The organism is Nonomuraea sp. NPDC049504 (assembly GCF_040676845.1).
GTDB classification, from domain to species: Bacteria; Actinomycetota; Actinomycetes; order Streptosporangiales; family Streptosporangiaceae; genus Nonomuraea; species Nonomuraea salmonea.
This window is the reverse complement of sequence record NZ_JBFAPT010000019.1, coordinates 1-57232: the sequence shown is the minus strand read 5'-3', so window position 1 is coordinate 57232 and position 57232 is coordinate 1. Positions and strand designations below refer to the sequence as shown.

General features: G+C 71.3%; 46 protein-coding genes (1 of these 46 cut by a window edge). 22 read left to right on the top strand and 24 right to left on the bottom strand.

Annotation, left to right across the window (positions count from 1 at the left end):
* The 4 genes from AB0K28_RS31675 to AB0K28_RS31660 all read right to left on the bottom strand — a co-directional run.
* Nucleotides 1–866, bottom strand: the 5' portion of a protein-coding gene (locus tag AB0K28_RS31675; RefSeq protein ID WP_364377277.1) for an FxsB family cyclophane-forming radical SAM/SPASM peptide maturase. The gene continues 373 nt to the left of window position 1, outside the view; the window shows 866 of its 1239 coding nt (coding positions 1–866); it begins with the start codon at nt 864–866; its stop codon lies off the left edge, out of view.
* Nucleotides 867–872: 6 nt separating this feature from the next.
* Nucleotides 873–2504 carry a tetratricopeptide repeat protein gene (locus AB0K28_RS31670; RefSeq protein WP_364377275.1) on the bottom strand — a complete coding sequence of 544 codons (1632 nt, stop codon included), beginning with the start codon at nt 2502–2504 and terminating at the stop codon, nt 873–875.
* Nucleotides 2505–2514: 10 nt separating this feature from the next.
* The gene (locus AB0K28_RS31665) at nt 2515–3405 is read right to left on the bottom strand and encodes an SIR2 family protein (RefSeq protein WP_364377273.1); all 891 of its coding nucleotides are present in this window, start codon (nt 3403–3405) and stop codon (nt 2515–2517) included.
* 65 nt (nt 3406–3470) lie between these two features.
* Nucleotides 3471–3632 carry a hypothetical protein gene (locus AB0K28_RS31660; RefSeq protein WP_345390832.1) on the bottom strand — a complete coding sequence of 54 codons (162 nt, stop codon included), beginning with the start codon at nt 3630–3632 and terminating at the stop codon, nt 3471–3473.
* 102 nt (nt 3633–3734) lie between these two features.
* On the opposite strand from AB0K28_RS31660, the gene fxsT reads away from it, so the two are divergent.
* Together fxsT and AB0K28_RS31650 are read left to right on the top strand one after the other, a co-directional pair.
* On the top strand, nt 3735–6311 hold the full coding sequence (fxsT, locus tag AB0K28_RS31655) for an FxSxx-COOH system tetratricopeptide repeat protein (RefSeq protein WP_364377270.1): 2577 nt from the start codon (nt 3735–3737) through the stop codon (nt 6309–6311).
* 69 nt (nt 6312–6380) lie between these two features.
* Nucleotides 6381–7274 (top strand): LysR family transcriptional regulator, encoded by an 894-nt coding sequence (locus tag AB0K28_RS31650; RefSeq protein ID WP_345390823.1) that lies wholly within the window; start codon nt 6381–6383, stop codon nt 7272–7274.
* A gap of 6 nt (nt 7275–7280) precedes the next feature.
* Here AB0K28_RS31650 and AB0K28_RS31645 read toward each other — a convergent pair whose 3' ends face one another.
* A complete protein-coding gene (locus AB0K28_RS31645) occupies nt 7281–8012 on the bottom strand; it encodes an SDR family oxidoreductase (RefSeq protein WP_364377268.1) in 732 nt (243 codons plus the stop codon).
* Between the two features lie 15 nt (nt 8013–8027).
* Nucleotides 8028–8795 carry an oxidoreductase gene (locus AB0K28_RS31640; protein ID WP_364377266.1) on the bottom strand — a complete coding sequence of 256 codons (768 nt, stop codon included), beginning with the start codon at nt 8793–8795 and terminating at the stop codon, nt 8028–8030.
* A 189-nt stretch (nt 8796–8984) separates the two neighbouring features.
* Here AB0K28_RS31640 and AB0K28_RS31635 point away from each other — a divergent pair, with 189 nt between their 5' ends.
* Together AB0K28_RS31635 and AB0K28_RS31630 are read left to right on the top strand one after the other, a co-directional pair.
* On the top strand, nt 8985–11327 hold the full coding sequence (locus AB0K28_RS31635) for a S1 family peptidase (RefSeq protein ID WP_364377264.1): 2343 nt from the start codon (nt 8985–8987) through the stop codon (nt 11325–11327).
* An 82-nt stretch (nt 11328–11409) separates the two neighbouring features.
* Nucleotides 11410–15486, top strand: coding sequence for a hypothetical protein (locus AB0K28_RS31630; protein ID WP_364377262.1), 4077 nt, complete (start codon nt 11410–11412; stop codon nt 15484–15486).
* 78 nt (nt 15487–15564) lie between these two features.
* On the opposite strand, the gene AB0K28_RS31625 is transcribed toward AB0K28_RS31630, so the two are convergent.
* Nucleotides 15565–16251 (bottom strand): hypothetical protein, encoded by a 687-nt coding sequence (locus AB0K28_RS31625; protein WP_364377260.1) that lies wholly within the window; start codon nt 16249–16251, stop codon nt 15565–15567.
* Nucleotides 16252–16550: 299 nt separating this feature from the next.
* On the opposite strand from AB0K28_RS31625, the gene AB0K28_RS31620 reads away from it, so the two are divergent.
* Entirely contained in the window at nt 16551–16757 is a 207-nt protein-coding gene (locus tag AB0K28_RS31620; protein ID WP_364377258.1) for a hypothetical protein, read from the top strand.
* Nucleotides 16758–16925: 168 nt separating this feature from the next.
* Here the strand turns inward: AB0K28_RS31620 and AB0K28_RS31615 are convergent, their stop codons facing one another.
* Nucleotides 16926–17726: a helix-turn-helix transcriptional regulator gene (locus AB0K28_RS31615; protein ID WP_364377256.1), complete on the bottom strand. Its 801-nt coding sequence runs from the start codon at nt 17724–17726 to the stop codon at nt 16926–16928.
* Nucleotides 17727–18130: 404 nt separating this feature from the next.
* On the opposite strand from AB0K28_RS31615, the gene AB0K28_RS31610 reads away from it, so the two are divergent.
* On the top strand, nt 18131–18574 hold the full coding sequence (locus AB0K28_RS31610; protein ID WP_364377254.1) for a hypothetical protein: 444 nt from the start codon (nt 18131–18133) through the stop codon (nt 18572–18574).
* Between the two features lie 145 nt (nt 18575–18719).
* Nucleotides 18720–19100 (top strand): hypothetical protein, encoded by a 381-nt coding sequence (locus AB0K28_RS31605; RefSeq protein WP_345390790.1) that lies wholly within the window; start codon nt 18720–18722, stop codon nt 19098–19100.
* On the opposite strand, the gene AB0K28_RS31600 is transcribed toward AB0K28_RS31605, so the two are convergent.
* Nucleotides 19094–19489, bottom strand: coding sequence for a MerR family transcriptional regulator (locus AB0K28_RS31600; protein ID WP_345390787.1), 396 nt, complete (start codon nt 19487–19489; stop codon nt 19094–19096). The genes AB0K28_RS31605 and AB0K28_RS31600 overlap by 7 nt on opposite strands.
* 48 nt (nt 19490–19537) lie before the next feature.
* Between AB0K28_RS31600 and AB0K28_RS31595 the strand changes: the two genes are divergently transcribed.
* The 5 genes from AB0K28_RS31595 to AB0K28_RS31575 all read left to right on the top strand — a co-directional run bounded on the left by AB0K28_RS31595 (nt 19538) and on the right by AB0K28_RS31575 (nt 25139).
* Nucleotides 19538–20587 (top strand): aldo/keto reductase, encoded by a 1050-nt coding sequence (locus tag AB0K28_RS31595; RefSeq protein WP_364377251.1) that lies wholly within the window; start codon nt 19538–19540, stop codon nt 20585–20587.
* Nucleotides 20588–20679: 92 nt separating this feature from the next.
* Nucleotides 20680–21804, top strand: a complete 1125-nt coding sequence (locus tag AB0K28_RS31590; protein ID WP_364377249.1) for an ATP-binding protein — start codon at nt 20680–20682, stop codon at nt 21802–21804.
* Nucleotides 21794–22897, top strand: coding sequence for a hypothetical protein (locus AB0K28_RS31585; RefSeq protein ID WP_364377247.1), 1104 nt, complete (start codon nt 21794–21796; stop codon nt 22895–22897). The genes AB0K28_RS31590 and AB0K28_RS31585 overlap by 11 nt, the downstream gene beginning before the upstream one ends.
* On the top strand, nt 22876–23547 hold the full coding sequence (locus AB0K28_RS31580) for a response regulator transcription factor (protein WP_364377245.1): 672 nt from the start codon (nt 22876–22878) through the stop codon (nt 23545–23547). Before AB0K28_RS31585 ends, AB0K28_RS31580 begins: the two co-directional genes overlap by 22 nt.
* Nucleotides 23548–23711: 164 nt before the next feature.
* Nucleotides 23712–25139 carry a BTAD domain-containing putative transcriptional regulator gene (locus AB0K28_RS31575; protein WP_364377243.1) on the top strand — a complete coding sequence of 476 codons (1428 nt, stop codon included), beginning with the start codon at nt 23712–23714 and terminating at the stop codon, nt 25137–25139.
* A gap of 73 nt (nt 25140–25212) precedes the next feature.
* Here the strand turns inward: AB0K28_RS31575 and AB0K28_RS31570 are convergent, their stop codons facing one another.
* Nucleotides 25213–27744: an FG-GAP-like repeat-containing protein gene (locus tag AB0K28_RS31570; protein WP_364377241.1), complete on the bottom strand. Its 2532-nt coding sequence runs from the start codon at nt 27742–27744 to the stop codon at nt 25213–25215.
* Between the two features lie 202 nt (nt 27745–27946).
* Between AB0K28_RS31570 and AB0K28_RS31565 the strand changes: the two genes are divergently transcribed.
* Nucleotides 27947–31891 carry an ALF repeat-containing protein gene (locus tag AB0K28_RS31565; RefSeq protein WP_364377239.1) on the top strand — a complete coding sequence of 1315 codons (3945 nt, stop codon included), beginning with the start codon at nt 27947–27949 and terminating at the stop codon, nt 31889–31891.
* A gap of 78 nt (nt 31892–31969) precedes the next feature.
* Here AB0K28_RS31565 and AB0K28_RS31560 read toward each other — a convergent pair whose 3' ends face one another.
* Complete coding sequence (locus tag AB0K28_RS31560; protein ID WP_364377237.1) at nt 31970–32851, bottom strand: LuxR C-terminal-related transcriptional regulator; 882 nt, start codon at nt 32849–32851, stop codon at nt 31970–31972.
* Nucleotides 32852–33009: 158 nt separating this feature from the next.
* Between AB0K28_RS31560 and AB0K28_RS31555 the strand changes: the two genes are divergently transcribed.
* Genes AB0K28_RS31555 through AB0K28_RS31540 form a run of 4 tightly spaced genes read left to right on the top strand, consistent with a single transcriptional unit; the run spans nt 33010 to nt 36121 of the window.
* A complete protein-coding gene (locus AB0K28_RS31555; protein WP_345390760.1) occupies nt 33010–33150 on the top strand; it encodes a hypothetical protein in 141 nt (46 codons plus the stop codon).
* An 18-nt stretch (nt 33151–33168) separates the two neighbouring features.
* Nucleotides 33169–33714, top strand: coding sequence for a MauE/DoxX family redox-associated membrane protein (locus tag AB0K28_RS31550; RefSeq protein ID WP_364377235.1), 546 nt, complete (start codon nt 33169–33171; stop codon nt 33712–33714).
* Between the two features lie 25 nt (nt 33715–33739).
* The gene (locus AB0K28_RS31545; RefSeq protein ID WP_364377233.1) at nt 33740–34243 is read left to right on the top strand and encodes a hypothetical protein; all 504 of its coding nucleotides are present in this window, start codon (nt 33740–33742) and stop codon (nt 34241–34243) included.
* Nucleotides 34244–34249: 6 nt separating this feature from the next.
* Nucleotides 34250–36121: an ABC transporter ATP-binding protein gene (locus AB0K28_RS31540; RefSeq protein WP_364377231.1), complete on the top strand. Its 1872-nt coding sequence runs from the start codon at nt 34250–34252 to the stop codon at nt 36119–36121.
* Here the strand turns inward: AB0K28_RS31540 and AB0K28_RS31535 are convergent.
* On the bottom strand, nt 36013–36495 hold the full coding sequence (locus AB0K28_RS31535) for a S26 family signal peptidase (RefSeq protein WP_364377229.1): 483 nt from the start codon (nt 36493–36495) through the stop codon (nt 36013–36015). The genes AB0K28_RS31540 and AB0K28_RS31535 overlap by 109 nt on opposite strands.
* Nucleotides 36496–36504: 9 nt before the next feature.
* On the bottom strand, nt 36505–37374 hold the full coding sequence (locus AB0K28_RS31530) for a DUF4132 domain-containing protein (protein ID WP_364377227.1): 870 nt from the start codon (nt 37372–37374) through the stop codon (nt 36505–36507).
* A gap of 671 nt (nt 37375–38045) precedes the next feature.
* Between AB0K28_RS31530 and AB0K28_RS31525 the strand changes: the two genes are divergently transcribed.
* Nucleotides 38046–40103, top strand: a complete 2058-nt coding sequence (locus AB0K28_RS31525) for a DUF6571 family protein (RefSeq protein WP_364377225.1) — start codon at nt 38046–38048, stop codon at nt 40101–40103.
* On the opposite strand, the gene AB0K28_RS31520 is transcribed toward AB0K28_RS31525, so the two are convergent.
* Nucleotides 40066–40521 (bottom strand): hypothetical protein, encoded by a 456-nt coding sequence (locus tag AB0K28_RS31520; protein WP_364377223.1) that lies wholly within the window; start codon nt 40519–40521, stop codon nt 40066–40068. The two genes, AB0K28_RS31525 and AB0K28_RS31520, sit on opposite strands and share 38 nt — an antisense overlap.
* Before the next feature lie 95 nt (nt 40522–40616).
* On the opposite strand from AB0K28_RS31520, the gene AB0K28_RS31515 reads away from it, so the two are divergent.
* The gene (locus tag AB0K28_RS31515; RefSeq protein ID WP_345390730.1) at nt 40617–40895 is read left to right on the top strand and encodes a hypothetical protein; all 279 of its coding nucleotides are present in this window, start codon (nt 40617–40619) and stop codon (nt 40893–40895) included.
* A 19-nt stretch (nt 40896–40914) separates the two neighbouring features.
* Here the strand turns inward: AB0K28_RS31515 and AB0K28_RS31510 are convergent, their stop codons facing one another.
* The 3 genes from AB0K28_RS31510 to AB0K28_RS31500 all read right to left on the bottom strand — a co-directional run bounded on the left by AB0K28_RS31510 (nt 40915) and on the right by AB0K28_RS31500 (nt 43261).
* A complete protein-coding gene (locus AB0K28_RS31510) occupies nt 40915–41853 on the bottom strand; it encodes a fructosamine kinase family protein (RefSeq protein ID WP_364377220.1) in 939 nt (312 codons plus the stop codon).
* 101 nt (nt 41854–41954) lie between these two features.
* A complete protein-coding gene (locus AB0K28_RS31505; protein ID WP_364377218.1) occupies nt 41955–42476 on the bottom strand; it encodes an NUDIX domain-containing protein in 522 nt (173 codons plus the stop codon).
* 35 nt (nt 42477–42511) lie between these two features.
* Nucleotides 42512–43261: an SDR family oxidoreductase gene (locus AB0K28_RS31500; RefSeq protein WP_364377216.1), complete on the bottom strand. Its 750-nt coding sequence runs from the start codon at nt 43259–43261 to the stop codon at nt 42512–42514.
* A gap of 132 nt (nt 43262–43393) precedes the next feature.
* Between AB0K28_RS31500 and AB0K28_RS31495 the strand changes: the two genes are divergently transcribed.
* Nucleotides 43394–43861 carry an Rrf2 family transcriptional regulator gene (locus tag AB0K28_RS31495; protein WP_345390718.1) on the top strand — a complete coding sequence of 156 codons (468 nt, stop codon included), beginning with the start codon at nt 43394–43396 and terminating at the stop codon, nt 43859–43861.
* Here AB0K28_RS31495 and AB0K28_RS31490 read toward each other — a convergent pair.
* The 5 genes from AB0K28_RS31490 to AB0K28_RS31470 are packed head-to-tail and all read right to left on the bottom strand — an operon-like array spanning nt 43801 to nt 53506.
* Nucleotides 43801–45705, bottom strand: a complete 1905-nt coding sequence (locus AB0K28_RS31490) for an SWIM zinc finger family protein (RefSeq protein WP_364377214.1) — start codon at nt 45703–45705, stop codon at nt 43801–43803. The two genes, AB0K28_RS31495 and AB0K28_RS31490, sit on opposite strands and share 61 nt — an antisense overlap.
* Complete coding sequence (locus tag AB0K28_RS31485; protein ID WP_364377212.1) at nt 45702–46811, bottom strand: VWA domain-containing protein; 1110 nt, start codon at nt 46809–46811, stop codon at nt 45702–45704. Before AB0K28_RS31485 ends, AB0K28_RS31490 begins: the two co-directional genes overlap by 4 nt.
* Nucleotides 46808–49003 carry a DUF5682 family protein gene (locus AB0K28_RS31480; protein WP_364377210.1) on the bottom strand — a complete coding sequence of 732 codons (2196 nt, stop codon included), beginning with the start codon at nt 49001–49003 and terminating at the stop codon, nt 46808–46810. Before AB0K28_RS31480 ends, AB0K28_RS31485 begins: the two co-directional genes overlap by 4 nt.
* 4 nt (nt 49004–49007) lie before the next feature.
* On the bottom strand, nt 49008–50078 hold the full coding sequence (locus AB0K28_RS31475; RefSeq protein WP_364377208.1) for an AAA family ATPase: 1071 nt from the start codon (nt 50076–50078) through the stop codon (nt 49008–49010).
* Entirely contained in the window at nt 50075–53506 is a 3432-nt protein-coding gene (locus AB0K28_RS31470; RefSeq protein WP_364377206.1) for a DUF4132 domain-containing protein, read from the bottom strand. The genes AB0K28_RS31475 and AB0K28_RS31470 overlap by 4 nt, the downstream gene beginning before the upstream one ends.
* A 213-nt stretch (nt 53507–53719) precedes the next feature.
* Between AB0K28_RS31470 and AB0K28_RS31465 the strand changes: the two genes are divergently transcribed.
* Nucleotides 53720–54277, top strand: coding sequence for a hypothetical protein (locus AB0K28_RS31465; protein ID WP_364377204.1), 558 nt, complete (start codon nt 53720–53722; stop codon nt 54275–54277).
* On the opposite strand, the gene AB0K28_RS31460 is transcribed toward AB0K28_RS31465, so the two are convergent.
* Nucleotides 54270–55250 carry a GlxA family transcriptional regulator gene (locus AB0K28_RS31460; protein WP_364377202.1) on the bottom strand — a complete coding sequence of 327 codons (981 nt, stop codon included), beginning with the start codon at nt 55248–55250 and terminating at the stop codon, nt 54270–54272. The genes AB0K28_RS31465 and AB0K28_RS31460 overlap by 8 nt on opposite strands.
* A gap of 212 nt (nt 55251–55462) precedes the next feature.
* Between AB0K28_RS31460 and AB0K28_RS31455 the strand changes: the two genes are divergently transcribed.
* Nucleotides 55463–56554, top strand: coding sequence for a hypothetical protein (locus AB0K28_RS31455; protein ID WP_364377200.1), 1092 nt, complete (start codon nt 55463–55465; stop codon nt 56552–56554).
* 152 nt (nt 56555–56706) lie between these two features.
* Here AB0K28_RS31455 and AB0K28_RS31450 read toward each other — a convergent pair.
* On the bottom strand, nt 56707–57232 hold a 526-nt coding region (locus AB0K28_RS31450), incomplete at its 5' end, for a substrate-binding domain-containing protein (RefSeq protein WP_364377198.1).

Sequence of the window (57232 nt, the reverse complement as noted above, 5' to 3'; positions counted from 1 at the left end):
TCACTGACCGAGCTGCCACCGATGAGGAGGTAGATGATTTCGTCGAACAAACGCACCCTGGCTGGTTGAGCCGGCGCGGAATACCACTGATCGAAGATCGCGATCAGCCAGTCGGCGTAGGGCGTGGCGGGGTCGCCGCCGTCGAGCCCGGGAGGGGGGTCTGACCAGGTGCCGTGCGGAAGCAGCAGGTCGACGGCCGGGGGGCCGAACGCCAGCAGCGCCTGGTACGTCTCTAGGGGGTCGTTGCGCAGGTCGATCGTGCAGAGCAGGCCGCGGAACAGGTGCTGGAACGGCGGCTCGGCGAGCAGTCGCAGGCCGGCCGCGACCTTGTGGTGGCTGCCGCGGCCGTCGGCGGTGCGGCGGTTGCGGTCGTGGTCCTGCTCGCTGCCGTCGAGGCTGACCCCGACCCCGACCTGGTGCCGCTCGAAGAGCTCCAGGTACGTCCGGTCCAGCCGGGTGCCGTTGGTCTGCACGGTGAAGCGGACGTCGGCGCCGGCCGCGCCGCGTACCGTGTCGACCAGCTTGTCGATCTCCTCAGGACGCACGAGCAGGGGCTCGCCGCCGTGCAGGATCACCTCGACCGACGGGAGATCATGAGCGCGTACGTGCTCGGCGATGCGCGCCGCCACCGCGTCGACCACGTCGGGGGCCATGCGCATCGGCCGTGACCGCCAGCTCTGGTCGGCCATCTCGTACATGTAGCAATAGCTGCAGGCGAGATCACATCTGCTGTGAATCTTCAGGATGAATTGCCTGAACGGGGTCGGCTGCCACCCCTTTTCCGCCAGCGCAGCCAGGTCGAGTGTCAGCGGCCATTCGGGCAATGTCTGCCAGCCCGCGGAATGTGCGTCATGGCCGTTGAGCATAATGAATCAGTCCGGTTCGTGAAGCGTTATCCACGCTTGCTGGGCAAGATCTGACGGAAGGCCGTTGATGATCGTTTCGGCGGCCTTGGGCGTGCTCGACCGCTGGAGCGCCTTGGCCAGCGCGATCTGGACGGACGCGTCGTTGGGCGCGTAGTCCAGCGCGGTCTTGATGCGCTGGATGGCCTGGACCGGGTCGTTCTGGCCGAGCCAGAGCAGCCCTTCCTTGGTCAGCGCGCGGGCCACGCCGTCGAACCGCTGATACTCCAAGAAGATGCCGGCCGCCTCCACGCAGTACCGCCTGGCGCTGCCGAGGTCGCCGCGGGCATGCGCCACCGAGGCGAAGACCTCCGCCGCCTCCGCGCGTACCCACGCCTCGTCCACGTCGGCGGCGCGCTCGGCCAGGTCGGCGAGGTGGTGGGCGTGGTCCCAGTCGCGTTCCTCCACCGCCTGACGGGCCTCCTTCAGGTAAGACTCCGGCGCCTCGTACCTGGTGACGGGGGCGATGAGCCGGTCGTGGGTCAGCTCGTACCAGCGGATGCCGAGCCGTTGCTCGGCGCGGAGGAGGTGATGGTCCTCAAGGGCGCGCGGTATCGCGTTCGGCATGCCCTCGGTCTCGATGAGTCCCTCGTAGACGGCGTTCCTGGTGCCGTGCTCGGTGATGAACGTCTTGCGCATCCACAGGCGCAGCTTGCTCGCCGGCAGGCCGTGCTCGGCGGCCACCTCGGCCATGGTGCGCCGGTAGAAGGCCGACAGGAACTCCTCCACCTGGGCGTACAGGAGGGCGTGCTCCTCCGTGATCTCGACGACCTCCGGCGGCAGCGACTCCCACAGGGCGGAGCACACCACCTGGAGCTGGATGGGCTCCACCGTGTCGACCTTGATGGTGGTCGTCTCACCGGCCTCGTTCTCGAAGTGCACTTCACGCAGGTCGTCGATGAGCAGCTCGGCGGCCTCCGGCGTCATCGTCCTGCCGGTCTGCGGCAGCGGCCCGTGCACGACCTGCAGGGCCTGCTCGGGGCTGAGCGCCTCGAGGTGGAAGCGGCTGCGCGAGCCCTGCCCGATGCGGCGCTCGTGCGGCAGGACGAGGAAGAGATACTCCTCGCGCAGCGCCAGCAGGACGTGCAGGCCGGGGTGCTTCTTGACGGCTTCCGCCAGCTGGTCGAGGAAGACCCTGCGCTCCTTCTCCAGGATCGGCGAGCCGTGGAAGATCTCCTCCGCCTGGTCGATGGCGGCGAGGATCGGTACGGGGTCACCGTAGCGGTCCATCTGCTCGGGCCGATCGTCCAGGAACTCCGCGATCGTCAGGTCCCCGAGGTCCTGGCGGTCCGTCCAGCACGACAGCAGGGCGCGGACGTACGGGTTCCCGCCCCGGGTCGCGGGCTTGCTCATCCGGGGGGCGATGCGCGCCACAGGCAGGACGTCGGCAGGTTCGGAATCCAGCAGCGGCAGCACCCCGGCGTGCAACAGGGACGTCTTCCCCACGCCCGAGGCGCCGTAGAGCACGGTGAGGCCGGCGGCCTGCCAGAGCGTCGCCACCTCCTGCGCCTCCCGGCCGCGGCCGTGGAACAGCGCGCTCTCGTCACGCCGATAGGGACGTAGCCCGACGTACGGTTGCACCTGCGGGTCCGTCACTGGCATGCCACCGTCCTCACATCCTGCTCCGCAGTTCTTCGAAGAACTCCTCGGTACTGCCGATGTAAATCGTGATGTTCCAGCCATCGAGATATCGCTGGAGATATTCCCGCGCCCGGGCGGCGGCATCCGCGACGGAGGTGTTCAGATCCGGCATGAGTTGTACGCTGACGTGCCGCCGCCGCATGTTCTGCGGCATCGTCTTGAGCAGCCCGTAGAACAGCACCCGGAAATTCCAGTCGCGCAGGCTGTAGCCGACGAAGAGCAGCGGGCTGACGGTCATGGTGTGCAGCACCGTGCTGGGCAGCGGCGAACCGGCGGACGCGTTCACCTCCACGAGGTTCCCCAGGTAGGTGAGGTAGTCGTCCTCGGTGAGGACGAGTGACCGGGGATCGTTCCAGCGGCCGTGCAGGTGGTAGATCAGCGGCTCTGCCTCGGTCGGCTGCTCGATGTACGGCTTCTCCACCCCGACGTCCCACCACGAGCAGACCTGGCTGACCGGCTTCTTGCGTCCCCCGGTCTCCTGGTGCAGGGCGCGCAGCATGAAGTCGTCGTAGTTGGTGGTGAGAAAAGTCTTGATGGGGAATTTCGCCAGCACCGCATGGGGGTCGGTGTCGCAGACGTCGTCGGCCGGCGTGTACTGCTGGAGATAGGTGCAGACCTCGTGCTTCAGCTCCACCGTGTCGCCACTCATGCATGCCGCGTATTGCATGACCCGGGCCAGGTCATGCGAGTCGGCGAACGGATATTGGTAGTGCTCGGCGAAATATTGGGCGAGCTGGCCACCGGTTGGTAATCGTCCGAAACTCGCCCCGGCGCCGAGCAGCGGTGTGCAGTCTCCCCGGCTCAGTTGCTTGATCAGCCGATCCCAGTCCGGCTCCCTCAACACACCCGCCCCGACCGTCACCTCGTCTGCCCAAGTCTTCCGTCACATAATTGTTTTGGTTCAGGCTAGAACGTGTCCAGTAAAAGTCAAAGAGCTGATTGAAAACCTGCCACGGGGCCTGAGCCGGCTTCGTCCAGCCGCCGCAGGGCGTATGCCAAGGGGCCGGGAGGCAGGCTGTCAAGGTCGGTCAAGCTCCAGGTGCTCACGTCGATGAGGCCACCGCCGTATTCTGCTTCACTGCTGGTCATGGGCTTTCCTCGGTCCATGAGTCGTGCTAGGTCGGCCTCATCCTCCCACGGCTGTGCGGACGTGGCGAGAGCGGCCCGCCCATGGGGTTCACCGAGGTCGGTGTGACGTCTAAGCTTCATTCAAAGGCCCGGTCTAGCGGAGGCGGTACTGTGTCGGTTTCGCACCATTCGCCGGATTCTGCGCGCGTGCCTGCCATCTGGGGACGAGTTCCTCAGCGCAACAACAACTTCACCGGCCGCGCCCAATTGTTGCGAAATCTGCACGAAAGCTTGATGTCCAACGTCGCCGCCGTCGTCCCGCATGCCCTCCATGGGCTGGGCGGTGTCGGAAAGACGGTTTTGGCCATCGAATACGCCTATCGCTATCGCAGCGAATACGACCTTGTCTGGTATATCCCCGCTGATCAGCCGATGTTGGTGAAGTCGTCGCTGGCGGGGCTCGCGCGCGAGCTGCGGCTGCCGATCAGCGCCTCGGCGAAGGTCGAGGAGGCCGCGGAGGCGGCGCTCGACGCGTTGCGGCGCGGCGATCCGTACGAGAAGTGGTTGCTGATCTTCGACAACGCCGACGAGGTCGAGGAGATCAACACGATCGCGCCCCGAGGGCCCGGTCACGTGCTGATCACCTCGCGCAACCACAGTTGGCAGGGCGTGGTGCCCACGGTGCCCGTCAACGTCTTCCCGCGTGAGGAGAGCGTCGAGTTCCTCGTCAAGCGGGTCGGCCAGGGCATCACGGAGGCCGAGGCGAATCAGCTGGCCGAGGCGCTGGGAGACCTGCCGCTCGCTCTGGAGCAGGCGGGCGCCCTGCAGGTGGAGACCGGCATCTCCGTCGAGGAATATCTGCGGCTGCTGGACGAGGAGACGACCCGGCTGCTCGGCACCAACAAGCCGACCGACTATCCGCTGTCGATGTCGGCGGCCTGGACGCTGTCGGTGCAGCAGCTCACCGCACGCATGCCGAAGGCGGTCGAAGTGCTCCGGTGCTGCGCGTTCCTGGGGCCCGAGCCGATTCCACGCGACCTCTTCCAGCGGCTGCCCGCCGACTACGCCGAGGGCTCGAAGCTGGCTGAGATCCTCGCCGACCCCATCCTGACCAGCCGCGTCATCCGCGAGCTGGGCCGCTACGCGCTCGTCAAGATCGACTCGGGCAACCGCACGATCCAGGTGCACCGGCTGATCCAGGCGCTGCTGCGTGACGACCTCCCCAAGACAGAGCACGCCGCCATGCGGGGTGAGGCGCACCTCCTCCTGGCCGCCGCGGTGGCGTCGTTCGAACCGGACGACAACGCGGCGTGGCCTCGCTACGCCGCCCTGCTCGGACACGTCTCACCGGCCGGCGTCCATCACTCCAGCGATGCGCGGACCCGGCGGTTCGCGCTCAGCATCGTCCGCTATCTCTACTCCTCCGGCGACTTCAAGTCGGCGCAGACGCTGGTCGAGCTGTTCATCGCGCAATGGCAGGCCGACAGCGGCCCCGACGACTACAGCGTCCTGGCCGCCCAACGCCACCAGGCGATCATCATCAGAGAGCTGGGGGACATCGCGGGGTCGTTCGAGCTCAACCAGCAACTGATGAACCGCATGCGCGACGTGCTCGGCGAAGATCACGAAGAGACGCTGCTGCTGCGGAACAGCCATGGCGCCGACCTGCGGTTCCGTGGTGACTTCGAGCCGGCGCTGCAACACGACCTCGACTCGTTGGGCCGCCACGAGACCGTCTTCGGGCCTGAGCACCGGCGCACGTTGCGGGCGATGAACAACCTCGCGCTCGACTACCTGCTGCTCGGCGAGTACGACAAGGCCAGCGAGCTGCAGACCACGACCTTCGAGCGGCAGCGCGCGAGCGCGGGCGTCAGCAGCCTGAACGTCCTGTCGTCCTGGAACGGCCTGGCCCGCATCACTCGCTTGCAGGGCCAATATCGTGAGGCCTGCGACCTCGGCGAGGACGCGTACGAGTTCGGCGTCGAGCAACTCGGCCCCGAGCACCCGTGGACCCTCCGCGTCGCCAAAGACCTGTCCATCGCCAAGCGGCGTGACGGCAAGGTCGAGGAGTCGCTGGATCTCGCCCGCCGCACCTTCGACACGCAGGTGCGCAACACCGGCATGGACCACCCCGACGCCCTGGCCGCCGGCCTCTGCCTGGCCAACGCGCAACGGGCCTTCGGCGAGGTCGCTGAGGCGCTGGAGCTGCTGGAGGACCTGACGCCGCGCTTCAAGAAGATGTACGGCGACGACCACCCGTTCAAGTACGGCTGCGACACCAACCTCGCGCTGCTGCTGCGGATCAACGGGCGCACGGAAGAAGCGGTCGACCTCGATCGGGCGGCCCGCGAGGGCCTCGACAGGAGGCTGGCGCGCGATCACCACTTCACCCTCACGTGCGCGATCAATCTCGCCAGTGATCTCGCCGCGATGAACGAACACGAGCAGGCCATCCGGCTGGGCGAGAGCACGCTCGGCAAGCTGCGCGCCCGGTTCGGTATGGACCACCCGCTCACCTTGGCTGGGGCGGCGAACCTGGTCGTCGATCTCCTGCAGCTCGGCGCGCAGCAGGAGGCGGACGAGCTCAAGACCGACACCCTGCAGCGCTACAGGCGGGTCCTCGGGCGTGGCCACCCCGATGTGATCGTGGCGGAGCAGAACAAGCGGCTCGACTTCGACTTCGACCCGCCCGTGCTCTAACCGGACTAAAGGCGCCGGCCCCCGCGTTGTACCCACCGCTTACATGATTACGGGCGGTGGGAGGGGATCATGAGTCTGCGCCAGTACGAGTACGCCCTGGCCGTCGCGGAAGAGGGGTCGGTGACGGCGGCGGCCGAGGTGTTGCGGGTTGCGCAGCCGTCCGTCTCCCAGCAGATCCGCACCCTCGAACGCGAGCTCGGCGTCGCCCTCTTCACCCGCATGCCGACCGGCCTGGTGCCCACCGTGGCGGGGCGGGCGTTCCTGCGGGAGGCGCAGGTGGCGGTGACCGCGGCGCGGCGGGCGCGGGCGATGGCGAGGGCCGGGGCGGACGAGCAGCTGGCCGGTGAGTTGCTGGTCGCGGCGCAGATGGGGCTCGGCGCGCGGCAGTTGCCGAGCGCGCTGGCCGAGCTGCGCCGCCGCTTCCCCCTCCTGGAGGTCACCGTCTTCGAGGAGCCGAACCCGGCCGAGCTCGAACGGCTCGGCCGCCGCGGCGTGCTCGACCTCGTGCTGGTGGCCTCGACGTGCGACGAGGGCGGCGCCGACGCCTACCACCTCGGCGACGAGGAGTTCGTGGTGGTGCTGGGCGCCGGGCACCGCCTGCTCGCCGCGGACCGGGTCGAGCTGCGCGAGCTGGAGGGGGAGCCGTGGATCCGGTTCGACCGGGAGAGCGCGCTCGACGCCGTGCTGCGCGACGTGCTGCGGGACAACAAGATGGCGCCTTCCACGGTCGCGCGTGTCACGCAGACGGCGACGGCCGTGCGCTGGGCCGCCCACGGGCTGGGCGTGACGCTCGTTCCGGCCTCCGCCGTTCCGCACGGGTATGAGCAGCTCGCGCGGCCGGTGTCACCGGTCGTGTCGCAGCCGGTCATCGCCGGGCTCAGGATCGGCGCGGGCCCGGCGGAGACGGCCCTGCTGGAGCTGCTGCAGCAGGAGAGCTGGTCGCGTACGAGCGCTCTGGTTTAGGAGGGGCTAGAAGACGGCGCCGCCCAGGTCCACGAAGAACGTGGTGCCGTTGACGAAGCCGGCACGCGGTGAGGCGAGGAAGTAGATGGCCTCGGCCAGCTCCTCCGGCCTGGCCGTCCGGGGGATGCCGAGGCCGCGGGCCACCGGCTCGTTGCCCTCCTCCCCGTACGCGGCCACCACCCCTTCGGTACGAACGGGACCGGGCGAGACGGCGTTGACCCGGACGCCTCCGTCCCCGAACTCCTTGGCCCACGTTCTGGTCAGCCCCTCCAGCGCCGCCTTGGACGCGCCGTAGACCGACGCGCCCGCGTACCCCCGGTGCGCCGCGAGCGTGCTGACGTTGACGATGCTGCCCCCGCCTTTGGCGAGCATGTGCGGCACGAGCGCGGCGACCAGGAAGAAGGGGCCGCGCACGTTCGTGGCGAAGATCTCCTCGTACCCCTCCAGGGTCTGGTCGAGGGTGGCGGCGGTGGGGAAGATGCCGGCGTTGTTGACGAGGATGTCCACCGGCCCGCTCTGCCTGGCCAGCTCGGCGACCGAGCCCAGGTCCGCCATGTCGGCCTGGACGTAGCGGACGCTGCCGTCCTCCTGCGCCGCGCGTTGGGCGTCCTTGCCGCGCCGGCCGTCGCGGCCGCTGATGACGACCTCGGCGCCCTCACGGGCCAGCCGCCGGGCGGTGGCGAGGCCGATGCCTGACGTGCCGCCGGTGACGAGCGCGATTTTGCCCTGCAATTCCATGTCGTTGACTACCTCTCAGCCCATCGGGAATTCGCCGCCGTCGACGATGAGATTGCGGCCGATCAAATAGCCCGCCCGCTCGGAAATGAGGAACAGCACCGCGTTCGCGATGTCGTCGGGCAGGCCGTCACGCCCCACCGGCGTGGCGGCGTGGGCGGTGTCGTTCTGGGCCGGGGCTCCGGCCATGCGCGCGGCCACCTCCGCCCACTGCGCCCGGGTCTGCTCGCCGCCGGGCGTGGCGACCCGGCCGGGCGAGACGGTGTTGACCCTGATGCCGTGCGGGGCCAGCTCCAGCGCCAGCCCCCTGCTGTAGGTCTCCAGCGCCGCCTTGGCCGCCGCGTAGTGCAGGAACGACGGCGCCTCCGGGGCGAGGGTGGCGGCCGACGAGACGTGCACGATCGCGCCCCAGCGCCGCTCGCGCATGCCGGGCACGAGCAGCGCGTCCAGCCGTACGGAGGCCAGGTAGTTCAGGTCGAGCGCGTCCTGCCACACTTCGTCGGGGATGTCGGCGCTCCCCTCGTACGGCTGCGCCCCGCCCGCGTTGTGCACCACGATGTCCACGCCGCCCAGCACGTCACGCGCGGCGGCCGCGATGCTCTCGGCCCCTGCCCTGGTCCGCACGTCGGCCTGGACGAAACCGGCCCCCTCGGGCGCCGCGCTCGCCGCGGACCGCGCGGTGGTGAGCACCTGGGCGCCGGCGTCCAGGAGCTGCCGTACGACGGCCGCCCCGATCCCGCGCGTTCCCCCGGTCACCACGGCCCGCTTTCCCGCAAGTTCCATCATGTCGTCCTTTCCGTATCAACCGAATGAACGCTACGTCCGGAAAAGAACGAGAAGCAAAGAGGAAATGTCGTTGGCCCCTATAGACGGTCCCTATAGACGGTTCCTATAGCGCGTAGGGGCAGCGAAATGTCCGGTCGATGGCCGGTCAGTGCCCTGGTTCGGCCGGAGGGCGACTTCCAGAATCGTGGCGTGAACCTCCAGCGATTAATCCGGTTATTACCCATCACAGCCCTCGCGCTCGCACTCTGCGCCGTCGCGACGCCGGCCCACGGGGTGCGGGGCGGCGGACAGCCCTCCGACGGCGCGTGGGGCTTCGTCGCGAAGGTCGAGGTCGGCGAGCTGCACTCCTGCAGCGGCGCCCTGATCAGCCCGCACTGGGTGCTCACCGCGGCCACGTGCTTCACGCCCGAGGGCGGGTCCGTCAGGACCGGCGCGCCGCCCCTGCCGACGACGGTGACGCTCGGCGGCACGGGCCGCACCGGCACGGGCGCGCGGGTGCTGCCCGCGACCTGGGTCCATCCCCATGACGGCCTCGACCTCGTGCTGGTCAGGCTGGCGTTGCGGGTGGTCGACGTGCCGCCCGTCGCGATCGGCTCCGCCCCCGTCGCGGGGGACGTGCTGCAGCTCGCGGGCTACGGGCGGACCGCGGGAGAGTGGGCGCCCGACCGGCTGCACACCGCGCCCGTCGCGATCGGAGCCGTGGGGGCGGAGTCGTTCGGCTGGAGCGGGGCGAACGGCGCCGACGTGAGCGCCTGCCAGGGCGACGCGGGCGCGCCGATGATCGGGACGGGCGGGAGCGGCCCTGAGCTCGTCGGTCTCGCCATCGGCGCCGGGCAGGGCGGCTGCCTGGGCGCGGCCGCCGACGGGGGACGCGGCGGGGAGGCGCAGCGGACGGACGGCCTGGCGAACTGGGTGCGGACGACCGCGCGGGAGCCCACCGAGACGATGCGGGCGTTGGAGCACGGGTCGGAGGGGTTCGCCGGCTACGACTTCAATGACGCCAGGGACCAGGCGGTGGCCTTCGACTACGACCACTCGGGCAAGCAGGACCACCTGCTGTTCTACCGGCCGGGCGGGGAGCTGGCCAGGATCGTCAAGCGGGGCGCGGAGGGCGCCTGGGCGCCGGTCTTCACCTCCACGACGGGCATCGGCGGCTACGACCTGAAGAACGCGGCCGACCGGATCGTCCCCTTCGACTACGAGGGAACGGGCAAGCTGGACCATCTCGTGGTGTACCGGCCGGGCGTCGGCACGATCCACATACTCAAGCACGGCAGCGGCACCACGTTCACGCCGGTCTTCACCTCGACCCACGACGGCATCGGCGGGTTCACCCTGAAGGACGCCCGCGACCAGGTGGTGGCCTTCGACTACGAGGGGACGGGCAAGCAGGACCACCTGCTGCTGTACCGGCCGGGGGCGCAGCTGGTCACGATCGTCAAGCGGGGCGCGGGCGGTGCTTTCACGCCGGTCTTCACCTCCACCACGGGGATCGGCGGCTACGACCTGAGGGACGACCGCGACCGGATCATCGCCTTCGACTACGACCATTCGGGCAAGCTCGACCACCTCGTGCTCCATCGCCCGGGTGTGGAGATCGCGTGGATCCTGGAGCGCGGCTCGGGGGCCTCGTTCAGGGCGGTGTTCCACAGCTCGACCGGCATCGGCGGCTACGACCTGAAGAGCTCGGCCGACCGGATCATCGCCTACGACTACGACGGCTCGGGCAAGCTGGACCACCTGCTGCTCTACCGCCCGGGCTCGCGTACGGCCTGGATCCTCGCGCATGAAGCGGGCAGCTCGTTCAGAGCCGTCTTCCACAGCTCGGCGGGCATCGGCGGGTACGCGCTGGAGAGCCCCGCGGACCGGATCATCGCCTTGGACGGCCTCGGCTGGGGCACGCAGAACCAGCTCTTCCTCTACCGGCCGGCCAGCAGGATCGCCTGGATCGTCAGCCGCAGCAACGGCTACCTGATACCGCGCAACATCGTCGCGTACCCCGTGCACCGGCCCGACTCCATCCTGGAGCGTTTCGCCTACCCGGCGACCTTCCGCCACGACTACGGCGGCACGTCCGGCCAGACCGACTGGGGCACGGGCGCGGCAGAGGCGAAGAACTTCGAGCTGCTGTCCGGCAACGGCGGGATCATCTGGGTCTCGTGCAGCACGCCGTCGGAGGACGGGGTCGGCACGCTCAAGGTCTTCCCGGGCCTGATCAACGGCGAGGGCCAGGTCGGCGAGCCGTATCTCGGCGTGACGGCGGTGTGCTTCAAGATCCTGTCGCCGGGCGGGTACGTGAAGCTGCGCATCCCGAACGTCCAGGAGGTCCAGGGCGACAGCCGCGCACCAGGAGCCGGCCACGACGTGGACGCGACCGTACGGCACCTGGCGACCGGCACGGAGCGCACCAAGCGCGTCGAGGCGGACGAGAGCGAGCAGTTCGGGCGTACGGACCCCCTCTGCGACGAGAGTCACCCCGACTTCCCGGACAACTGCCGCGAGACCCTCCTCGAACTGCGGGTCGTTCGCTGAGCACCCGGCCGGCCGGCCGGAACGGAGCACCCGGCCGGCCGGACCAGGGTGTCCGGCCGGCCCTCTTTTCAAGGAGACGGCGATGAATGCGTTATGTAGCAGATTCTTAGGACGGACAGCCCTGGTCACCGGCCTGGTGCTCACGTCGGTCGCCCCGATCGGGCAGGCCCGCGCCGCATCGGCTGACCCGCCGCAGGAGTCGGTCTGCGAGCGGCAGGTGGTGCTGGAAGCCTGGGTGACGGGCGGGCTGAACGTCCGCCCGAAGGCGGAGCAGGCGCTGCTCGGCGACAGGGCGGCCGTCTGCGCCTTCCTCGCCGAGCTGCCCAGGCTCGCCGCCTTCGACGATCGCGAGCAGGTCGGCCGCGTCAAGGCGCTCGGCGGTCCCGAGGTGGCCGCCGCCGCCAACGCCGCCCTGCGCTCTGAGCAGCCGGGCGCGGTGGCGGCGTTCCTCGACGGCGGATGGGAGCTGGCCCGCGAGATCGACCTGCGGGCCAGCGTGAACAAGATGAAGGCGGTGGGCGGTCCCGAGGTCAAGGCCGCCGCGAACGCGGTGCTGCGCAACGGCTCGCGCGGCGCGATGGGGGAGTTCATCGAGACGGGGTGGCGGCTGCCGTACCGGATCGACCTGCGGGCCGTCGTCAACCGCGCCATGGCCGAGGGCGGCCCGGAGGTGCAGGCGGCGGTGAACAGGGCGCTGCAGGACGGCAGCCTGGAGATGCAGGAACGGTTCGTCCAGATCGACTGGGGCGTGGCCCAGGCCAGGGACGACGAGAACCAGACGCTGAACGACCTGCGCACCAGCGCCACGGAGGCGACCAGGCGGGCCGCGTTCGAGGCGGTCTCCGCGGTGGCGCAGGCCGAGCGCGCCAAGGCCGAGGCCGCGGCCGCCAAGGCCGAGGCGGAGGAGGCCGAGCGGCTCGCCTCGCTGGCCGGACAGGAGTCGGCGGAGGCGAGGAAGCAGGCGCGGCGGGCGGCCGACGCCGCCGATCGTGCCGCCGCGGCCTCGCGCGTCGCCGTCCAGGCCGCGCGGTCGGCGGCGGAAGCGGCCCGCATGGCGGCCGGTGCGGCGGGACGCGCGGCGACCGCGGCGGCGCGGGCGCACACCAAGTCCGACGAGGCGTGGGCGGCCGCCGCCAGGGCGGAGCTGGACGCGGAGGCCGCGGCCGACGCGGAGGCGTACAACCGGGCGATGCAGCAGGTCGGCCCGGCGCTCACGGCCTGGATGTCGCCCATCGACCAGATCATCGACGTCACCCGGCAGGCGCACGCCGCGGTCGCCGCCGCGAACTCGGCGCGGGCCAACACCGAGGCGGCCGGCCGCGCGGCCGAGGCGGCCGCCCAGCACGCGGGGGTGTCCAGCGCCGAAGCGAAGGCCGCGCTCGCGGCGGCGTCCCGGGCCAGGGCCGACGCGGAACGGGCGAAGGCCGCCACCGCCGAGACCGTACGCCACGCGAACGTCGCCCAGGACGCGGCCGGCAAGGCACGCGACGCGGCGACCCGCGCGGTGTCGTACGCGGAGCAGTCGGCGCGCGCGGCCGCGAGCGCGGCGAGCCACGCGGGCTCCGCCGTCAACGCCGCCGAGCTGGCGACCGAGCACGCGAACAACGCCTTCAAGGCGGCCGAGGACGCGCTGGACGCCGCCGAGACGGCCCAGGACGTCTACAAGGCGGCGCGCGAGGCGGACGAGGAACGCATCAGGAGCGAGTACGAGCTGGAGCTGTCCTTCGCCCGGCACGTCACCGAGCAGGCGGCCAAGGCCAGGCTGCAGGACGCCCGCGGCTTCGACGTACCGATGAAGCGCTATCACACGCCGGAGATCGACGCGCTGATCGCGGAAGCCACAGCGGAGGGCGCCTCGGAGGGCGCCGGCCTCGCGGTGGCGGCCGGCAAGGCGCGGCAGGTGGCCCGCTATTTCGCGACGGTGCCGGGCTCGTGGACCAGCTCCGCCGCCATGGCCGCGCTCGGTGAGGACGACGACGCCCGCGTCGTCGAGTTCGTCAGGAGCGGGCTCGCCGCCGCCGAGGAGCAGGACGACCGTACGACGCTGACCGGGCTCTCGGTCACGCGCAGCCCCGCCATGAGGGCCGCCGCCGAGCGGGCACTCGCCGGCGGGTGGCGTGACGTCGTCGCGTTCCTGGAGGACCCGGACTATCCCGAGCGCGACGCCGAGGACCGGGTGCGGGTCGGCCGGATCCGCGGGGAAGCCGTCGAGGCCGGCGACACGGACACCGCGGAGGCGGCGAACACCGCCCTGCGCTCCGAGGACCCGGATGCGCTGCGCACGTTCCTCGACGTGACGTACAACACCGCGCACGCGATCGACGTCCGCGCCAAGGTCGCCGCCATCGCGGGCGACGACACCAACGGCACCGAGGTGCGCAACGGCGCCAGGGTGGCGCTGGCCGGCACGACCGCGATGCAGGTCGAGTTCCTGGAGGTGGAGCGGCACCGCGCGGCGCAGCGCGACCACGCGACCGCGACCCACAACTTCGTGGCCACCTCCCTGATGATCGAGACCTCGAAGATCGCGGAGCAGGCGGTCGACTTCGCGCGCACCGCGCAGGCCGCCGCCGCGCAGGCGCGCGGGGCGGCGGAAGAGGCCATCGGCTACTCGACCGCCGCGACCCAGGCGGCCGGCCGGGCACGCGAACACGCGACCAACGCCGTGGCCGCCGCGCAGGACGCCGCCCGGTCGGCGGAACGCGCCGCGCAGGCCGTCCGCACCGCCGCCGCCGCGACCAAGCAGGCGCAGGAGTCGGCCGGGCGGGCCTCGCTCTCCGCCCGCTGGGCGCGCGCCTCGGCCGCCTCGGCGGCGCAGGACGCGGCCAGGGCGTTCGCCGCGTACGACACCGCGTACGACGCGCAGATCCGGGCGGGCAACAGCGCCTCGGAGGCGGCCCGCATCGCCGCCGAGGTGTTCGAGCACTACCGGGACGAGGCCAAGGAGAAGCTCGACACGATCAAGGCCGAGTGGTACGGGCACTGCAAGTGGGGGCCGGAGAACGGCCTGCCCACGTACAACGACTGCAACCAGTACGTGGAGGACCTGCTCGACGACCCCAAGGGCCCGCTCAACGACCCGGCCGGCTACGCCGGTGAGCGCGCCGACGCCTGCAGGAAGCAGTTCGTCGGCAAGGCGCTCGACGCGTGCCTGTCGGTCGTCATGAGCCCGCTGTTCTCGTGGGCGAAGCGCGGGATCTCCGACCGGGAGAGCGAGACCCACCGGCTCGCCGAGGAGTACATGGGCCTGACCGCGCTGGACCTGCTCAACGCCATGTCCCAGTGGAGCATCGTGGGCAAGTGCAAGAAGGCGCCCCAGAGCAGCCTCGGCGGCGCGACCAAGAAGTTCAGGGACTGCATCGCCGGAGTCATGGACCTGACCGAGGACCCCAACTGGAACGAGTACTCGAGCCAGTGGAAGGGGACCTTCGTCGAGTCGATGGTCGACCCGGACCTGCGCTTCGCCGAGTACAACTCGATCCTGGGCACCATGTACCTGCAGGAGAACATCCTCGACCGCGCGGTCATCTCGGCGATCTACGAGACCGACCTCGCGATGTCGCTGCTGCGCATCCTGCCCGTCGGGTGCGTCAGGGACGGCGGTGACTGCCCGTACGCGGAGACCGCCGAGCAGCTCAAGGACGTGAGCCGGACGATCAAGCAGCTCAACAACCAGGGCTACATCGTCGACTCGTCGGGACGCGTGCTCGACGCGAACGGCCTGCCGATCGCGACCCTGCCCCCGGCCGACGACCTCGGCGCGTGGGCGAACTACACCGTCGAGAGCGGGCTCCACGACGACCTGCGAGCCCTGGAACAGCGGCTCGACCTGCTGTACCGGCGGGAGTTCGGCGTCCCAGTCCCGCCGCCCGCCCTGCATCTGGAGACGCGGCTCGCGTACCGGGTCGCCACCAAGGAGGTGGCGCTGCAGGACAACACGCTGCGGCTGGTGATGAACAACCCCGGCGGGGTGTGCGACGCGGTCCCGATCGAGGGCGCGGGACCGGACGCGCGGCGGCAGGAGGTGGCCGGCTGCATCCAGGCCGTCAAACTGCTGCTCCCGGCGGGCACCACCATGGTCATCTATTACCCGAACCCGGACAGCCCATCAGAACTCCTGGAGGTCACTGTCCACGGCACCGGTCGCTGGCTGGATTGACCCGTGCCGGGGCCCTGCCACGGGCGCTGCTCATGGCCGCTGCTGACGGCCCCGCCGGCTCATTGCCCGGCGGGGCCGTCAGCCCGGTGACGGCGCCTCATCCGCGTCCGCGCCCGGCGGCTCGGTGACCCGGCTGCGGGTTTCCGCCTGAGGCCGGTCCGAGACGTAGGGACGGACCCGCGACTTGGCGAAGCTGCTGCTCTCGAAGTCGTGATGCCCGGGCCGCAGCGTCTGTGCCTTCGCAAGGCCGAACGTCGTGGCGGCCACGGTTCCGGCCGTCGCCCTGAGGGACGCCTCCTTCGCCTCCCGCAGCTGCGACTCGCACGTGTCCCGCAACCCGCGGAACTCCTCCCGCAGCTCCTGCGCCTCCTTCTCCGCGCACTCCAACCGGCTCCGCAGGCTCTCCACCTCGGCCCGCAGGCACGTCGTCTCGGCGTCCTGGTCACCCCGCCTGGCCGTCTCCAGGCGCTTGACGAGATCGCGCCAGGCGGCCCACTGCTCACGCGGCACGTCCAGCGCATAAAGAATGCCGATGAGATGACAGGTCTTGGGCTTTCGCTTTTCCTTGAACAACCTCTGCAGCGTGGACGTGCTGACGACGCTGGCCGCAGAAAGCTCCTTGTCCCGGTTTCCGCGGACCATATTCTCATGCAAGTTGCGCAGACTCTGCCGGGTTTTTGTCGCCCGTATCGCACTCAGCAGGGCATAGGCCTCCGCCCAGGTCTTGATGGCGCTTAAGTCGTCGCTCGCTTCATTTTCGCACATAGCACGAGCACTACTCCTTCCCTCGTAGTGCGGCATGGGACGGCCATGCGGATGGCGGGCCTCGATCGTAGCGACCGGCAACCGGCGGACGAGCCTCCGCGACCCTGGGCCCAGCGTCTCATTTAGTCTCAGATTGACTCCCGACCTTACGATACTTCGTCCCGAAGCGTCCCCACGGAGGTTCGCCCCAATCCACGAGCACCCAAATCGGCGAGGGCTTGACTTGATGCGTCCCATCCGCACCCGAAGCCTGGCGCCCCACCCGCGGCTGCGTTTCACTGAGGGCTCGTCAAACCCCTATGAGAAAGGCGAGCATCGCCATGCGTGGAAATTTCCGCAGAACCTTGGCCGTGCTTCTCCTGGTCGCCGGAGCTGCGCTGATCGCTCTTGCTGTCATCGACCCCACTTTGGTCATTGTCGCGGGCGCCCTCGCCGCCGTGATCGCCGCCATAGTCGCCACATATCGAGCCTTCAGCGAAGGAGACGAGAACAACGTGAAACGATAGGTCAGCATCAGGGAAGGTCGTATCTCCTCCTGATGGAGGCTTCTTCTTCCGAGATTTCGGGAGGAGTGCGGCCGCGGCCGACCACCTGCCGCTCATCATGATCGCTCGCCCGGAGGCCCGGGCCCGGCCGGCAGGGTGAGTTGAGCGTCGAACTGCCGGGCGGGGCTGTCAGGCGGTTTCGCGGGGGTTGTAGAGCATGATCCAGTGGTCGCTTTCCGGATCGTGCAGTAGCTCGATGTCGAAGTCGAGCCAGCCCCTGGTCGGGTGGTGTACGCGTTTCGCGGCTGAGCGGAGGGCGCCCACTTCGCCGCGGGCCCAGGCGGTGCGGAAGGTGGTGCTGGTGGTCCACAGCTCGGTGAACAGGGACTGGAGGTAGTCGTCGGCCGGGTAGCGGCCCAGTGCCGAGCGGAGCTCGGCCGTGGCCACTCGGGTGAGGTGTTCGGTGCCCGCGTCGCCGAGCACCTCGCACAGCGCGGTGGTGGCGGTGAAGCACTGGTGGACGATATTGCGGGCGTAGCGGCCGCCGGCCGGCAACGGGCCGAAGAGGGCCGCGGCGGCGGCGTTGCGGGCCAGCAGGTCGAGGCGCCCGTCGTGGACGGTGATCGGCAGGGTGTCGTCGAGGCGGCGGAGCAGCCGCTGGAGTCCTGGGCGGATCTCGGTGTCGGGGGTGTGCGTCTCGGGCGGGGGTTCGCCGGCCAGCCGGTACAAATGGTCTCGTTCGGCGGCGGACAGTGCGAAGACGCGCGCCAGTGCCGCCAGGATCTCGCGGGAGGGGCGCGGTGCCCGGCCCTGTTCGAGGCGGGTGTAGTAGTCGACGGAGATGCCGGCGAGCTCGGAGAGCTCCTGGCGCCGTAGCCCCGGGACCCTCCGGTGGGAGGTCCGCCCGATGCCGGGCCGGTCCGGGGGCGTCATCGCGGCGCGCCGGCCGCGCAGGAACTCCCCGAAGTCCGCCCGGTCGTTTTTCGGCATCTGTCCATTGTGTCCGGCCGGGGGCCCGGGTGGGTGGCTCTGCCGGTACCAGGCACGACGCGGTCTTCCTCGTACGCCCCGCGTCCCGCCACAGTCGGTCGCAGACCACGGGCGCCGGCAGGCCCGCGCCCCCATACCGAGCGTCGAGGCAGCGGCCGCGCGGGTGGAGGGCCTCCTCGACGCGGGAGAGCTGCCCCCGCTGCACGGCGTCGTCTGCAACGCCGGAGTGCACCTCTCCAACGCCCTCACGACGAGCGCCGACGGCTACGAGCTGACCTTCGCGGTCAACGTCATCGCCACCCACGCTGCTCAGACGGCTGCACGCGCACCTCAGGAAGCCGGCCCGCATCGTCGTCACGGTCAGCGACGCCCACTTCGGCGACCTGCGCCACACGGGCGGCACGATGCCGGCGCCGCACTGGGCGGGCCCCGAGATCGTCTCCAGGCCCGGCGCCTTCGACCGTCCCGCCCGCATCAGGGCGGGCCGCCGCGCGTACACCACCAGCAAGCTCGGCGGCATCCACCTGGTGCACGAGTGGGCCCGCAGGCTGCCCGACGGCATCGACATCGTCTCCTACAACCCGAGCCTGGTGTCGGGCACCGGCCTCGCCAGGGACGCCGGACGCACCCTTCAGCTCGTCATGACGTGGATCGTCCCGTTGCTCCTGGTCACCCCGCTCGTCGACACTCCGCGAGCCGCGGGCGGCAGGCTCGCGGACGTCGTGCTCGGCCGCACCCACGCCCCCACCGGCTCCTACGTCCACCGCGACAGGGTCGCGCGGTCGTCCGCCGAGTCCTACGACGCCGCGCGCGAGGAGGAGTTGTGGGACTGGCTGGAGCAGGTGTGACGGGCCGCCGCGAGGGATCTGTGGGGGTCGGGGATCCATGTGGCGCCGATCACGTTCGTTGTGTGCATTCGTCCACAGTTGATCTGCGTGGGTCTCCGTAATGTCCCTGTCAACGGATCACACCGACGACGGGGAGGAACCCGACATGCGTAAGACTCTGGCGATCGCTGCTCTTGCCGGTTCGATGGCTGTCACCGGTCTGGCGATGACGGCGCCGGCTCAGGCTTCGACGGGGACGTCCTGGGGGAAGGTGTTCTCCAGCGACCACAAGGCGTACACGTTCGGTAAGACGTGGCAGTCGGGTGGCAAGGTGTTCACGAAGTGGTACGGGGTGGACAAGCGGGGCGGGAAGAAGGGCTGGGTCTGGTTCGAGGTGTACCAGAACGGTCACTGGACGAAGTTCAACAAGGCGTGGGACGGCAAGGTCGTGGGCACGTGGAGCGGGCACGGGATCAAGAAGGTCTACACGTTCACCTGCTGGGCCGGGAAGTTCGACAACTGCGGCAAGAAGTACCGCATCTACTGAACGCACTCCACGACGTCGTCCCGCAGCCCGAGGCGGCTCTCGTACACGCCGACCTTGTGAGTGATCAGCTCGAGGCACTCGTCCAGCTCGTGCATCCGCGCGAGCACCCGTTCCCGATGCCGGCGGAGCACCTCCAGCCGCTCCGCCTCGTTGCCCTGGCCCGCCCTGACCAGCTCGGTGTAGCGCCGGATGTCGGTCAGGGGCATGCCGGAGGCCCGCAGCCGGATGCAGACGCCCAGCCAGTCGACGTCGTCCTCGCTGTAGACGCGGTGCCCGGCGCTGCCCCGGCGTACCGGCTGGGCCAGCAGTCCCTCGCGCTCGTAGAAGCGCAACGTGTGAGTGCTGAGACCGGTGCGCTCGGCGACCTGGCCGATGCTCAGACCTGACATCCCGTCAGTTTGACTTAGAGTCGGCTCTAAGATCTACGGTCGCGAAGTATGAGATATCGCATTCTCGGCGGCACCGGCATGGAGGTCAGTGCCTACTGCCTCGGCACGATGATGTTCGGCGCGGCCGGCAACCCCGACCACGACGACAGCATCCGCATCATCCACAAAGCGCTCGACCACGGCATCAACTTCGTCGACACCGCCGACATGTACTCGGCGGGCGAGTCCGAGGAGATCGTGGGCAAGGCGCTGCGCGGCCGGCGGGACGACGTGGTGCTGGCGACGAAGGTGCACTTCCCGATGGGGGAGGGGCCCAACAGGGGCGGCAACTCGCGGCGGTGGATCGTCCGCGAGGTGGAGGCGAGCCTGCGGCGGCTCGGCACGGACTGGATCGACCTGTACCAGATCCACCGTCCCGACCACAGGACGGACATCGAGGAGACCCTGGGCGCGCTGACCGACCTCGTACGCCAGGGCAAGATCCGCGCCTTCGGCAGTTCGGCCTTCCCCGCGCACGAGACGGTCGAGGCGTACCACGTGGCGAGGCAGCGCGGGCTGTACCGGTTCCGCACCGAGCAGCCGCCGTACAACATCCTGGCCCGCGGCATCGAGGGGGACGTGCTGCCGACGGCGCAGCGGCTCGGCATGGGCGTGCTCACCTACAGCCCGCTGGGCTGGGGTTTCCTGACCGGCCGCTACCGCAAGGGGCAGGAGATCGACCTGTCGCGGGGCCGCGCCGCGCGGGCGCCGCAGCGGTTCGACCCGTCCATCCCGGTCAACGCGGCCAAGCTGGAGGTCGTCGAAGAGCTGGTGAAGCTGGCGGACGAGCTCGGCCGCACGCTGCCCGAGCTGGCGATCGCCTTCGCCGCCGCGCACCCGGCGGTCACCTCGGTCATCCTCGGGCCGCGCACGATGGAGCAGCTGGAGGGCCTGCTGAAGGGCGCCTCGCTGGTGCTCGACGACGCCGTGCTCGACCGGATCGACGAGCTGGTGCCGCCCGGCACGAACGTCTACCACCCGGTCGGCCTTTGGAGCCCCGCCCCGCTGACCGACGCCGCCCTGCGCCGCCGCCCGGTCGGGGACCGCGCGGCCGGCTGATCTCCTTCGGGATCGCCGCTTGACGCCTGCGGTGGCCAGGTTGGTGGTTAGGCTTTCGTCCGTACCGGATCGGCGGGAGCGAGGTGGCACGCGTGACGCAGGCGGCGGCGTTGCTGCGTCGCTTCGGGCGCCGGTACGCGGCCGTCGTCCGGCTGGCCACGGCGGCGCCGATCTGCGCGATCGCGCTGTTCCGCGCCGCGCCGGAGAACCTGCCCGCCACCGTCGCCGTGGTCGCCGTCGCGGCGGTGTGGACCTGCGCGTACGCCGGATGGCTCACCTGGGGCAGGGGCGAGGCGCTCGTGGCGCTCGACGTCGCCGTCCTGCTGGGCCTGTCGGCGTCGGTCTGGTGGACGGACGCGATCGCGGACACCAACACCGGGTGGCTGCGGCTGCTGGTGCTGTTCATGTGCGTCACCTGCCAGTGGCACACGACGGCGCCGGTGGGCGTCGCCGCGGCCCTGCTGACGTCGGGCGGGCTGGTGGCCGCCGTCGCCGTCACCGGCGCCGCGGACGGCGACCTGATCATGGGCCTGCTGTGGACGCCGGCCGCCGCCGCGCTCTCCCGCCTGGCCTGGACCTTGGTACGCCGCTCCGCCCGCCGCGCCGACCTCGCCGTGGCCGAGGCGGCACGGGTACGCGGCGCGTCGCTGGTGGCCGCGGCCGTCCGCGCCGAGGAGCGCGAGTTCGCCGCCTCCCTGCACGACACGGCGGCGACGACCCTGCTGATGGTCGGCGTCGGCCAGGTACGCTCCGACGCCCCCTGGCTGCCCGCCCAGGCCCGCAGGGACCTGGAAAGGCTCAGAAGCTCCCACGGCGAAGGCGCGGCCGCCTCGCGCGCCGACCTCGTGACGATGCTCCGCGCCGGCCTCGACGCCGTGCCCCTGACCGTGGAGTTCGACGGGCCAGGCGAGCTGCCGCTGCCGTACGAGGCCGCGCGCGCCCTCGCCGACGCGGCGGGGGAGGCGCTCACCAACGTCCGCCGGCACGCGGGCGTCACCCGGGCCACGATCCGGCTCACCGGCGACGCCCGCGAGCTGCGTCTCGACATCGCCGACCAGGGGGCGGGCTTCGATCCGGACGCGCTCCCGGCCACCAGGTACGGCCTGCGCGAGTCCGTACGCGGCCGGCTGGCCCGCATCGGCGGCACGGCCACGATCACCTCGGCGCCCGGCGAAGGCACCCTGGTACGTCTGGAGTGGCGCTCCGATGATGGCTGACCTGATCGAGGGCGCGTTACGCCACGGCCTGCGCGTCGCGACGCTGCTCGCCGCCTCGGCGATCGTCCTGGGTCTCGGCCTGTCCAACCTGCTGCGCGACCTCGACCGCCACGAGTACGCGCTGGCCCAGTTCGGCGCCATGGCGGCGCTCGCGGTCGTGCTGGCCGGCGAAGTGGCCCTGTTCCTGCGCGGGCGCTCGTGGGACCGGCTCAGGGCGCCCGCCATCGCCGTTGTCATGGGCGCGACGATCCTGTCGTACGCGACCATGCCGCACCGGGCCAACCTGTCCTCGGTCGACTGGGTGTTCGGCGCCGCGAACTGGGTGGGCGTGGTCGTCCTGCTCGACCGGCCGCTGCGGTCCTGCCTGGCGTTCCTGCTGGCCCACGAGGCGACCGCGCTGCTCAACCTGCTGCTGTTCGGCGTGCCGACGCAGGCGGCGCTGGCCAGGTTCGCCACCGGGTCGGTGAGCGTGGTGGGGTTCCCGCTGTGCCTCGCGGTGATGGCGGCGATCGTCCGGCGGCTCGGCCAGGTCGCGGCGGACGCGCACGCGGAGGCCGAACGGGTCCGCGTCGCCGAGGAGGCCACCGCGCAGGCGCACCGGCTCAGGCTGGCCCGCTACGACGAACTGTCGGCGAGCACGGTGCCGCTGCTCGAAGGGCTGGCCGGCGGCTCGCTCGACCCCGGGGACCCCGGCGTGCGGAGGCGCTGCGCGATCGAGGCGGCCCGCATGCGCCGGCTGTTCGCCGAGGCCGACTCCGTCGCCGACCCCCTCTGGCACGAGCTGCGGCACTGCGCCGACGTGGCGGACCGCAAGGGGGTCGCGGTCGAGCTGGACGCGCGGGGCTCGTGGCCGGTTCCGCCCGTGGCCGTACGCCGCGACCTCACCGAGGCCGTCCTGACCGTCCTCGCCACGGCCTCGTCGCGGGCCCGGGTCACCGTGGTCGGCGGCGACGACCAGGTGTCGGTCAGCGTCGTCGCCGACGGTGACGAGGTGGCCGCGCCGCGGCCCGCGTCGGACGGCGTCCTCGTCGAAGCCCTGCGGCACGGTGACCTGATCTGGATGGAGGCCACATGGCAGCTGACGACCGCGTGATCACCGCCGTCATCGTGGACGACCACGCGGCCATCGCCGTGGGGGTCGGCGTCTGGTGCGCCGCCGCCGTGCCGCCGATCCGGCTCATCGACGCGGGCGACCGGCTCGCCGACGTCTGGACGGGGCCGGGCGCCGACGCCGACGTCGTGATCTTCGATCTGGAGCTGGTGCCCGGCATGCCCGACTTCGGGGAGCTGCGCCGGCTGGTGGACAGCGGCCGGCGGGTGGTCGTGTACTCCCAGCACATCGAGGACAGCATCGCCATCAAGTGCGTCGATCTGGGCGCGCTGGCGTACCTGACCAAGCGGGAGGGGCCCGAGCACCTGGTGCCGGCCATCCAGGCCGCCGCGCGCGGCGAGGCGTACACGACGCCGTCGCTGTCCGGGGCGTTCATCGCCGACACCTCCGCCGAGCGGCCGCGGCTGTCGCAGCGGGAGGCGGAGGTGCTGCGGGCGTGGTTCGTCTCCTCCTCGAAGGAGCTGGTCGCGGCCAAGCTCAACATCGGCGTCAAGACCGTCGACACCTACATCACGCGGGTCCGCGTCAAGTACGCGAGCGTGGGGCGCGCCGCCCGTACCAAGAGTGACCTGGTCAGCCGGGCGCTCGACGACGGGCTCATCACGCTCGCCGAGCTGAACGACAAGGTGTAGGGCGTTCGCCGGACAGTACCCCGCCCGACACGTCCCTAAGGTGGTGGCCGTGCGGGTCGCCGCCGCATGGGGGAGCGGCGGTCCGGACCTGTGGAGTCATGCGCGCGCTTCCCCCTGGCACACAGAGATCCACACCTTCCCTCCAGTATGAACAGGGGGCTCTGATGGGGCTGGAGATCAACGTTCTGGGGCCGTGGGAGGTCCTGGCCGACGGCGAGCCCGCCGTACTGACCGGAAAGCGGCGGGTCGCCGTGCTGACGCAACTGGCGCTGAACGCCGGGCATACCGTTTCGGCCGAGCGTCTGCGGGGGCAGATCTGGGGCGACAGCGCGGCGACGACGGCCGGCAAGCAACTGCACATCGTGGTGTCCAAGCTGCGGGAGGCGCTGCTGCCCGAGGTCATCGTGACCGTGCCCGGCGGCTACCGGCTCGACCTGCCGCGCGAGTCCGTCGACGTCCACCGCTTCACACAGCTGACCCGCCAGGCGCGCGCCGCCCACCGGCGCGGCGACCTCGCCGCCGCCGACCGGCTCTACCACCAGGCGCTGGGCCTGTGGCGGGGCGACGCGCTGGTCGGCATGACCGACGCCTGGGCGCAGGCCGAGTCCGCCCGCCTGGAGACGGAGCATCTGGCCGCAGTGGAGGAGCACGTCGACGTACGGCTGGCGGCGGGGCAGCACCACGAGGTCGTGTCCGCGCTCACCGCCCACGTCGAGGCCCATCCGCTGCGCGAACGGCCGCGCGCCCAGCTCATGCTGGCGCTGTACCGCGCCTCGCGGACGTCCGAGGCGCTGGAGGTCTACCGGGAGACCCGCCGGGCGCTGGCCGACGAGCTCGGCATCGAACCGGGTCCCGCGCTGCGCCGCCTGCACCAGGCCGTACTCCACCGGGACCCGGCGCTGGACCTGCCACGCCGGCGAGTGCCGCCGGCCGGACCCGCCGGACCAGCCGTACCCCGGCCGGCGGCCGGGGCGCCCGGGCACTCGTCCGGCCGCGTGGTTCCCGCCGAGCTGCCCCCGGATGTCCGCACCTTCATCGGGCGCACCGCCGAGGCCGCCTGCCTGCGCGACACCCTCACCTTCGCCCAGCCGGGGCTGCCCGCCGTCGCGGCGGTGCACGGGCCGCGCGGCGTGGGCAAGTCCACCCTGGCGATCCACGTGGCGCACGCGGTGGCCGACCTGTTCACGGACGGCGTCATCTACGTCGACCTCCGCGCCACCACCCGGTCGGTGGGGCCGTACGAGGTCCTGTGCCGGTTGCTGCGCTCGCTCGGGCTGGACGGCGCAGCCGTGCCGCCGGCGCTGGAGGAGGCCGCGGCCCGCTACCGCTCGCTGACCTCGGCGCGCAACCTGCTGGTCGTCCTCGACAACGCGCTCGACGCCGACCAGGTACGGCCGCTCATCCCCGCGGGCACACGCTGCGCGGTGATCGTCACCAGCCGCCGGATGCCGGCCACCCTGGACAGCGCGAGCCACCTGCGGCTGACCGCCCTCGACACGGGCACCCGCGAGCCGGCCAGGGACACCGGCTGGTGCGTGGTGAAGCGCCTGGCCTGCCGCCACGCGGACATCCTGACACCTCAGCGGGTGTGACCGGGCCGGCTGGTCCGGCGAGAGCAGTGAAGGAGGCGGCCCGCCGTGCGCGGGCCGCCTCCTCCGTACGAGGTCAGCCGATGGCCGTGATCCGCCAGTTGACGCCGATCTGGTAGCGGGCGCCGAAGCGGCCGTCGTCCCTGCCGGGATAGACCCACAGCGTGCCCTTGCCGTCGACGGCGACCAGGTCGGTCCTGCCGTCACCGCTCAGGTCCATGGCCACGGGCTTGTAGCTGCTCCACCCGGTGCCGGACTGGCTGCGGGCGGCGAGGGTGACGCCGTTCGCGCTGGTGTTGGCGTAGAACCAGAGCTCGCCCTTGCCGTCGATGGCCATGACGTCGGCGCGGCCGTCCCCGGTGAAGTCGGCGGGGAAGAGGCGGTGGGCGGACCAGCCGCTGTTGCCGATCTGGGTCTTGCCGCCGCCGTTCGGGTAGTAGTACAGCTTGCCGTCCGACTTCTTGATGCCGAACAGGTCGGCGTGCGGGGAGTCGTCGGCGTTGCCCGCGCCGTGCGTGTAGCCGCCCCAGCCGGTGCCGATCAGCTTGCGGCGGGCGGAGGACAGCTTCCCGCCCTCATTGGGGTACAACCACATCTCGCCGTCCGCGTCGATCATGGCGACGTCGGCCAGGCCGTCGGCCTCCCAGTCGGTGACGATCCACCTCAGGGAGCCCCATCCGGTGCCGATCTTCACCCGGTCGGCGCCGCTGACGGTGTTCATCCCCGAACCGCCCCAGTTCGGATACATCCACAGGTCACCGTTGCCGTCGGTGATGATGACGTCGTTGCGGCCGTCCCCGTCGAAGTCGTGGGTGTTGCGCTCGGGGGTGAGCGCGGGCCTGTTCCACGCCTTGAGCGTGGACAGCACGCCGTCGAAGTGGCCGCCGAGGCTCGTGGCGCCGGTCTTGTGCGCGCCCGCGCGCAGCGCGCCGGTCGCCTCCCACTTCGCGGTGTGGCGCATGCCGGCCACGTTCCTGCCGTCCACCCAGAGGACCATGACGCCGGTGGCGGCCTGGTACGTCACGGTGGCCTGCGACCAGGCGCCCGCGGGGGCGCTGCCGGTGGGCGCGCTGACGGTGTCCCAGACGGGGCTCGCCACGTCGGACCTGCTCATGGCGAAGTGCCAGGCGTCGTTCTCCACCCAGAGCTTGAAGCCGGCGGTCCTGGTGCCGTCCTGGGAGAGGACGGTGCCGCCGGTGCCGGGCTTGGCGCGGGCGCTGATGCTGAAGTCGGCGTCCGTGGCGACTGCGGGGCCGGCGGCGGCGAGGGTCGCGGCGCCGTTCAGCCGCACGGCCGGGCTGTAGGTGTCGCCGGTCGTCCAGGTCGCGCCGGCGGTGGCGGTCAGCGGGCGGCCGGTCCCGGTGAAGGCGCTGTCGGCGACCGTGCCCACAGGGGAGCCTGAAGCGGCGGCCGGGGGCGGGTCGGCCAGGGACCAGGTGTGGTCCGCGTCCCCGGTGACGGCGGTGCCCCAGGTCCCGAGGTCGTCGGTACGCGCGGCGGTGAGCGCGCTGCCGTTCCCCTCCGTATCGGGGCAGCCGGCCTGGCCCGCCTGGCTGAGCACGGCGACGAGCCCGCCGTCGTGCAGCACGGGCGCGCCGGCCATGCCGCCGCACACCAGCGGTCCCGACGCGGCGCTCAGGGTCGTCGCGGTCGCCTCGGTGAACGTGACAGGAACGCTGTGCTGCCGGTCGGTGGTCCAGTCCCCGTCCGTCGCGGTACGGCCGTGGCCGACGGCGGTCAGCTCGGCGCCGGTGGGCGCGGCGGTGGGCGCGGTGCTGGCCGGCGGGATCACGGTGACCCCGTTGATCGGGGCGGCCAGCCGGGCGAGCACCACGTCGCGGCCGGGCCTCGGGCTCAGCCAGTCGACCTCGGCGGCGTCCCTGCCGGGCAGCGTGACGTGGGTCGTCGCGGCCGGCGGGCTCTCGGTGAGCTGAGGGTCGTTCGGATCGGCGGCGAAGCAGCTCGCGGCGCTGATCACCCAGCGCGGCGCGACCAGCGTCGCGGTGCACTCGCGGCCCTGCGTGGAGAGCCTGCCGATCGCCGCCTGCTCGCCGGTGACGGGCGCGGGCGCGGTTCCGGTCCTGAGCTGCAGCAGCATGGTCGGCGACGCCTCCGGGTCGGCGCCCAGGCCCACCTGCGTGCTGCCGTGGGGGTCCACGTCGATGGTGAGCTGCTCGCCCTCGTCGCTGCGCAGCTTCGCGGTCACCTCGTGGCCGGTGCCCTCGCGCTGGCCGTCGCCGCGGATCTCGTACACGCCGGGGACTTCGAGGTTCAGTACGCCGGTCGGCCCGGTGACGCGGAAGCACACCCGGCCGATGCCGTCGGAGCCGATGGCCTCGTCCGTCGTCCAGATTTTCAGCAGGCCGATGTCGCCCTCTGGCGGCGTGGCGCAGTCGGCCAGCACGATGTGGCCGTCGCCGGAGATGAGCCGGACGTTCTGCGCCTCCAGGATCTCGGCCGCACCCGGATAGGGGTGGACGTCGCCGCCGACCAGCGACGGCGGCGAGATCGCGGACGCGCCGGCCGGAGCAGGGCCGGCGACGACGGATAAGGACGCGGTCATCGCCGCGACGACGCCCAGCGTCGCCCAGCGCGATGGAGCACTCATGATCACACCTCCGGTGGCTGCGGGCACGAAAAGGGAGGCTAGAGACGCCCGGTATGTCGGCGGTATATCCCGCAATATCGGGTCTTGTCCGGTCTTCCGGCACCGTGTGACACTCCGCAAGCTGATCGTTCTTCAGCGCTTCCCCTGTGTGCGAATCCTCGACTGGCGACGGAGGCTGAGTGTGCGTACCTGGAGACCGACGATGAGGGGACGGGCGCGCTTAGGGCCGGCCCGCCGGCGAGCGGCGATCGCGACCGTCGCCGCCCTGACCCTGCTGACCACCCTGCTGCGGGTGCCGCCGGCGCACGCCGACCAGCAGGCGGAGCCCGACCGTTCGCACGTGGTGCTCGCCTGGCAGGAGGGCGGCCCGCAGGTCCGATCAGCGGCTGAGGCGGCGCTGCTCGGCCCGGACGAGCAGGTCAGCGCGTTCCTCACCGAAGGATGGGAGGAGGCCAGGCGCCAGGACGAGCGCGACAGCCTCACCAACGTCATCGCGAACGGCGGCCCGTCCCTGCGCGCCAAGGCCCAGGCCGCCCTGGACGCCGACGCGGCGGGCGACCGGGACGCGATCAGCACGTTCCTGACGAGCGGCTGGCAGGCGCCGGCGGACATCGACCTGCGGGTGTCGGTCAACCAGCTGATGAGCGAGGGCGGCGAGCAGCTCAAGCAGGCCGCGCAGGACGCCCTGGACTCGGGGGACAGCGAGAGGCTCGAGAAGTTCCTGGAGTCGGGCTGGCGCACGCAGTGGAACACCGACCAGCGGCTGCGCGTCAACCAGGCCATCAAAACCGGCGGCGAGAACGTCCAGGCCGAGGGCCAGAAGGCGCTGGACGCGGGGACCCCGGAGGCGCTGGAGGCGTTCTTCGCCTACGGCTGGGCGGTGGCGTCGGCGCGCGACGACGAGACCGCGACGCTGGAGGAGCTGCTCCAGCAGACGGAGGCGGCCGGCGTGGTGGCCGAGCAGGAGACTGTCAGCGCCACCGCCGAGGCCGCCCGCGCCGAGGACGCCGCGCAAGCGGCCCGCCGGTCGGCGGCGGAGGCCGCGGCGGCCACCAAGGCCGCGCGCGAGAACGCCACAGAGGCGAAGAGGCAGGCCAAGCGGGCCGCGGTCGCGGCCGAGAAGGCGGCGGACGCGGCACGCGTGGCCGTGCAGTCCGCGGCGGCGGCCAACCGGGCGGCCCGTGCCGCCGCCACCGCCGCGGCACGGGCCGCGCAGATGGCGTCGAAGGCGAACCAGAGGGCCTCAGAGGCGTACCGGGCGGCGGCCTCGGCCTCCGTGGACGCCGACAAGGCGGACACCGCACGGCAGGCGGCGGGCGCGGCCATGCGGATCGCCCAGGAGACGGAAGAGGCCGCACTCAAGGTGACCGCGGCGGCCAAGGCACTGGAACAGGGCAAGAACGCCATCAAGTCCGCCAGGAACGCGGCCGAGCACGCCGTGCAGGCGGCCGTGGCCAACGACGAGGCAGTCAGGTGGGCCCAGGCCGCGGGGGCCGAGGCCGGGGAGGCGGTCGCCGCCGCGGCGCGGGCGCGGGCCAACGCGGAACGGGCCGTCAGGGCGGCGCGGGCGGCCGAGAACCATCTCCAGACGGCGCTCGACGCGGCGTACAAGGCACGCGACGCCGCCCAGCGGGCGGCGGCCAACGCCAACGCCGCGGCCGTCGCGGCGCTCGACGCCGCCAAGCACGCCGGCGACGCGGCGAAGGCGGCCGAACGCGCCACCGCGCACGCCAACGCCGCCATCGACGCCGCGCACGAGGCGCTGGAGACCGCGACGCAGGCGAACGCCGTGTACGAGGCGGCGCGCGTCGCCGACGCCGAGCGCCTGGCGGTCGCCAAGGAGGAGGGCCTGGAGAACGCCAGGGTCGCCAACGTCACCTACGAAAAGCATCAGCGGCTCGCCGACTGGGACGCCGACCAGGCCGCCAAACGGGACGAGGAGACCGACCGGCTCATCGCCGTGGCGAAGAACCCGGCCACCGAACGAGCCGAGGCGGTCGCGGCGGCCCGCAAGGCCGCGCTCAACCTGGCGAGCGGCCAGGGCGCCTGGACCAGGGAGTCGGCGCTGGCGGCGCTGGGCAGCCCCGACGACCTCGTGCTGGAGTTCGTCCGTACCGACCTGGCCGAGGCCGTGGCCCAGGACAACCGGCTCGCGGTGATGAGCCTGTCGATCTCCGAGGACGACGACCTCGCCGCGGCGGCCAAGACCGCGCTGGACGGCGACGACACGGCGGTCGCGACCTTCCTGCGCACGCAGAACTACCCCGGCCGCTACAGCGCGGACCGGCTGAAGGTCAACCAGATCCTGTCCGCCGCCCAGGAGGCCGGCGACGTCGTGCTGGCGGAGCGGGCGCAGCAGGCCTTGGACGCCGAGACGCCGCAGGCGCTGCGGGACTTCCTGGAGACCGGCCGGTACACCGCCGAGGCCATCGGCAACCGGGTGCGCGTCAACCAGATCCTGGCCGACGAGGACAGCGGCCCTGAGCTGAAGGCCGCCGCCCAGGTCGCTCTGGAGGGGCCCGCGCCCGGCCTGCGGATGTTCCTCGACACCGGCCGGTACACCGCGGCCGAGCGGGACTACGAGAGCGCGACCCACCTCGCCGTGGTGGCCGGGCTGCTCAAGAAGATCCACGAGGGCGCGGAGACCGCCCTGCAGCACGCGTACGAGGCGCAGCGCGTGGCGGCCGAGGCCCGTGAGGACGCCGGGCAGGCCGCGTCGTACGCCCAGCAGGCCCTCGACTCGGCCAAGCGGGCCTCCCAGTACGCCCAGCAGGCCGCGAGCCACGCCCAGCAGGCCGCCACCTCGGCCCAGAAGGCGTCACAGTCGGTCAGGACCGCCCGCGAAGCGGCGACCAGGGCCAACACCTCGGCCCGCAGTGCCGTCCGGTCCGCCACCTGGGCGATCACCTCGCAGCAGAAGGCCATCCAGGCCGCCAACCGGGCCGGCAACGCGGCCAGGACGGCGCACAAGGAGGCGCTGCGAGCCGGTTCCAACGCCAAGGCCGCCCTCGCAGCGGCCGCGGCGGCCTCCGACGCGGTGCGCGAGGCCGCCATCGTCCAGGCTTACATCTGCGCCGACACGTACAACACCACGCCGTTCGAGGACCTGGAGAAGCTCTACGGCCAGGAGGGCCAGTACGTGCAGAACTGCGCGGACAACTACCTGGGCTCCTCCGAGGACCTGGCCGTCCGGGCGTACATCAACTCCGCCTTCTGCGACATCTACGACAAGGACGGCCAGGACTACCAGAACTGCATCAATTCCGTCCTGGATCCCGGGTTCCAGGTGACGCAGAGCCTCAACGTCACCTTGCGGGCGATCCAGTACGGCAACGCGCTGATGCTCGCCGCCGGCATGCCCGCCCTCATCGGCTGCGCCGTCACCTTGGTCTGCGGCACGGTGATGACGATCGGCGAGGTCGGCCTGGAGATCTACCGCCTCGTCATGGGCGACCAGTCGCTGGGCAAGACGCTGCTCAACATCGGCACGATCGCCCTCACCGAGCTGGCCTTCTACGGCGTCGGCAAGCTGATCAGCGGCGGCCTCCGCGCCATCAAGAACGCCGGCAAGGCGGCTCTCGGGAGATCGACGGCGTTGTCCGAGGTCCGCATCGGCTTGATCAGGAACCGCCACCAGCTGGTGCTCGCCGAAGTGCAGGCCATGCTCAGGGGCGACTACAGCACCGGCAAGAACACCGCCTTCTTCTGGTCCGGCCGTACGGAGACGGGACCCGAGCAGTACCGCAACGCCGGCCCAGAAGAGGCCGCGGGCATCGCGAGGGAGGAGGGCGGCACCACGCTCGAGATGCTCATGGACGGCCGCGGGATCCCGCAGGCGAACGCGAAGAATCCGGAGTGGGACCCCGCCGAGATGCCGTGGGACAAGATCAAGGAGGAGGTGGACCAGGCGTGGGACCGCATCTCCCTGCTCTACGCCCGCAACGCCTCCGGCGAGGTGAAGGTGGTCCTCGGTCAGAGCCTTCGTGAGGACGCCGTCTGGTTGCGCCAGGAGTGCGGTGCACTCCTTGCCAACCCCCACGTCACCAAGATCACCGCGATCGACCTGGTCACCAAGGTGACTAGAGAGATCACCAAGAAGTCCGAGTGCGTCCCGATCACCACCTCGTCGGTGTCCCTGGCCGCCTGACAGGGGCGTCTGGCACGGGGGCCTGGCAGGGGCCGCGTGGCCGTCGCACGACCGGCCACGCGGCCCCCGTTGAGGTGGTCAGATCCAGCCTTGCTGCTTGGCGAGGAGGGCGCCCTGAAAGCGGTTCGCGGCGCCCAGGCGTTCCAACAACGCGGCCACGTGCCGCCGGTACGTCCGCAGGCTCACCCCCATCTCCCTGGCCGCCACCTCGTCCTTGCGGGTGCTGGCCAGCAGGTACAGCACGCGTCGTTCCCGGGGGGTGAGCCCGGGGGCGGGGCAGGGTTCGAGGTCCTGGGCGTGCGACCAGACGCGTTCGAACAGGTCCGCCATCGCCGCCACCACCCCCGCCTGCGAGATGAGCAAGGCGCTGTCGCCGCCGGGCTCGCTGGGGACGAAGACCACCGCGCGATCGACGATCACCAGCTGCTGACCGTCGTCGTCCACGAGCCGGTGGTGGTCGCCCGAGCGGTGCAGGGCGCGGCAGTGATCGAGGAACGCCTGGTCCAGCACGCTCTTCCTGGAGACGATCGTGCGGCGGCGGGTGGTCTCGCCGGGCCCGGGCAGGTCGACGGACCGGTGCATGGCCAGCACCTCCTGGGCGTCGAGCGCCAGGGAGCGGATGCGTTCGGCGACCCGGTCGGCGCCGTCGATCTGCTCGATCGTCACCGTACGGCCCCGCCCGCGCTGCCGCGCGCTCAGCAGGTGCACCGCCTCCCACGCCGCCGAGATGCGCCGCTGCTGCGCGTGCGTCTCCAGGAGCCGGCGCCGGATCAGCCGGCTGACGCCGATCTCCGGCTCGACGGCGACGGGGTGGCCGGCCGCGTCGAAGCGTACGAGGCCGAGCGCCGCGAGCCGCTGCAGCGCGGCGGGCACGCCGTCCGATGTCGTCTCGTGGCCGCTCAGGAGGTCCCGGTACACGCATTCCTCGAAGTCGGTCAGTCCGAGACTGCTGAGGCTCATGTGGCTCCCGATGGACGAGTGACAACAAGCTGCCGGGCACGGCAGGTTGCTGTCGGCCCTGACCGCTTCTGTCAGTTGATCATCCGTGGTTATTGTCCAGGTGTCGGCGCTGATCACCCAAATCGCGTACGTCGGCGCGCACATCAAGGAGGACCCCTGTGTTCCGTGCACTCAACGAGCTGAGCGACCGCCTGCTCAGCAGGTTCCTGCCCACCACCACCGCCGAGGCCGAGCCCTGCTGGTGGACCGACACCGGCATGCGCTGCTGCATCTACGCCGGCAAGACCTACTGCCGCTAGTAAGACCGGATCGGCAGCATGGAGTACGTCGCGCTGGCCGCCCGCTGCACGCTGGGGATCGTCTTCCTGGTGGCGGTGGCGGGAAAGGTGCGCGGGCGTGCGGCCTTCGAGGCGTTCCGGCGGTCGGTGCCGGCGCTCGTCCCGCTGCCGCGGGGCCGGGTGCCGGCCGCCCTGCCCGCCGCCCTGCCCGCCGCCCTGCCTGCCACGGTGGTGGCCCTCGAAGCCGCGACGGTGCTGCTGCTGACCACGGAGTTCACGGCGCCGGCCGGGCTGGCCCTGGCCGGCGCCGTGCTCCTGGCCTTCTCCCTCGGGATCCGGCACGCGCTCCGCGCGGGCTCCCGGGCGTCCTGCAACTGCTTCGGCGCCTCGTCGGCGCCGCTGGGCCGCAGGCACCTCGTACGCAACCTCGCCCTGATCGCCGTGGCCTGCACCGGCCTCGCGACCTCGTACGCCGGCCCGCAGCCGCAGCTCGCGGGAGCCGTGCTGGCGATCGCCGCCGGCGGCCTGATCGCGCTGTTCGCCGTCTTCACCGACGACCTCGCCGACCTGTTCACGGCGAAATGACGCTCCTCACCGCAAAGGGTCGCCGATGTCCTTCCTCGTGGCCGCCGTCGTCTTCGTCGGCGTGCTGAGCGCCGTCAACCTGTTCCTGCTCCTGGCCGTGATCCGCCGCCTGCGCGCGCACGCGAACGTCCTGAAGCACGTCACCGCGCCACCCGCCTTCACCCCGCCGGGCACCAGGCTGGCGGGCTTCACCGCGCCCGTCACGTTCACATCGGCGGCGACCGTCGTCGGCATGTTCTCCACCGACTGCTCCGCCTGCGACGAACACCTGCCCGTGTTCGCCGAACGGGTCCGCCACCTGGGCCGCGACCGCGTCGTGGCGCTGGTCGTGGGCGGCGGCCCGAAGGAACAGACCTTCACGGCCGCACTCGAGGACCTGGCGATGGTGGTGACCGAGGAGCGCGACGGGTCCCTGTACACCGCGTTCGGCCGCCCCCCGTTCCCCGGCTTCTACCTCGTGGACGCCGAGGGCACCGTGACGGCCTCCGCGCACTCCACGGACGAACTCCCCATCCCCGCGACCGCCTGACCCCGCATGCTGAACCGCATCCGCGTCGCCGCCGCCCTCGCCTGGGCCGCCCACCCGGCGGCCGCCGCGGGCGCGGCCGTGCTCGGCGTGCTCACCGGCGTGGCCCCGGTCGCGACCGCCTGGCTGACCAAGCTGGTCCTCGACGGGCTGGTCAGGGGCGACGGGTTCGCCGCGCTGGCCCCGACGGCCGCCGGGCTCGCCGTCGCCGGGCTGGCCCTCATCGTGCTGCCGCACCTGGCCGACTACGTCAAGGCGCAGCTGCGCAGGTCGCTGCGGGTGCTCATCTACGACCGGCTGTTCCGCGCGGTCAACCGCCATCCTGGGCTGAGCCGCTTCGAGACCCCGGCCTTCCACGACACGCTCAGGCTGGCGTACGACGCGAGCCACAACGCCCCCGACCGCCTGGTCATCGGCGCGCTGGCGATCGGCCAGGCGATCATCACGCTCGCCGGCTTCGCCGCCAGCCTGGCGGCCGTCAACCCGCTCATGATCGCGGTCATCGTGGTCGCCGCGCTGCCCTCGGCCCGCATCGAGCTCATGCTGAGCCGCAGGCGCGCCGAGGTCATGTACGACATCACGCCCGCCATGCGGCGCCAGGTCTTCTTCGGCGACCTGCTCACCCGGCCCGAGGCGGCCAAGGAGGTGCGGCTGTTCGGGCTGGGCGACTACCTGCGTACCAGGATGCTCGACGAGGTGCGCGGCATCAACCGGGCCGAACGCGACGTCGACCGCCGCGCCCTGCGCAGCCAGGGCGCGATGGCGCTGCTGGGCAGCGTCGTGGCGGCCGGCGGCCTGCTCTGGGCGATCATCAGCGCCGCCTCCGGGAGCATCAGCGTGGGCGACGTGACGGTCTTCGTCGCGGCGGTCGCGGGCGTCCAGGCGGCGCTGACCGCGATCGTCAGCCATTGGGCGGACGTGCACAACGCGCTGCTGATGTTCGGCCACTACACGGACGTGGTCGCGGCCGAGCCCGACCTGCCGGTGCCGCGCGAGCCCGCCGCGCTGCCCGCGCTGCGCCAGGGCATCGAGCTGCGCGACGTGTGGTTCCGCTACAGCGACGAGCACCCCTGGATCCTGCGCGGCGTCGATCTGTTCATCCCCTCGGGCCGGACGGTCGCCCTCGTCGGGGTGAACGGCGCGGGCAAGAGCACGCTGGTCAAGCTGTTGTGCCGGATGTACGACCCGACCAAGGGCCGCATCACCTGGGACGGCGTGGACCTGTGCGACGCGAGCCCGGCCGACCTGCGGGCCAGGATCGGCGCGGTCTTCCAGGACTACATGGACTACGACCTCACCGCCGCTGAGAACATCATGCTCGGTGACCTCACCGCGGAGCCGAGCCGGATCCGCGACTCGGCCAGGCGGGCGGGCGTCCACGACACGATCGCCGCGCTGCCGCGCGGCTACGACACCATGCTCAGCCGCCTCTTCGGCGACCGGGACGACCAGTCGGGCGTCTCCCTGTCGGGCGGGCAGTGGCAGCGCCTGGCGCTGGCCCGCGCGTTCCTGCGGCAGCGCCAGGACCTGCTCATCCTGGACGAGCCCAGCTCCGGCCTCGACGCCCAGGCCGAGCACGAGGTGCACACCAGCCTGCGCGCCTACCGGGGCGACCGGACGAGCGTGCTCATCTCCCACCGGCTCGGCACCGTACGCTCCGCCGACCTCATCGTGGTGCTGAGCGAGGGACGGATCGCGGAACGCGGCACGCACGACGAGCTCATGGCCATGGACGGTGAGTACGCCCGCCTGTTCACGTTGCAGGCCACCGGCTACGAGACCGCACCGTCCGGCACATCAGGAGACGACGGACCGGGCGACTCACGACCGGGGGACAGCGTCCGCACGACCACGCCGAGCACCCGGTCGGCCGGCAGGTAGCCGTAGACCCGCGAGTCCGCGCTCGACGTGCCGTCGCCGACGACCACGAGCGCCCCTACCGGCACGCGATCGCCGGGCCGCGCCTCGGCCGCCGCCGCCACGTCACCGGGCACCGGATCGCCCGGCACCGCGGTCACCCGCTTGATCGCCCACGGCGGCGCCGGCGGCCCCGTGCCCCACCCCGTGGGCCGCGTCGACTCGAACACCACCACCTGGCCCCGCCGCACCGCCGCGGTCCTGCGTACCAGCACCCGATCACCAGGACGGAACGTCGGCGCCATGCTCACGCCGCTCACCCGCACGACGACGAGAGCCCGCCGCGCGACGACCGCGAGGACGGCGAGCACCGCGACGGCGCCGAGCACGTACCACACGCCCTCACCCTAGCCCGACAGCTGGCGGGTGATGGAGGGGTCGGTGATCGCGGTGTCGTTCGCCAGCAGGAACGCCTTGCTGAGGATGAGCGCCAGCCGCCCGTCCTCCTCGAACGGCAGGAACAGCCCCGGCTGGAAACCGCGCGCCGAGACGATGCAGAGGTAGGCGTCGTTGGGCTCCATGAGGATGTTCGCCGACCCGAGGTGGATCTTGTACGTCCGCAGATCACCGCGTACCACCAGATAGCGGTCGGTGAGCGTGCACCGGTCGGCGATGGCCGTGCGCCCGATGAGGCGGGCCAGCGCGTCCTTGCGCACCTCGGCCGAGGGCGTCAGCGGCGCGAACGGCCCTGCCTCCCAGTGGTCGCGCAGCCGGTCGGGCCCCTGACCGGCCCACTGCGGGTCGAGAGTGATGGAGGCGACGCCCACGAACAGGTCGATGTCCCGCATGCCCTCGCTGAACACCAGCGGCGGCACCTCCTTCAGCGGCACATCACGCCAAACGCCGCCGCTCCTGCGCTGGAAGCTCGCCCGGCCGATGTCGGCGTGGACCTCGTCCGCCAGGTAGTGCTCCAGCGTCGCCCGCCACTCGCCGCCCGCCATGACCCGATGCGCGTCGCAGTCCTCCTCCCGATGCCCCTGGAACTTCGACGTCCAGCCCCGATCCTTGAACAACGCCCGCAGCCGCCGATAGTGCACCACCTGCCCCTCGAACCGGCTGGAGTGAACGCCGGACGCCTCCTCGGCGGGCGTCAGCAGGTAGATCTCGCGGAAGGCCTGCTTGAACGGCTGGCGCAGCTCCTTGTCCTGCACCACCTCCCGCCAGCCGCGCACCTGCGCCACCGACGCCCGGGCCGGATGCCACAGCCGCACCGGCACGTCGGGGACGCACGCCTGCCCGGGAACGTTTCCACGTGCCCTAGTTGGTGATGTACAGGACCGCGGACCGACAGCATCAGCTCCTGGATCTGCTGTTCTCCAGGTCAGACCTCGGTGAAGTGAGGGACGGGCGCTTCGAGCTGCTGAATCAGGGCGCACAGGACATCCGTGCTTATGACGTGGTGAAGGACATTCAGCGGGTCGAGCGGTTCGTTGATGGGCGGCCAGGGTGGAACGGCGCTGTACTGGTTCTCCCCAACGATCCCGGCTACTGGTCTCGTCCTGGGCAGGGCTGCCGTACGAACGCGGACGCCTTTCGGATCTACGAGGGCCAGGAGTCATGGGCAGACGAGAGTGGGGCCCTCACACCGGCTTGGGCACGATGAAGGGCCGCGAGGCAGCCATCGAAGTGCGGGATGATTAGGCGTGCCGATGGTCCGACTACTCCTCCCTTCCCGGCCAGCGGGGCAGATCTCGACTACTCACCTTGAGCATCATCTGATCATTACGACTGGTGCAGCGATGGGGACCGGGCGCCTGAGTCATATCCTGCGAAGCCGCTGTCGAATGCACGACCATCAGTCGGCGAATATGCCGAAAGGGTCGATCGATGCTGGTGTGGCTGATTTTGCTCCTACGCTGAGGGCGCTGCCAACAGGCGGGAGGCGATCATGAGCATCACGCCGCCGGGTACCGGTCCACTTTCTCCTGACTACAGCGGGCTCGATCCCGAGCTCATGGAGAGGTTCATCACCACGTTCAAGAGCGGTGGAGATCGGGTCGGCGAGGAGGCCGGGGCGCTGCGTCGCCTTTTGGAGCAGGCAGGACTGCCTACGGCGGATCTGCAGCCGCTCGCCGCCACCTTGATGTGGCTGGATATAAAACTGCCCGAGCTGCGCCGTCGTGCCCAGACCGCCAGGGCGGCGAACGCCATCACCCCGTGGCGGACCGGTCTGCTGCCGTTCGACGAGAGTCGGCTCATGTCTCAGAGCGAGGCCAGGAAGAAGGGGGCGGAGCTGGCCGGGCGGTTCGAGGACGCGAGATCGGGTGCCGGACCGTTGATGAATCGGCCCCACGATGAAGAACTCGCCGCTCTCATCGCTGAGCTGGACGACCATCGGGACGACCCTGATTTCGCTGCGGCTTTCTTCGCGGGGCTGGGTGTCGACGGCACGCTCGCCATTGCCGGCAAGCTGCGGCAGGGCATGCGTGACCCGGAGAAGGCGATCGATGTGGTGAGCCGCGCGTTCGGTACCGCGGTGCGGGGTGGGGACGTCGTCTCACGCGGACACACTGAGCGGTCGGCTGTTTTCACCGGTACGGACGTGCCGGGGTTCGCCAAACTCAAGAACGAGCTCGCGCGCGGGCCCGGACTTCCCGGCGATCGCTCGCTGGGATGGCTGCTGCGGGCGGGCGACTTTCCGCCCGAGTGGCTGGCCAAAGTGGTGAAGGCGCATGCCTTGACGCCGGACAGCCGGCTCCAGGGTAAGGAGATGGCGGGCTATCTGGCCGCGCTGGGCAACAATCCCGCCGCCGCGCGGCTGGCCATGGCCGCGGTGCGCAAGGACGGTGTGCCGTTGTCGGCGCTGCTGCGCGACCTCGTTTGGCGGACCCGCCGAGAGGTGTCGTCTGGTCCCGAGGCGGCGGACGCCTTTGGACGGATGCTCGCGGCCGCTGCGGGAACTTATGACGAAAAGGATGGGGCGCACTCGTCCAGATCGGCGAGGTTCGCCTTCGACCTCATGAGGGCGCTGCCCGACCTCGCCAACCCCAGCGCGGCCGAGCGACAACAGGGCATCAGGGCCTTGGACCTCGACGACGCGACCAGGAAGCACCTGGCGGAGATCGCCGGTGCGTACGCAACGGAGATCACCGAGGGTGCGAACCTCGGCGACGCGAACCGTACACAGGGCAGTGCCTTCGGCCCGGTGAAGACGGTCGTGCCGGGGCTGAACCCAACCTTTCGGTTGTCGCCCGAGGACACGTACGCGTTCGTCAAGCTGTTCGCCAACTCACCGGCCACCATCGCGCCGTTCGAGGAGGGCATGGGCAAGCTGACCGATCGGCTCATGGCCGCGGCGGCGAAGGCGGACGGCGGGCGGGGCGTTGAGCACCTGGAACGGGCGATGAAGGCGCTCGGCTATACGGCGGGCATGCAGTTCGCTGCGGAACGGGCCGTGCAGGGCCTGCTCGATGAACGGGACAAGGAGTTCCGCGAACAGCAACTCGCCAAGCTCGGGTTCTTCATCAACGTGGCGGGCGTGCCCGTGGCGTTGCAGGGGCAGCCACTCTGGATAGCGGCGACCACGATTGCAGGATCCATGCTGAGCGACCTGACCGAGGTCGACAAGACGCGACTGGACGCCCTCGATGACAAGACCAGGCTGGCAGCTCTGGCGAGAGGCAGGTGGCTGGTCGATGTGCTGACGGCCGGCGGGTTCGAACCTCAGGTGTCGGCGGCGGACGAACGGTTCAACACGCCGCCGATCGTCGACGAGAACGGAAAGCTGCTGCCCTTCGAGAAGATCGCCCAGAGTAAGGAAGGCCTTCGCAACCTCAACAACTGGCTGATCGCCAACGGATCCGGCCTGACGGACAAGAGTCGCATCGGCGAGGCAACGAAGCAGTTGGATGTGATGTTCCGCGGGGCCAAGGACGCGGCGGAGGACGAGTGGAAGCGATTCGATGAGCTCAGCCGGGCGGAAGACAATCCGTCTCGCCGCGGATGACCATGACATGCTCGGCCGGTGACGACAGCACGATGTGTGTCTTGTATTCCTTGTTGACGAGATCCTGCACGGTGGGCTGTCCGGGCGCATTCAATTCATATTCGGCGACGATATCGAGGGCGCCGACCATGACCAGGAGCATCGAGTTAGGATCTCCTGATCCGATGTCATTTCTTGCTGTGGCAGCGTAGGTGCGTTTGACCTTGCCCTCACCGCAGGGGACGTCTCTGCCGCCCGGATCGGTGACCTCGATGGTCTTGGCCTGAGCACCTTCGAGGGTTCGATTGATGTGCTCCTTGAGTGTCGCACCGGCTTCGGCGGCCGTTGGCACTTCCGGATCGTTCGACCCACCGCATCCGGCCAGCACGAAGAGCGCAACCCAGGACATCAAAACCACGCGCCATGCCGGAATTATCATCGATTTGCCTCCGAAGGCAGGCCGGTACCCCGGACAAGTCTCATAATGGTCGGTAGGTCATTGCAACCCATTCAACCAATTCCCTTAGGAAGCCGATGGCTCCGGTACCCAACCCGCGCCACGCGGAGTTGCAGCAGCTCATCGCCCAGGCCAGGGCGCACGTGGACCGGCTGGAGACGGCGCTCGACCCTTCCTGCGAGCAGTTCACGGGCCAGGCCATCTGGGTCGGTCGCACTGCTCAGGGCTTCGCCAGGGAGTTGACCGGGCATCGCACTCGGATACGAGCGGTGGCCCAGGCGGTTCTCGAGACCCTCGAAGAGGAAATGCGCCGCACACCAACCGAGGTGACACCAGATCAGGCCAGGAATGCGTAGCGGCCACCTTGCCGGGTGGCTACGTGGTCGGCTCGGGGGCTGATGTCGTGTGGTGTCCGCTCGGCTGGTTTTTGGGGCGGGGGCGGAAGGGGGCGAGGGTGGTGCGGACTATGTCGGCGGCGCCCCAGTCTGGTGTGAATTGGGCGATGACGGCCAGGTGTTGGCGTAGTTGCAGGATGGGCATGCGGTTGCGCCAGTCGGTGTCGAGGTTCGTCAGGTCGGCGTACAGGTCGAAGAATGCGCGTGCTTCCGGCGGTGGGGCCGTGGTCCAGAGGTGGGCGAGGTCGACTTCGGCCCAGGTGTACGACACTGCCGGGTCTATCAGTGCGGGTTGGCCATCAAGGGTGGACATGACGTTCTGTGTCCACAGGTCGCCGTGGGTCAGGCAGGCGGGGCTGGGGGGCAACAGGTCGGGGAGGCGGTTGCAGAGGCGTTCGAGTGCTGCTCGCTCTGCGGGGCCGAGGGCCTGCTGGACGCGGGGTTCGGTGAGCCAGCGCAGCAGGCGGTGCTGGGCGAAGAAGTCGTAGCCGTCGTCGGTCCAGGTGTTGATCTGCCGGCGGCGGCCCAGCCAGTTGTCCTGGTGCCAGCCGAAGCGGGGGTGGCGGGTGGTGGTGTGCAGGTGGGCGAGTGCGTGCGCGAACTGCTCCCAGAAGGCCTCGGTCGTCGGGCGGGGGTGCAGCGTGGACAGTACGAGCACGTCGCGGTCGGCGAGGATGATGTCGGGGGTGGTGATGCCGCCTGCCTCACGTAGCACGGTGAGGCCTTCGGCTTCTGTGGCGAAGACGTCGTCCGCAGGCGGCTCGGTGAACGCCTTGACGAACACCGACGTGTCGTCGCCGCGGCGGGCGAGGCCTGCGGTCGCGGCGAGGCCTCCGGTGGCCGGCTCGACCGCGGTGATGTCGGTCAGGCCGGCCGCGTGCAGGCGTTCGAGCAAGAAGGACCCCGGCGCAGTAGACATGAGGTCATCTTGCCTGGTTTGTGGTGGCAACTAGGAGAAAGTCGCTTATATGGCAGCGGCGGCCCAGGTGGGGTCTATCGCGCGACAGCTTTGCGCCCCGCTCAAGCCGCCGCGCCGCTCCTCAAGGCCTTCACATGCTGCCGGACCCGGTCGGGGTCCTGGGGGAAGAAGCCGGCCCAGCCCCCGTCCAGCCGATGCCACAGTGCCGGTTGTCCGGGTTCTGGGGTCAGCGGCTCGGCCGGGTCGGCGATCGCGGCATAAGACAACGACAGCGTCAGCGGCAGGTCCGGGTGGAACGAGCGCACGGCCACCGCGGCGGGCCGGTCCAGCAACTGCGGGCGCAGCCCGCACTCCTCGGCCAGCTCGCGCGCCGCGCCCTGGCGCGGGCTCTCGCCCGGTTCGACCTTGCCGCCGGGCGGCACCAGGCCGCGCCAGGGATGCTGGACCAGCAGGATCTGCTCCAACCCAGGATCCAGCACCCAGACCTCGGCGCCCAGCGGCTCCATCGGTCCGTCCAGGGCCGCGCGCAGCCAGGAGCGGGCCTGATCGAACTCCAGCGTCGCGGACTCGGCATCGAAGGCGGCGGCCTCCAGCAAGCCCCGCTCCCACGGATCACGGATCATCGCGCCAGGTTACGGCCGGCCACTGACAAAGAGGATCAGGCGTTGTAGCCGCCGTGGGCGTCCAGTTTGGCACCCGTGACGTACGACGCCGCCGGACTGGCCAGGAAGGCGATCGCGGCGGCCATTTCGTCCGGGTGGCCCAGGCGCTGCAGCGACAGTGAGCTGAGCAGGGCCTTGATGATTTCCGGGTCCGGGTGTTCCATGCCGTCCGTCATCATGCCGGCTTCCACCACATTGGCGGTGATGTTCCTGGGGCCGAGGTCGCGGGCGGCGCCCATGGTGTAGCGCTCGACGCCGGCCTTGGTCGCCGCGTAGTCGGCCACGCCAGGGACGCCGGCTCGGGTGCCCAGTCCGGAGCTGATCGTGACGATACGGCCGCCTTCGCGCAGCACCTGGGAGGCGGCCCGGATGATGGCGATGACGCCGAGGTAGTTGGTGGCGTGCATGCGGTCCAGGGCGGCGGTGTCGGCGTTCGGGTCGTCGACCGTGGCGTTGATGGAGATCGCGGCGTTGTTGACGAGGATGTCCAGGGCGCCGAAGTGGGCGATCACGTTGTCGATCAGGGCCGGCGCCTGGCTCGTGTCCGACTGGTCGGACTTGTACGCGGCTACCTTCGCTCCCTTGGCCCGTACCTCGTCGACGATGGCCTGGGCTCGCTCGTCGGAGCTGACGTAGGTGAAGGCGACGTCGGCGCCCTGGTCGGCGAGGAGCCGTACGGTCGCGGCGCCCAGCCCGCGGGATCCTCCGGTGACCAGGGCGACCTTGCCGGTCAGTGGCTTGTTCATGGTTCTCGTCCTAACTGGTTGGCCATCTCGGACTGTCGTAACGCTAATAGTTACGACCGCCATGTTGCAACCATAGCTGTTACGACAAGCATGTCGTAACATCGGGAGTTGCGACCGGGAGGGACGACCATCATGAGTGCCAACAGCAGGTTGACCATCGCCGCCCACGCGCTGGCCTGGATCGGCCTCTACCAGCGCCAGGGCCATGAGGTCGCCACCTCAGAACAGATCGCGTCCAGCGTGAACACCAACCCCGTCGTCATCCGGCGGCTGCTCGGTGACCTGCGCAGGGCGGGGCTCGTGGAGTCGCGGCGCGGGCTGGGCGCGGGCTGGACGCTGGCGCGCGACCTGGAGTCGATGACGCTGCTCGACGTGTACGAAGCGGTGGAAACCGGCCCCCTCTTCGCCCTCCACCGCGCCACTCCGGACCAGGATTGCGTCGTCGGCCACGGCATCCAGCCGGCGATGCGGCGCGTCTACGACGGCATCGAGGAGACCCTCCGGGGCGAGCTGTCCCGCGTCACGCTGCAGGACGTCCTTCAGGACGTCCTCGCGGCTCCTGAGAACGTCAGGTCCAGGGCCACCTCCAGGCGTAGGTAGGCGTCGACCCAGGTCTGTTCGACCGGCTCGGTCGCGAACGCCGTGACCGCCCCGGCGATGCGGTGGAGGCCGAGCGTGGTCAGCCGGCGGGCGGCGGTGGCGAGGCGGTCGTCGTAGGTCGGTGGGAGGCGGGCGAGGCCGTGGTGGGCGGCTTCGGCGAGCAGGGCTCGGGCGTCGGTCAGTACGGCGGTGAGCGGGCCGGACGGGCCGGACCCGGCGATCGCGAAAGGGACGCCGGCTCCGGCAGGTTCCAGGTCGGGTACGACGACCCGCTCGCCGGTGGACAGGCCGATGGGGTCGATGACGATGCCGCCCGCGCTACGGCCCACGACGCCGCTGACGTGACGTAACCCGCCTTCCAGGACGGCGGCCAGCGCGTCGAGGCGGCCAGGAGCGGTGGTCGTGTGGGTGGCGGTGATGGTGGCGGTGTTGCCCGCTTGATCGGTGATCAGAGCGTCGAGGCGTTGGTCGCCCGGGACGTAGGCCAGGGAGAGCACCTGGGAGACGGCGACGACGCGGACCAGCTCCGCTTCCACCCGCGGGCGGATGGGGCGGAGGGTGAGGGCGTCGAGTTCGCGGCCGAGGGCGGCGAGGTCGGTGACCAGCAGGGACGGTGAGAGGTCGGCCCAGGCGCCGCGCGACGCGCTCACCGTCGTCTTGGAGATGCGTCCGGTGGCCAGCCGCACGGTACGGCTGGCGCTGCGGACGGCCGACTCCGTGACGAGGTTGCCGTTGGCCAGGGCGGACAGGGTGATGCCGGCGATGCGGCGGCCGGCCAGCGCGGGGCCGTCGTCGTCGCCGTCCCATTCGCGGCGCAGGACGAGGACCGTCGCGCTGGCGCTGTGGGCCAGGTAGACCTCGGCGATGCGGCGGCCGGCGAGGCCGCGGATCCGGCAGCCCAGGCTCTCCAGGCGGGCCCGGCGCAGCGGGGTCTCGGCGGCCTCGGTGGTGCCGAGCACGCTGCTGCGGAGGGTGGCGTCGGGGCGGATGACGGCCCGGTGCCGGGCGTGGAGCTCGGCGAGGTGGCTCGCGAGCAGCTCGGGACGGTAGTGGGCGCTGCGGTCGCGGTACGCGGTCAGCTGTCCGGCGAGGTCGCCGACGGCCAGCAGGGGCCATCGGGATCCGGCGGCGTCCAGATCGTGCTGTACGTCGGCGATGGTCGCGTCGAGCCCTTCCCCGAGGTGTGCCGCGCCTTCGCGCAGGACCGTGCCGGCCAGTTCCAGGGCGCGTTCCAGCCCGGATCCGGTGCCGGGCGCCGGTGAGCCGCCGACGTCCACCCGTACTTCCCGCATCCGTGGATGCAGCTCGTCGGCCACCCGGAACGCCCACACGGCGAGGGCGATGAGGTCGTCGCGGCTGCCCGCGACGGTGTCGGTGTGGACGAAGCCGAGGTCGCCGGGGATGAGGAAGCGTACGGTCGCGGTGGGGAGCTCGACCTGCGGGGCGGGGGTGCGGCGGACGCGGGCGGTGTAGCCCGCCTCAAAGGCACGGCGGGCGGCGGTCATCAGGCGGGCGCCGATCCGCAGAGTCAGCTCGTCGTCGGTCACGTCCCCCGGCGACCAGGCGTCAGCCTCAGGGGGACGATCGGCGTGCCGGCGCTGGTACGCCAGCACCACCGCCACGACATGCCGGCACACTCCGGCAGCCCCGCACGTGCACCGGGCCACGTCGAGCCCACCGGACGGCAAGCTGGCGGTCGGCCCGCCCGCGAAGTCCCCGTGCACGGTCCCATCGGCATCGGTACGCAGGTCAGGCGCGGCCTCCTTGCCCGCCCGCTTGACCAGCCCCCGGTTGGTGAGCGCGGCGAGGGCGTCGGTGGTGAGCCCGAGCAGATCCGTCCTCATCGGCCCACGTGCTCCGCGACGAAGGCCGCCAGCTCACCTGGAGTCATCGCGCCCACGGACGCCCCGGCATCGGCCAGACGCTGGGCAAGCTCCCGGTCGTAGTCGGGATTGGCCTGCGAATCGAGCGCGGCCAGGCCGAGGACCTTGCTGCCCTGTTCGACCAGGCCACGAACGATGCGCACGAGCTGGTGGGCGTCGCCGCCCTCATAGAAGTCGGAGATCAGCACGACGATGGCCCGCCGCGGCCGGTCCACGAGCCCGGCGCCGTACGCCGCCGCCCGCGCGATGTCCGTGCCACCCCCGAGCTGGACTTTCATCAGCAGCTCAACGGGATCGTCCACATCGGAGGTCAGATCGACCACATCGGTGCTGAAGGCGACGAGGTGGGTGCGTACACAGGGCAAGCCCCACAGACAGGCTGCGGTGACCGCCGAGTGGATCACGGAGTCGGTCATCGAGCCGGACTGGTCCACGAGCAGGATCACCTGCCACTGTTCGAGGTGGCGGCGGGTGCGGGTGAAGAACAGCGGGTTCTCGATCACGACCTTTCGGGTGTCGGGCTGGTAGTGGCCGAGGTTGGCGCGCAGCGTCCTCGTCATGTCGAAGTTGCGTGCCGCCCGCAGCCGGCCTGGCCGCCGCAGCTTGGCGCCGGAGAAGGCGGTGCGCACCTCGGTGGCGAGCTTGTTCATCAGCTCCCGTACGACCTGCTCCACGAGCCGCCTGGCCAGCCGCAGCACCTGCGGGTTCATCAGGTGTTTGGTGTGCAGGACGGCTTTGAGCAGGGCAGGGTTGGGCTCGATGCGGGCGAGCACGTCGGGGTCGGTGACGAGGTCGTGGATCTCGTAGCGTTCGACGGCGTCGCGTTGCAGGCGTTCGATCGTCTCTTTGGGGAACAAGCGGGTGATGTCGTCGAGCCAGTCGAAGGTGGTCAGGTTCGACGGGCCGTTCCCCGCCTGGCGGACGCCGCGTTCGCGCAGGTCCTCGTCGCGGCCGTACAGCCACTCCAGGGCGGCGTCGCGGCCGGCGGCCTCGTCGCCCAGCCGGCCGCCGCCGAGGCAGGCGCCGCCGGCCTCGCCGAGCAGCAGCCGCCACCGTTCGAGCGTCATAGGAGCCCCTCCCTGCGCAGCGCCGTGTCGACGCGTTCGTCCAGTGCCATGCCCGCGGCGACCAGCTCGGGCGGAGCGTCCAGCCGCAGCGGGTCCCGTGCGGACCTGCCGGAGCGGAGCTCGACCAGGCGGGTGGCGATGAGGTGCCGTTCGCGGGGCGGGAAGTAGCCGAACGCCTGGCGCAGCGCGGGCAGGGCCACCAGGAAGTCCTGGTCGGTCATCGCCCCGACCAGCTCGTCGAGCAGCTCCAGCATGCCGCCGGTGTGCAGCACCTCCTCCCGGGCGAGCGCGAACAGCCCGGCCAGCCAGTCGCCGGCCGACTTGGGGACGAACGCGCCGCGTACCGCACGTACGGGATCAGCGGCGGTGCCGCGCAGTGACCAGGTCAGCCCGAGCGAGGCGCCGCGCAGGTCGGGCGGCGCGTCCTGGCAGGCGGCGACGCGGTCGGCGACGCCCAGCGCCGCGTCCACGTCCAGGCCGAGCTGAGTGCCGGCGTGCCTGAGCGCGTCGCGTACGGCGGCCATGGCGTCGATGCGCCGCGGATCAGCCGGTACGGACCCGCCGCGCACCCCCTCGGCCAGCCACAACACCCGGAGGGCGGCGGCCCGCACGACGGTGCCCGAGGTGATCGCGAACAGGTCGTCGTGCCGCCACATCCCCAGGGCGACGGCGAGGGTACGGCCCAGCGCGCCCAGGTCGGCCGCCGCGCCGATCGCCCGCTCGAGGTCGTTCAGCACCCGCCCCGCCAGCTCGCCGATGCTGCACAGCGCGGCGTCGAACAGCACGTCGGTCAGCCGGCCCAGGTCGGCGTCCCTGATCCGCTCGGCGAGGACGGACGCCGCCGCCTCCTGCGGGTCCACGCCGTAGGAGCCCGCCTCGATCAACGCGGGCATGCGGTCGTCGGTGTCGGTCAGCGTCCACTGCTCGACGCGGAGCCCCGACGCACTGCGGACCACGCCCGGAATGCTCAGAACGCGCAGCCTGTGCAGGAACCGGCTGCGCTCGCGATCGGCGGGATCGCCGAGGTGGAGGCGTTCGTCGCCGGGGCCGCCCAGCTCGGCGAGCACCGCGTGGACCAGCGGCGGCAGCGGCGTCGAAGGATGCAGGCGGCCCGTCCGGTCACCGCTGAGCGCCGCGATCATCTCCACGACGACCGGATGGTGACCGGCCTGGAGACGTCCACGGGACGCCCAGGGCAGCGGGGTGTCGAGCGCCTCGCCGACCAGCGCGCCGGCCAGCCCGTCGAGGACGTCCACCCGGGCCGGATGCGGGTGACCGCGCAGCAGCGCGAGGGCGTCGGCGGCGGCACGCGCGGCGATCAGGTCGGCCGTGGACACCGGCTGCCGTCGCGAACGCAGCCTGGCCGTCACGGCCTCGACGAGCCGGTGGGCGGCGCCGTCGACGCCGTGCTCCCACAGGTCCTGGTAGTAGCCGGGCGACGGCATGCCCGCCTGGTAACCGTCGAAGGCGTCCAGCCGGCGGAAGGCGTACGGCACCAGATGACTGCCGGCCACCGCACCCTCGGGCGGCTCCGGCACCTTCGGCCAGGTCCGCTCGCCCCGCGTGGCCAGCCGGATCAGCGCGGGACGATGGAACCCGCCCGTCACCACGACCACCGGCCGCTCGCCCGCCTCCCACGCGGCCGCGCGGACCCATTGCGCCATGTACGCCTCGCGGGCGGCGTCATCAGGACCGGCCTGGGTGTCGCCACGGACGAGGTCGAAGTACGTGGCCAGCCGTCCGGCCAGCCCGTCGGCCGGTGGGACCTCGAAGAGGCGGTCCCACAGCGCGTCCACGTTGTCCACGTCGAAGGCCCGGCAGAGCTTTCCGACCGCCTCGTCGTGGCGGGCGTCGGCGTACCGGTTGGCGAGGTCCGCGAGCGCGGGGTGCCAGGCGGGCAGGTCGATGAAGCGCAGCTCGGCGCCGGTCGCGCGGCCCGCCGTCAGCGCGGCCCACTCGGGGGAGTAGTCGCACAGCGGGGTCCACGAGCTGTGGCGCCGCTCGTGGTCGCGGTAGCCGGTGTGGACGGCGATCGGCAGGTCGTGGCCGAGCAGCAGCTCGTCCATCCGGTCGTTCATGTCCGCTGGGCCTTCGACCAGCACGTACGCGGGACGTACGGCATGAATGGTCTCGGCGGCCAGCCGGGCGCAGGCGGGACTGTGGTGCCGCACGCCCAGGAAGACGACCCCCATCGCGTCAGCCCGGCAGGAGGTGGCGGGCCTCGTACAGGGCCTGCCACTGGTCGCCGTGCCGCCTGCGCTCCAGGTATCTGCGGAGCTTGGCCAGATCGTCCGGGCTGTCCTTGGCGGCCGTACCGGCGAGGCAGGAGACCAGGTCGGCGGCGGTGCCCGGCTCGCCGCGCAGGAACCAGCCGCGCAGCCCGACCGCATGGGCGACCGAGACCGCCTCCGCGGTGCTCATCACCCCCGACAGCCGATCGGTGGTGTCTCCGCGCGCCGTCTGCCCCTGGCGCAGCTCGCGGAAGGCGGTGACCAGCACCTCCAGCACGTCGCGGCGCGGCGGCGCGGTGACGCCCGAACGATTGAGCAGCGCTGTCGCCTCCGCCTCCACCAGCGCCAGCTCGGTCGCGAAGTCGGCGATCGGGAAGACGGTCTCGAAGTTGAAGCGGCGCTTGAGGGCGGCGCTCATCTCGTTGACACCCCGGTCGCGGGTGTTGGCGGTCGCGATGACCGTGAAGCCTTCCTGCGCGTACACCATCGACTCGGGACCGCTCAGCTCCGGCACGGCGAGCACCCGGTCGGACAGCGGCGACAGCAGGCAGTCCTGCACCTCCAGCGGGCAGCGGGTGATCTCCTCGAACCGCACCACCCTGCCCTCGGCCATGCCGCGCAGCAGCGGCGCGGGCACCAGCGACCGGGTGGAGGGGCCCTCGGCGACCAGCAGCGCGTAGTTCCAGGAGTATCTGATCTGGTCCTCGGTGGTGGCCGCGCCGCCCTGGATGGTGAGCGTCGAGGTGCCGCTCACGGCCGCGGCGAGCAGCTCCGACAGCAGCGACTTCGCCGTGCCAGGCTCGCCCACCAGCATCAGCCCGCGGTTCGTCGCGAGCGTCACCAGGGACCGGTCGATCAGCGAAGGATCGCCCACGAACTTGCGGCTGACGCCCAGCGTCTCGTCCCCGAGGACGAACCGCCGGGCGGCCCGCAGGCTGAGCGCCCAGCCAGGCGGCCGGTCGTCGGTGTCGTGCTCCCGCAGCCTGGCCAGCTCGTCGGCGTAGCGGAGCTCGGCGGGAGGCCGCTGGGCGTTCATCGGGTGATGTCCTTCAGGTCGCGCAGGATCTCGGAGGCGGTGATCGGGTCGAGGTCGTCGAGGCCCGGCATCATCAGGGTCTGCTCTTCTGAGAAGTCGGGGTGGCCGATCACGATGCCGGGATCGAAGCTGATCGTGACGATCCTGCCGCTCGGTACGTCCCGCTCGATCCAATACTGCCAGCCGGCGTCCTGGGGCGTGCCGCGCCGCCAGCCGCGCCGCTCCAGGCCGATCACCGCGCCGGTGGGGACCTTCGCGGCCTCGATCTCGGCGATCAGCTTCGGGTCCGGCTCGTACGTCTCCCTGTCGAGCTGCCGGAACGGCTGCAGGATCTCGTAGTCGGCGAACACCTCCGCCCACGCGGCCAGGTCGTCGCCCAGCTCCAGCGGGTGCACCACGCCGACGAGGGCGTCCTGGGGGAGCGGCAGCGCGTCGTCGTTCACGTCGGCGAAGCTGCGGTCCTCGGCCACCCGCAGGGTGCCGGTGAGCCGGCCCGACGGGTCGTACGTGCCCCAGACGAGCCGCCGGACGATGTGCCACAGCAGCGGGTGGCCGACGAGCAGCCTTGCGAAGTCGGCGGCGCTCCAGCGACGCCGGTCCACCATGGCCTGCTCCAGGCGGTGGATGGCGTCGCCCGCCACCGAGCGCACGTCCTTCTTCAGCCCCGCGAAACGGCGGTAGGCGGCGGGCGCGAGCTCCTGATCGTCATTGACGCCCGGCTTGGGGAGGTTCTTCAGCCGCTTGCCGGCCGCGTCCGTGACGTACGGCTTGAGCTGCTCGTCGAAGCCCACCACGAACTGCCTGCGCCCGTAGTCGAGGGTCAGGCTGCCGTCGGCGGACAGCTCGAAGTCGGGCACCAGCCGGTCGGCCAGCTCCTGCGGCGTCAGGCCGAGCTCGGCGGCGACCTCCTCGATCTTCAGCTTGGCCCGGTTCTTGAGCCCGGCGAACTTGCCCTTCTCCGCGAGCCCGTGCAAATGCATCAGCGCGACCTCGGAGCCGATGGAAGCCAGCAGATCGAGGCCGGTGACCGCGCGCGCGTGCGCGTTCTCGCCGGGCCAGGCCCTGATCAGCGGGGTCAGCCGGCGTACGGTCTCGTCGTCGCCGAGCAGCGCCTGCGCGTCCATCACCCACTTCTCCGTGGACGGATATCCGGCCCCCTGCCAGCGCTGGAACAGCCCCCAGGTGAACTCGGCGAGGCTGCGGCCCTCGCAGGTCTCCTTGACCACGGCGAGCCCGGCGTACGGCTCGCCGAGCTTGGAGATCGCCAGCATCGTCATCAGGTGGCGGACCGCCTCGGCGGGCAGCGCGCCCGCGCCGTTACGCAGGTGGATCGGGGTCATGATCGCGACCTCCGTCCACTCGGGCAGCCCCGGCATCGTGGCCGGCAGCACGTCGAGCGGGTCGCTCACGAGCAGGCCGGCGATCGCGGCTTCGGCGGCCGGCCCATGGCCTGTGGCGGCCTCGGCCACGGCGTCCCGGTGACCGGTCGCGACCAGCGTCACCAGTGCCTGCTCGGCCCGCTGCCTGGCCGTGCCCGGCTTGCCGAGAGCCGGCGGGATCAACGCTCTGGCGGCCGCCGCCGGGTGGCGGTGCAGCCAGGCCAGGGCGGTCATGCGTACGGACTTCAGCCGGTTCAGCCAACCGGCCATCAGCACGGCGACCTCAGGCGCGGCGAACGGCAGCAGCGACGCGGCGAGCGAGCTGGGCGCGCGGCGGGCGCTGTCGAGCACCATGGGCAGCGCCGCCGTCCCGAACCTGGCCACCACCGTCGGCATCCAGTCGCCCGCGCCCCACAGGTCGCCGGGACGCCACTGCTCGATCAGCGGGGCGGCCATGTCCTCCGGCCCCGCGACGAACAGAGCGATCTCGTCGGCCCAGTAGCCGTCCGCGCCCTTTGCGATATTGCGTGCTATGTCCTTCCAGCTCCGGTGCCGGTCCCATGAGGTGTTGGTCGTCCTCTCCCGCCAGCTGTCCTGCTCGCCCGGCGCCCACACGAGAGCCGGTGCGTCGGTGCACGTGAGGCCGTTGACCACGACCGTCTTGTGGGCCTTGCGCTCCCGGGTCCAGGGCGGGCTGACCAGCACCTCGGGCAGGGCCTCCCGCGGAGCGGCGGTGATGTCCACGAGCTTCTTGAGGCGCTCGTCCGCCAGGTCGGGGTGGGTCGCCACGTGGGTGCGCAGCAACAGGTCCACGATCTTGCCGTCGTACTCGGGCAGCAGCCGCATCGCGCGGCGCGGGAAGCGGGCGGCCGCGCGCAGGAAGGCCGGCTGCACGTACGTCTGTTCGACCTGGCCGAGGAGCGCCCGCATCGCCGTGTCGTACGGCACCTCCGCGAGCACGTCCAGCAGCCGCTTCCTGGCGTCCGTGCCGCGGTAATCGTCCGTCCAGAAGGCCAGCAGTGGCACGGCCGCCTCGCCCATGCCGTCGACGATCGTGACGGGTATGGCGAGGTCGTCCCCGACGGAGTAGGGCGGCACGAGGTCTTTGATCAGCTCGGCCTGCTCCGGCGTGCTGATGGCGGGGAGCAGGCGCGGGGCGAGGGCAGGGAGGTTCTGGCGCACCTCGGTGCAGTCGGCCGTCACCCAGCCGGTCTCGGTGGGCGCCAGGTAGGAGGCGGCCACGCGGTGGTGGAGCCCGCTCTCCCTGCTCACCGCCAGCGCCGCGACGACCTCGGCGTACGCGGTGTCGGGCACGGTGGCCAGGACGGCGCGGACCCGGGCGTCGATCCGCCCCGTGGCGTGCCCGCCGTACCACCTGTCGGGGGCCGCGCCGCTGGGCACCTGCCGGATCTGCAGGGTGGCCCCGCGGTAGGCGTATTCCAGTGAGGCCAGCTCTGTCACGGCCACCGCCGCGAACGCCAGGCCGCGTCCGGCCAGCCAGGCGTCGGCGAACAGGGACAGCTCCTCGCGCTCGTGCCACGAGAGGGTCGCGGCCATCGCCGTGGCGACCACCGCCGCACCGAGCGGCGTGCCGCCCGGATCTCCCGCCAGGTACGCCGCGCCCGCAGCCGCGAGCTCGGGTTCCTGGCACGTCGCCACCATGCCGGCGAGAGCCTTCCGATGCTCGCCCAGCTCGGCGGCCAGTTTCTGGGGTGCGCTCGCATCCGGCCCCGGCACGGCGACCTTCGTTCCGCCGCGGCGGGGGTGGAGAGCGCGTAACCAGGCGACCGGCCACGTCAGCCGGTCCTCATCCGCGACGCCGCCGCCGGCCGCCTGCGGCGTTTCGTCCTCCGTGTAGCCCTTACGTACCTTCTCCGCCACCAGCTTCTCCGCGGCCGCTGCGGCGGTGGCGTCCGTGTCGAACGACTTGACCTGCGTCTGCCCGGCCGCGCCGAGCCGCCCGTACCGGATGTGCAGCTCCGCCCCGTCCTGCCGCACCTCCCAGAACTTGGCCGAACCCCCACCCACGAACGTCAGCCTGCGCTCCACGCCCATACCGCTCCCACCACCCTGCCTCATCGTGATCGACAGCGGCGAGTATGGCGGCATCGACCGACAAAGTTCTGTGACCGGTCAGCCAGGGGAGTCGTTCACCCCCATATGCGGCACGACCAGTGGTCGGATTCCACGCTGACGGCCATCAATTCCACGTCTCCGGTCATTCTGTTCACGGTCGCATCGCGCTCTCGTACTCTCCCCGTCATGAGTGCCCCTTCGCCGGCGGCCGACCGCCGGCGCTTCGTCCTGCATCGCTGGCCCACCGCACTGGGACTGGCCGTCGCCGTTCTCTCCCTGGTGACCGGCAGCAACGAGGAGTCCCTGGCCATCACCCTGGCCGTCGCCGCCGTGTGCTACCTCGCCGCGGCGGCGCTGGGCCGACCCTGGACCGTGTGGCCGGCCGTCCTCGGTGGCAGCCTGGTCGTCGTCGTCAGCGAGCTGATCGGAACACCTTGGTGGGCCGGCCTCGGCGGTACGGCCGTCGTCCTGGTGGTCGTCGGCCTTGCCCTGCGCGTGTCACGGCCCGCGCTCCTCGCCCAGGCCCTCGCGGTCGCCGGATTCGGCGGTGCCGCCGTGATCGCGGTGTTCATCGCACCTCAGGCGGGCGTGCTCGTGGCCGGCCTCGCACTCGCGAGCCACGCGATCTGGGACGCGATCCACCTCCGCCGCAAGCTGGTCGTGGCGCCGTCGCTGGCCGAAGCCTGCATCTTCCTCGACGTGCCGCTGGGCCTCGGCCTGATCATCCTCACGTACGTCAACTGACCGGTCGCCATGGCGCGGTTCTCTGGTCGGCGAGCCGGAAGCGATGCCGGTAGGCCGACGGCGAGACGCCGAGCACCCGCAGGAACGCCCGCCGCATCGTCTCGGCCGAGCCGAAACCGCAGGCACGGGCGACGGCCGGCACCGGCTCTTCGCCGGACTCCAGGAGAGTCTGCGCCGCTTCGACCCGGAGGCGTTCGACGAACTGACCGCACGTCATCGCCAGCTCCCGACGGAACAGACGGCTCAGGTGGCGCTCGCTCACGGCGAGCGCGCCGGCCATCGTGGCGAGGCGATGATCGCCGGACGGGTCAGCGGCCACGAGGTCCAGCGCCCGGCGCAGCGTCGCAGAGCGCGGACCGCTCACGGCGTGGCGGGCACGGAACTGCGACTGTCCACCAGGACGCTGCAGGAACACGACCAGGTACTTCGCAACCGCACGGGCCCGATCCTCACCCCGATCCTCCCCGACGAGCGCGAGAGCGACGTCAATCCCGGCGGTCACCCCCGCTGAGGTGACGACCGGACCATCCCGCACGTAGATGGCATCAGGCTCCACTCGCACCCCGGGATACAACTCCGCCAACGCCGCACAGGCCTGCCAGTGCGTCGTGGCCCGCCGCCCGTCGAGCAACCCCGCCCGCGCCAGGACGAACGCCCCCGTACACACCGAGACCACCCGCCGCGCGCCGGCCGCCAGCCGTCGCACGCCGTCCACCAACTCCGGCACGACTCCGGCGAACTCATCCCGCGGATATCCCGGCACCACCAAGGTGTCCACGTCACCGCCCACCTCGGACAGCGCGAGATCGACGCCCAGCGAGACACCCACATCGGTGCGAACGGCTCGCCCATCCACCGAGGCCAGCCGCACCCGATACCCACCCGCGCTGTCGAACACCTGCACAGGCCCGGCCACATCGAGCAGCAGAACACCGTCGGACAGAGCGAAGACGACATCACCGGTCGCGTCCATCACCATCTCCCGGGGCATCGAGGCAGTCCCGGCGAACGGCGCAGCGCTGCGTCGGGGGACACCGCTCCAGCGTAGTCACGGCCGTAATCGGTCCGGCACCGGCGAACGCCCAGCATGCCCCATAGGCGGTATCCGCATCGACCGGAGGACTGGTGCGGGTCACCTCTAAGGTGGTCCTTCACAACACGAGTCTGGAACGACGGGGGTTTGTAGTGCAGCGCGTCAGCCGACGGATCAGCACCACCGCCGGGGCAGGCGTTCTCGCGCTGCTCCTGGCCGGCTGCGGAGGCGCCGACACCGGCGAGAGCGTTGAGCAGCCGAAGACGGCGGAGAAGACGCAGGCCGCGGAGACGCCCGCGTCCCCCGGTACGCCGCTGACGCTCGACACCGCACCGCGGCGGGTGAACTACACCGACCGCGACGACAAGGTGCACCAGCTGACGGTCAACCCGACCCAGCTCACGCGCGGCTCGGCGAGCGACCTCGACGGCGTGCGGCTCGACGACGACATGCGCGGCATGGTGCCGCACTACCTCACCGTGTCGGTCACCAACGCCGGTACCGACGCGGTCGAGCCCTCCACGGCCGTCAGGAACTTCCGCGTGGCGCTCGCCGACGGCACCGCCGGCAAGGCCGTCTCGTTCTTCGGCGGCAACCCGCTGGCCACGCCCGGCACCGGCCCGCTGGAGACGTGCATCGGCACGACGGCTCCCAAAACGTTGACGGCCGGCCAGGCGGCGACCGAGTGCCGGGTCGTGCTGCTGCCCGAGGACGCCAAGCCCGCCACCGTCTCCTACAGCGCCGAGTCCGTCACCAGGACGTGGAAGGTGGAGGGCGGCGACGTCGGCGGCGGCGTGCTGGCCGCGGGCAAGCCGGCCAAGGTGACGTGGAAGGACACCGACGACAAGGACGTGCCGCTGACCGTCGCGCTGAGGAGCGTGCGCAAGGCCGGCGCGGGCGCGCTCTCCGACTACGAGCTGAACGCCAGGCAGAAGGCCGCCACGGTGTACTTCGTCACGTTCTCGTACCGCAACAACGGCACGTCCAAGCTGTACCCGGGCATGGACGACGCGGTCATCCTGCGTACCGAAAGCGGACAGACCCTGCGCAAGCTCACCCTCATCGCGATCGGCAGCAACGGCCCCAAGGGCTGCCCGTCCTCTCAGCCGTACGGCATGGTGCAGCCGGGCAAGAGCGTGCAGCAGTGCGGCGTGTACCTCGTCGACAAGGGCGACAAGCCCGTCACCGTCACCTTCTCCTCCACCGCCGAGGGCGCCGAGCCCGTCACGTGGAAGGCATCCTGAGACGGCGGTCAGGAGCTGACAGGCGGCGCGGCCTTCCATGCGAGCTGGGATGTCTCAGCCGTTTCTGATCGTCTTGCTCACCTGGGAGGGTGGGTGCGCCAGGGTGCGCCATGGCCGGGGAGCACCCAGGATGCCGGCAGCCCGCGGGGCGTTCAAACCGTCGCCCCGACCCCGGAGAAGCCCGGGTGGGAACAGCCGCAGCTTCGCCGGATCGCGAGCGTGGCCGTCGGAGGGGTGCCAGGCACGGGCTCGCCGAGCAGGTGGCGTACGGCCCGGCGGGCCATCTCGGCGAGCGGCTGTTCCACCGTGGTGAGCGGCGGCACGGTGAAGCCGGTCTCCGAGCTGCCGTCGCAGCTGATCAGGGCGAGCCTGCCAGGCACCTCGATGCCCGCCGCGCCGCAGCCGGCGAGCACGCCGACGGCCTGTTCGTCGGTCGCCGCGACCAGCGCCCGAGGCGCGGCCTTCAGCCCGGCCACGAGGCGGGCGGCGGCGGCCCGGCCGTACTCGGAACGCAGCAGCTCGCCCGGCACGCCGGTCGCTCGCCAGGCCGCGACGCGGTCGCCCACGGGACCCTCGTCGGTGGGGCCGGCCAGGAAGTCGACCCGGTCGTGCCCGTGCCCGCGCAGGTGGGCGACCGCCGCGGCGACCCCGGCGGCGTTGTCGGCGGCCACGAGCGTC

Coding starts and splice junctions, on each gene's coding strand:
- AB0K28_RS31670 (WP_364377275.1), bottom strand. CDS start 2,504: ATGCCAGTGACGGACCCGCAGGTGCAACCGTACGTCGGGCTACGTCCC.
- AB0K28_RS31660 (WP_345390832.1), bottom strand. CDS start 3,632: ATGACCAGCAGTGAAGCAGAATACGGCGGTGGCCTCATCGACGTGAGC.
- AB0K28_RS31650 (WP_345390823.1), top strand. CDS start 6,381: ATGAGTCTGCGCCAGTACGAGTACGCCCTGGCCGTCGCGGAAGAGGGG.
- AB0K28_RS31645 (WP_364377268.1), bottom strand. CDS start 8,012: ATGGAATTGCAGGGCAAAATCGCGCTCGTCACCGGCGGCACGTCAGGC.
- AB0K28_RS31640 (WP_364377266.1), bottom strand. CDS start 8,795: ATGATGGAACTTGCGGGAAAGCGGGCCGTGGTGACCGGGGGAACGCGC.
- AB0K28_RS31630 (WP_364377262.1), top strand. CDS start 11,410: ATGAATGCGTTATGTAGCAGATTCTTAGGACGGACAGCCCTGGTCACC.
- AB0K28_RS31625 (WP_364377260.1), bottom strand. CDS start 16,251: ATGTGCGAAAATGAAGCGAGCGACGACTTAAGCGCCATCAAGACCTGG.
- AB0K28_RS31620 (WP_364377258.1), top strand. CDS start 16,551: ATGAGAAAGGCGAGCATCGCCATGCGTGGAAATTTCCGCAGAACCTTG.
- AB0K28_RS31615 (WP_364377256.1), bottom strand. CDS start 17,726: ATGCCGAAAAACGACCGGGCGGACTTCGGGGAGTTCCTGCGCGGCCGG.
- AB0K28_RS31610 (WP_364377254.1), top strand. CDS start 18,131: ATGCCGGCGCCGCACTGGGCGGGCCCCGAGATCGTCTCCAGGCCCGGC.
- AB0K28_RS31605 (WP_345390790.1), top strand. CDS start 18,720: ATGCGTAAGACTCTGGCGATCGCTGCTCTTGCCGGTTCGATGGCTGTC.
- AB0K28_RS31600 (WP_345390787.1), bottom strand. CDS start 19,489: ATGTCAGGTCTGAGCATCGGCCAGGTCGCCGAGCGCACCGGTCTCAGC.
- AB0K28_RS31595 (WP_364377251.1), top strand. CDS start 19,538: ATGAGATATCGCATTCTCGGCGGCACCGGCATGGAGGTCAGTGCCTAC.
- AB0K28_RS31585 (WP_364377247.1), top strand. CDS start 21,794: ATGATGGCTGACCTGATCGAGGGCGCGTTACGCCACGGCCTGCGCGTC.
- AB0K28_RS31580 (WP_364377245.1), top strand. CDS start 22,876: ATGGCAGCTGACGACCGCGTGATCACCGCCGTCATCGTGGACGACCAC.
- AB0K28_RS31575 (WP_364377243.1), top strand. CDS start 23,712: ATGGGGCTGGAGATCAACGTTCTGGGGCCGTGGGAGGTCCTGGCCGAC.
- AB0K28_RS31570 (WP_364377241.1), bottom strand. CDS start 27,744: ATGAGTGCTCCATCGCGCTGGGCGACGCTGGGCGTCGTCGCGGCGATG.
- AB0K28_RS31565 (WP_364377239.1), top strand. CDS start 27,947: ATGAGGGGACGGGCGCGCTTAGGGCCGGCCCGCCGGCGAGCGGCGATC.
- AB0K28_RS31560 (WP_364377237.1), bottom strand. CDS start 32,851: ATGAGCCTCAGCAGTCTCGGACTGACCGACTTCGAGGAATGCGTGTAC.
- AB0K28_RS31550 (WP_364377235.1), top strand. CDS start 33,169: ATGGAGTACGTCGCGCTGGCCGCCCGCTGCACGCTGGGGATCGTCTTC.
- AB0K28_RS31545 (WP_364377233.1), top strand. CDS start 33,740: ATGTCCTTCCTCGTGGCCGCCGTCGTCTTCGTCGGCGTGCTGAGCGCC.
- AB0K28_RS31540 (WP_364377231.1), top strand. CDS start 34,250: ATGCTGAACCGCATCCGCGTCGCCGCCGCCCTCGCCTGGGCCGCCCAC.
- AB0K28_RS31525 (WP_364377225.1), top strand. CDS start 38,046: ATGAGCATCACGCCGCCGGGTACCGGTCCACTTTCTCCTGACTACAGC.
- AB0K28_RS31520 (WP_364377223.1), bottom strand. CDS start 40,521: ATGATAATTCCGGCATGGCGCGTGGTTTTGATGTCCTGGGTTGCGCTC.
- AB0K28_RS31515 (WP_345390730.1), top strand. CDS start 40,617: ATGGCTCCGGTACCCAACCCGCGCCACGCGGAGTTGCAGCAGCTCATC.
- AB0K28_RS31510 (WP_364377220.1), bottom strand. CDS start 41,853: ATGTCTACTGCGCCGGGGTCCTTCTTGCTCGAACGCCTGCACGCGGCC.
- AB0K28_RS31505 (WP_364377218.1), bottom strand. CDS start 42,476: ATGATCCGTGATCCGTGGGAGCGGGGCTTGCTGGAGGCCGCCGCCTTC.
- AB0K28_RS31500 (WP_364377216.1), bottom strand. CDS start 43,261: ATGAACAAGCCACTGACCGGCAAGGTCGCCCTGGTCACCGGAGGATCC.
- AB0K28_RS31495 (WP_345390718.1), top strand. CDS start 43,394: ATGAGTGCCAACAGCAGGTTGACCATCGCCGCCCACGCGCTGGCCTGG.
- AB0K28_RS31490 (WP_364377214.1), bottom strand. CDS start 45,705: ATGAGGACGGATCTGCTCGGGCTCACCACCGACGCCCTCGCCGCGCTC.
- AB0K28_RS31485 (WP_364377212.1), bottom strand. CDS start 46,811: ATGACGCTCGAACGGTGGCGGCTGCTGCTCGGCGAGGCCGGCGGCGCC.
- AB0K28_RS31480 (WP_364377210.1), bottom strand. CDS start 49,003: ATGGGGGTCGTCTTCCTGGGCGTGCGGCACCACAGTCCCGCCTGCGCC.
- AB0K28_RS31475 (WP_364377208.1), bottom strand. CDS start 50,078: ATGAACGCCCAGCGGCCTCCCGCCGAGCTCCGCTACGCCGACGAGCTG.
- AB0K28_RS31465 (WP_364377204.1), top strand. CDS start 53,720: ATGAGTGCCCCTTCGCCGGCGGCCGACCGCCGGCGCTTCGTCCTGCAT.
- AB0K28_RS31460 (WP_364377202.1), bottom strand. CDS start 55,250: ATGGACGCGACCGGTGATGTCGTCTTCGCTCTGTCCGACGGTGTTCTG.